Here is a 57,671-nt window from a genome sequence, read left to right on the forward strand (position 1 = left end):
CTCCGCCAACACAATGAAGCCTCGACAGAAATGTCGGGGCTTTTGTATTTATCAGATTCCAAGAAGGGGATTCTCATGAGCCTTGCGGCTTGAGTCCCGCTGGAGCGCCAGCCCGGCCGTTCCGCCACTGATTAAAGCCTGATGCGAAAGCGTCAGGCTTTTTTTCTTATACGCGCCCCGGGAAGTGCTGCGCATGTGGGTTTTCCTACAACGTCTGAACATACTCTTTGGGTGTCAGCCCGAAGACTTCCTTAAACCTCTGCGAAAATCGCGCTTCAGATTGATAGCCACAGGCAAGTGCAATATTAAGCTGTGAGCGGGAATTCTGCATGAGTGAGAGGGCATAAACCATCCGGACGTTGGTCAGGATATGGCGAAACGACGTGTTTTCTGCAGCCAGCTTTCTCTTCAATGTTGCCGAGCTCATTGAAAAGTCGGCAGCCACGGATTCAACACTATGCGCATTACCTGGGTTTAGGCTTAGGTAGCTCGCAAGTCTTTCGCTCAAAGATTTATCACTTCCGGGGAAGAGAAGATGCAAAGCATTGGCTTCCCGAAGCTCAGCGTAAAATGCCAACAGAAACTGTTTTTGGGTTTCTTCAGACAGTGATTTTCCCGCCATTTCATACAAGACATCAAAACAGTACGCCAACTGCGGTGTGACAGAAAGACGCGGTTCTTCAGCTATTGGTGCTACCGAAGCATTGTCCTCAAGCCACTCGTTAGGCGGAGGCTCAAGAAAGGTCAGCGTTCTGGAAAAGAAATCGGTTTGTGAAGGTTCGTTGACGAACGTAAGGGAATGACTGGCTGGAACAACCAACCAGTCATGTGAGGAATACTGACGAGAGCTATCTTGCCACCAAAGCTGTTTCAATCCTCGGTTTACCCAGATAACGGTAGGGGCATAGACAAGTACGTTTCGAAGAGGCTGTTTTGTTAAGCCACGAAATTGTCCAGTCTTCACCAGTGCTCTCGTCATCTCGATTCCTTATTCGTTCACATAGGTAGCGGTTAGCGTTGCTTTACCCAATGCGGAAGCATTCAACATGTATCCAATCAGCGCGTTAGATGGATTCTTTGGCAACGCCAGCTCTTCAGAAGGTAACGCCCAAACCGTAAATTGATAGCGATGCATACCATGACCTTTTGGTGGGCAGGCACCACCAAAGCCGACAGCCCCGTAGTCATTTTCCATCTCGTGCGCTTGTTTCAACTTGCCTGATGCACCTTGATTTAGCTGGGTGGTTGAAGCGGGAATATCGAGTGCCAGCCAGTGCCACCATCCACTACCAGTAGGTGCATCTGGGTCGTATGCCGTAATCGCAAAGCTTTTGGTTCCTTCCGGTGCATCTTTCCAACTTAATTGTGGAGAGAGGTTATCGCCTGAACAGCCGAAACCTTGGAACACAAAAGTATCTGCCATTCTTGAGCCTTCTTGAATGTCGCTACTGCTCAGGGTAAATGCGTGGCTATTAAACGCCACGGCGGCCAAAAGTGGGGCGATAAGTGTCAGTTTCATCATGATTCTCCTTGTCAATAAGTGGAACCATGATGCGGATTCTAGATAGGATTTTATTTACATTAAAGCTCAATATTTGAAACTAAGATAGGCATATTGAGCTTATTGGTGACTTCTGGGTGCTTTTAGAATGCTCACAGCCATCCCTTCTTCTTGAAATAGACCAAAGGCGCAACGCCCGAGGCGATCATCAATCCGATCGCAAAGGGGAAGCCGTATTTCCATTCTAATTCCGGCATAAAGTGAAAATTCATTCCATAGATACTGGCGACCACCGTCGGTGGCAGGAAAACAACCGCTGCAATTGAGAAGATCTTGATGATCTGGTTTTGTTCGATGTTGATAAAGCCCTGAGTCGAGTCCATCAGGAAGTTGATTTTGTCGAATAGGAAGGTGGTGTGGGACATCAAAGCATCAATATCCCGGCCGATTTCGTGTAACGTTTCTCTGTGCTCGTTTCTGCTTTGCAAATGGCGAAGCAGGAAGGAAATCGCACGTTGGTTATCCATCAAACAAAGGCGCACTTTTCCGTTACTGTCCTCAAGCTTTGCCAATTGCTCAATGCTTTCTTCCAAATCGGAATCGTCATCTTCAAGCACAGCATGGCTGACTTTTTCCAACTCGCGGTGCAAGTCTTCCAGCGTATCCGCATGGTTTTCGACTTTCTGCTCCAGTAAAGTCACTAAAAGGGTTTCTACATCTTTGCATCGAACTTGTCGACGTCTTGCGCGAAGCCTGAGTAAGCGAAAATCGGCAACGTCGCCATCACGAATGGTTATCAGACGTTCGCTCTGCAAAATACAGGCGACGGTGACTGTGGTGTGCCGTCCTTCACTTTTTGATAGGAATAGAGAGTGAACATGAAGGCCACTCTTGTCAGCGAAGTATCTGGCAGAGGTTTCAATTTCCTCAACATCATCAGATTCAGGTAAGTCGATGCGAAGTAAAGAGCTGACAAGTTCGCGTTCCGTATCAGTAGGATCGTGTGCATCTATCCATTTGGCTTGTTCCACCAACTGTTTGAGGTCAGCGTTTTCCCCAACAGGAATTTCCGTTATCGCGCCAGATTCAATCGTAAACAAACGTAGCATAATGACCCCTTAGCAATGCGGCAAATAAGAAAAAAGTGCAGGGCTGTGTTTTAATTCTGTGTTCAGATGGTGCTGACATTCAAGGTTGGGCGTGGGTATTGGCGTATACGTCACAGTAGGAAGACAGTTTGAATCGGGTGATACTGAGGTAACTTTAAGGCTGGCGGAGCTGCCAGCCTTGCTGATTGGTTTGCGTTTTATTGAACCGGTTTTATGTCGATAGTGGCGCCTGCCGCTTCCAGCGCTTTTTCTAATTTCTCGGCCTCGCTTTTCGACAGCTTCTCTCTGAGCACAGCCGGAAGGCTTTCTACCACGGATTTGGATTCAATCAGGCTCAGGCCTGTCGCGTCTTTGACTGCCTGAATGATATCAACTTTCTTTCCATCTGCAGCGGTTAGCACCACGTTGAACTTCTGCTCTGCAATTAGCTGGTTTTTCTGCATCAGTTGTTTGTCGATGCCCTTGAGCTTCATTTCATCAATAGCGAAGTTGACGGTATTCAGCAGGCCTTGTTCGCCTTTGGGAATCAGGTAGCCAAACTGACTGCGGGTGAAAGGCTCTTCACACCGAGCAGCTTCCAGTTTGTCGTTGGTGACTTCGTAGAAAAGGCCTTCTGGCGTTTCCGTTACCATCACATCCACTTCACCTGCCGCGACAGCTTTTGGCACATCCAGATTGTTTTCAAACTTGGTGAAGCTGGCGTTCGGGAGGTTTGCATCCGCAAATTTTTCGTTGGTCCCGCCGATGTTTACGCCCACTCGAACCGAAGGCAGATTTACTGTCTCAAGAGAGTTGTACTTGCCAGCATTGCCTTTCGCGACGAGGAAACACTTACCAAAAACCATATAACCCTGAGTTTGTTCGGCGTTGAGTTGGCGCTGCATTCGGCGGGTAATGCCGCCCATGGCAATGTCGTACTTATCTTCTTTCAAGCCATCAAGTAGGGCTTTCCAGGTGGTGGGCACAAACTCCACTTTTACGCCGAGTTGTTCGCCCAGATATTGTGCAACATCGATGTCATAGCCTGAGTAGTTTTGGCCATCATAGAAAGAGAAAGGCTTGTAATCGCCGGTGGTGCCGACGCGAATAACGCCAGCTTCGAGAATATCGTCCAGTTGATCTGCAACTGCAAAGCTGGAAAGGGTTAGAGCCACTGACGCGATAAGGTGAAATGCTTTCATAGTGATACGTCTTTTTTTGGTTATTGGACGTTCTAATCTAGCAATCCCTTCAAAACGATAGGGTCTAACTAATGAGTATGCAACGCTTTTTGCTTTTTGAAATCACTAGCCTCTCATCCATCAACAAAGCGTCAACAATTCAAAAGCACAGCCAACCCGATTCTCTCCCGTGTCAGCCAATTGCAGAAAAAATGCTCAAGCACTGCCAGCGGGAACAAGCCGCACTGGAAGCAGAGTGTGCTGCGATAGAACACGAGGTAGAACATCGTCCGCCGGCGCTCAGGGCCGGGAAAAGGCTGGAGGTTTAATACTCATTGAGAGCTATTTTTCGATTTTTATTGTTAACGACTTGGTCTAAAGATGAAACGCTTGTGAGTTGTTTTATTTGATACCTTGAGTTTGAGTATTAGGAAAAGGACTTCATAAATGAAAAGTACCATTGGTTTAGTTATGATGTTGGTTGCGATGGGAGCATTCTTTATCAGTGCCTTTTTGGCGGATTCTGTGCTGATGGGTATCTCTATTTTTTTGTTTTTGATCGGTCTGATTTTCTATTTTTTCTACAACAGATCTACAGAGGTCGAAGACTGCGATACCTCAGTACATATTGAAGTTCTAACTGAAAGAGCTGAATTGCATGTTGAAGATGAGTGGAAGAAACGTGACAAGATGAAGGGCTCTGATGCCTTCTCTGGGCCCGATGATTCGCGTCACTAATTTGCTATTCCTATGCTCGATCAGTCTTTCTTAACAGGCTCAGCCAAATTGATCGGCAACGCGGTGGTGTGCTTCACTTCATCCAACACAAACAGGGTTTGTGCTTCTCTCACCTCAGGGAAGCTTCTAAGTGTTTTTAACACAAAGTGTGAGAGTTCTTTGCTGAAACGAAAAGAGGTCCAAGAATTATGAGGAGCAATAAGCGGCCCTCTATTAGGAAGAGGGCCCTAAGAGTGGTTTTATTGCGCAAAGGCTGCGGTCGAACCAAAACACTCCGATGTGGATTTCTCCTTATCAATTGGCACTGCAATCAACCAAGAACGAAGATCTCGTATCACTGTGTAGCCGCACTTTTCATCAACGGGATATCCCCGATAGACGGACTGCTGCAAGCCATTATTGACGATATAGGTGTAGTGTTTGGGTTGCGTTTCTTGTCGATACTCCCCCGTTAACTCCTGCTTAGCGATGTGCAAAGAAAGTGAGAGGAGGCGCTTCATTTGCAGTTCGAGCCTTTCGATGTCGGTATCGAGATGAAAGTCATCTGGCAGTAATTGATGATCAAAAACACTAATCAAGTTTTGATAGACAATGACGTCTTTGCTTGTTTTTGCTTCACTCAAACTGCTTGGCACTGCGATGACTGACTTCATGGAGAGTACTTTTTTCTGTGGGTCACTGAAAAAAGTGGGTTTAAATTGAATCGAATTGTCAATCTCGGCTGCAAAAATGTCACTATCGCCAACAAGTGTGCTCAGTTTCCATTTTTCAGTAGCAGATATCAGGCTTTGGATGCTTTTATTCGCAGACGATTGAGCCTCGGCGAGTTTACTATCTCGTGCCGAATCTATCACTGCAGCATGAGTCGCTACTTGAGCAATCAAGCCAACCAGCCCTGCATCCGCCATATACAGCATTGAACCTGCCTCAATTGCATCATTACCATCATGTAGCCCCAGGAAAGTAACTTTATCTTCGCCAGGAACTGCAAAAATTATGCGGTTTTCTGGTAAGTAATTCCCTTCAATCTCGTTAAGGTGCTGTGTGTCTGTGACCTGCTTGGATGAAGACTGACATCCAAGCAACACCAACGACAAGAAAATGAGGGCGACTATCCTCAATAGCATCTCTTTACCTACTTAACTAGATGATTGTTTAATGTCGTTTTGACATTCTGCGTGGCTTGGTAGTAGGAAGTAGTAACGCTGGGGAATGCTGGTGGCTCATCCCATTCACCTTGTGGCTGAACTCTCTCGTCAAACTCTAGGAACTGTACCAAGCGATTGTTAGTCAGATCGACAGTATAGAGAATGCCAGCTACGTGACCCTGAGGATCTGTTGTTGGGAAGTAACTATTAAAGCCTCGGTATGCGCCGTGTCGGTAAATTGAGAGTACAGAGAGGAAATCAGTACCTAATTGTTCTTTCAGGCTTGTGAAGTCTTTCTTGGCGAAGCCAAGACCACCATCGAATGATTTGAGGCTATCGAAGTCAATTTGACTCACTTCAACGACGTCTCCAGCAAGACCATTAAGATTAGCCAATACGGTTTCTTTAATATCGCTAAGTTCATCGGTGGATATGGTTGCTTCTAAGTGAGAGTCTAATGTTTGTGTTAGACCAGCGGCAACGCCATAACATAATAAACAGCCAGCACCAAAAATATGCGTGGTTGCTTTGTCAGGGTTTGGACCGGCATAAAAGAAAGATACTGAACTGTTGCTTGTTATTGGACTATTAGCGTCAAGTGTCACAGTGGGTTGTGGTGTCGCCGCACAACCCGTTAGCAAGAGTAAGCCAAGCACTAAGAAGGGTGTTTTTATTCCAGCGAAAAAATCTCTCATTATCAATCCTTGAATATATAGTTTCTGCCAACAAGACGTTTAACGACTTTCCGTAACAGCATGTTGTTGAAATCGCTTTTCTAACGTTTGTGTTTAGGTTGTCAGATAAATTTGTCTTTTTTTAAATAAAATGACTCCAAATATGAGAATTTAAAGGATTGCTTCTAAATTGATGGAACTTTATTAATTTGAAACATTGCTAGAAGAATCACCGCTTGTTGGGATTAGATTAGAATTGGCTTGAGCCCTGCTTTAAATATTTGGGCTCAACTGGCGAAAGATAATTCCTAAAAAGCTCCAAGATAGAGCGTGCGCTGCGTTGGGGTTACCGTTTTTTAACCGGCTCCGCCAGATTAATCGGCAGGGCCGTAGTGTGTTTCACTTCATCCAGCACAAACAGGGTTTGCGCTTCTCTCACTTCAGGAAAGCTTCTCAGTGTTTTTAATACAAAATGCGAGAGTTCTTTGTTGGTTCTAGCGACAACCTTCATCAGATGGTCGTAGGGGCCGGAAAGGGAATAGCATTCCAGGATCAGCGGGTGATCTTTCACTGCTGATTTAAACAAATCAAACGCCGCTTCGCTTTTCTGATCAATACTGACCTGAACAAAAGCCGTTACACCAAATCCTGCCTCTTCGGCATCAAGCATTGCGCCATAACCTTTAATCACACCGGAATCTTCAAGGCTCTTTGTACGTCGTAGACAGGTTGATTCTGACATGTCAGTGGCTTTGGCGAGTTCCACAATCGTCATGCGTCCGTTTTCTTGAAGCTGTGAGAGTATCTTTTTGTCCTGATTGGTTAGCATGACGATTTCCTTCACTATAACGTTCTTAATTGAATGATAACACCATAAAACTTCGTCTCAAGGATGACTTTGACGGCATTCTCCACCTGTTCTTGGGTAAGATTTAATCAGCCTCTAGCGCGTATAAGGAGAATACAATGTCGAACGAAAAGTTCTTTCATGTTGGCGAACTGAGCAGTGAGCAGCCCGCGACTACGCAATATCAACAATCTACTTTCTCGAAAGCCCGTCATCCTGAACCGTATCGCTTTGAAGTGAACCTAAGCGCTGAGGCAGGAGACATGCAGAAAAAGACGGGGGTGGTTTCCGTCAATATTCCGGGTTTTAGTCCGGTAAAGCTTTATTGCGATGAACAGCCGCCAGTTGGTAATGACACGGCGCCGCCACCGCTGGCATTCTTTTCAGCGGGTATCGGCTTTTGTTTGATGACTCACCTGACGGATATTCTCACTGCCCGCAAAATTCAGGTGGATTCCTTAAAGCTTGAGCAACGCATTGTGTTCAGAACCAATCTTGGTCATATGCGTGAGCACGGTTATATGACGGACGGTGGTTGCGATATTGTCGAAACGCACGTGATTATCGAAAGCCCTGAGCCGGAAGAGAGAATTAAAGATCTGCTGGATGAAGCAGAAAACGGCTGCATGGCGCACTTTGCCATGAGAAACCCCATCCCTTGGTCGACGCGCTTGGTTTACAACGGCAAGGAGGCCATCAGCCGCTCGGGCGAGTAGATTTGTATATATTAGAAATGAGCCCAAAAGAAAGGCTGCCAATTTGGCAGCCTTTCTTGTTGTATATGGCCCGGAATTCATCACTCAATCGCTGCGATGCATTCCACCTCTACTTTCGCACCCAGTGCCAATCCGTTTGCACCAATTGCGCTTCTTGCTGGATATTTGTCTGAAAAGTAGGTTCTGTAGATATCGTTGAAAGTATTCCACTCAGACATGTCGGCGAGCAATACGGTACATTTGACAAGATTGCTCATGTTATAGCCGTTAGCGTTAAGCGACGTTTTGATGTTCTCCATCGTTTGTCGTGACTCAGCTTCTATGCCACCGGGAGCCAAGGTTAACGTGCCGGGCAAAATGCCGATCTGCCCAGACAAATAAATGGTGTTATCAACTCGCACCGCCTCAGAAAAGGGCAGATTTGTGGGAAGCACGGTGCCAGAGTTTAGAAATTCAATGCCTTTGTGACGCTTTGCGAATGCGGGTTGCGTGGCGAGAATACTGAAGCAGATGGTAAATAGGATGAGGAAGTTTCGCATATTGGTTTCCTTAATTTTGATGATATAGAGGTGAGCGTCGTTGATAGTGAATGTGAAAACTGACGCCTGAATGAACCCCATCTTTGTTTAAAATCGTGGATAGCAAGCATAGTGACGGGAAATGTGTTGGGATCGGATGCAGGCGTTTTTAGTGAGGGAATTAAAGAATGCTGAGCATGTCCTTGTAACGAAAAACCAACTCTTAGCTTTCTAACAGGCTTTGCCTTTTTTACAGTCTATATCGGAATACCCCAATAGCCCCATCATCCCTAACCTTGAAAAGGTCTTTAGGATGCTGGGGTTACCTGTTTTGTTGATTTCTCTTCCAAAAAGTCTGCCTGTCTTCTTATGCCTTAGACATAGGATTGTAAGAAACCGTTGAACACTAGTCCTTCTTTTGTAAGCAGTATGAGGGGCTAACCCCCGAATTTCCCTAAAAAAATAATGCTTATTTATGATTGAATTTTGCGTGCCTATTTGGTTTGGCATGTCTTATTTGTTGCTGATGCCACAAGGTATTGGAAAATAGCTGGATGAGGTTATGTTTTCCAGTTTGGCAATAGAGGACGTGACCAAAAAAGCGTTAAGAAAAATCGACAAGCCGGATTGGTACTTTCCTCAAATACTCATTAAGTCGCTGTGAGTTTCATATGGACTGCTTCATTAGTGAGAACTAATGGATGATGTCATTTGATTAGAGTGGAACTGTCGACATGAGCATTCATGTCGAACGAAGAGATCCCAATAAACAGGACAGAGGTTAGGACAATGGCAACAATAGTAGGTACGAACAACGATGAAACGTTGAACGGCACTGACTCGCATGACTGTATCTATGCATACGATGGCGATGACATCATCTACAGCGGCAATGGCGTCGATTACATCTACGCAGGAAACGGCAATGATTCTGTTTTCGGTGGCGCGGATTGTGATGTGGTATACGGCGGCTGGGGTAACGACAACATCTATGGCTTTGGTGGTAATGACTACCTATATGGTGAATGTGGTAACGACCAAATCAAAGGCGGTGATGGTAACGACTGTATAGATGGTGGCTCAGGTGACGATATCCTGTTTGGGGATAACGGCAATGACTACATGGTTGGCGGCGATGGCAATGACAACATGTACGGCGGTGAAGGTTGCGACACATTACTGGGTGGTAATGGTGATGACCATATCCAGGGCGGCGGCGGCACTGATTACATTGATGGCGGCGCAGGTAATGATTACATCTGGGGGCTGGAAGATAACGATATCATCCTAGGTGGTTGTGGCGATGACATCGCGTTCGGCCAGGGTGGTGACGATAAGATCTGGGGTGGTTACGGCCATGATATGTTGTTTGGTCAAGATGGTAACGACCAACTTATCGGTGGTTGCGGTAACGACAAACTCGAAGGTGGTGATGGTTGCGACAAACTCTGGGGTGAGTGGGGCAACGATGACATCTGGGCAGGCAATGGTGACGATTGGCTGATCGGCGGTTGTGGTAATGACATCCTCGCGGCTTCTGCAGGTAATGATGAGCTGTGGGGCGGTTCAGGCTGCGATCTGTTCTTCTTCGATGCCAATGATGATACCAACAACGTTTGGGACTTCTGCTACTGGCAAGATACCATCCAAATTGACAACAGTCTGGCGACGTCGACCTCTGACATTAGCGTTTCTGTCGGCTGGGATGGCACGCACCTTGGCTTTGCAGACGGTACCGAAGTGGTTCTTAAAGGCTGGTGTTACGGCTTGAACTACGTCAATGTGGAGTTCGTCACTGGCCTGTATGACGTTTAATGCACTTTTTAGGCTCTGTTGACTGAACAACCACTCAGTTAATCTATCGTTAAAGGCTCTGAGAGTGGATCTCAGAGCCTTTGTTTTTCTGTTAACCCATCCGCAGAACGACGGCCTATCCATCAGCGTTGGTTTCACTCTCCGCGCTCATTAGTTAGCGTGTGTTGCAGGAAAAAATGGATAAGGAAGCTCCTATGTCTCTCTCACTCGAACACTTACAAGAGACGGTGCGCCGCTATTATGCGATTGATGAAGCATCCATGCAGGCTTTCATGGCCTGCTGCAAGGTGACAAGCATTGGCAAAGGAGAAACGCTTTACGATATCACGCAAATTCCCACGCATTTTGCTTTTCTTCACAAAGGTCTGATGCGCGCGTTTTTGCTGGATGAAGAGGGCAACGAATACAACAAGAACTTCTTTGATGAAGGCAGGTTTCCCGGTTGCATGAGTGCGCTGCTTCAGCAAGCGCCAAGCCGGATTGCCATTCAGGCTTTAGAGCCTTGCGAACTGGTCGAAATCGACTTCAAACAGTTTCGTGTCGCGCTGTTTATGCATCCGGATTTAATGCGTTTTCATATTCACTATTTGGAGAAACATTGGCTTTTGGAAAAGGAGCCGAAGGAAATCAGTTATCTTGAGCATGAAGCCAAAGACAGATATCAGGCGTTTCTGACTGACTTTCCTGTAATCGCCCCCAGATTGCCGCAATACCACATCGCTAGTTACCTCGGCATTACCCCCACTCAGCTGAGCCGAATTAGAAAACAAATTTACTATACCCAAGCGACCTGAAGATGCTCGCATTGAGGGCCTCCCTTCAGGCGAGTTGACTGACGCCGTGCTGTTTGTTGTCCCTTTTTGATGGAGATGACTACACCCGCAAAGGAACGCCGCGATCACAACGCCAGTCAATCTCGCTGAAAGAAGAGAGGGTTACTAAGAAAAAGCTGACACTGAGTATGAGCAAGATATTTCTCATTATAGCCTCCTAATAATCACTGATTTGTCATTTGTCATTTGTCATTTGGCGATGTCAGGTCGTTTGGGTATAGATAGCCAGTTAAGAGACGAGAGATCATCGGACGTTGGATGCGGAAGGTTACAGTTTTAAGGTGAGACTGTGTGTTCAATCAAACTCCAGTGTTTAAGCGCCCGCCGGCAAATTTTGTATAGTCAATATTACCTGCAAACCAAGATTTGCTTTTCCTAACTTTTTCTAATTTAAAATGCCCAATCCCCATTGGTGAATACTTTTCTTATTATTGGATGGGATGTATTTTCTTATTTCTTGTCTCCTATTTTAATTCTCCAGTATTAAATGTCCATTATAATATTTACAATTAATTTATATGAATTATTTGCCACGATGTATAGATAGCTAGTCTTTGTATTTTTTATATGCGTTTATGGCTCTTTGGTCTCCGGCTATGATGTTTCAATGACTCTCATGATTAACCATGTTTAATTTTATTAATATCAATGCTTTATGCTCTATTTTTTTGAGTTAGGCTACAGGTATTTAAGAAGGTTATTCATGTTATTTGCTATTTTAATTGGATTAGATAATTAGCGGAATGTAGTCTCTTTTTTCATCTTGGTGAATATCAAGATTTATAATATCTATAAGACTGTTTCACAAACTCTAAGCAAAGGAGAATGCTAGTGGTAAGCATTGTGAGAGATCTAAAATCAAAAAGTAAAACGGAGAAAATAATGTATTACGTTGGGCTACCTTTAGCGATGGTAGTCCTGGCGATCTTTTATTCTATTCCAACCCCGGAAGGCATTAGTTTTGAAGGTAAGATGTCTCTGGGTATTTTCTTATTCGCACTCATCTTATGGGTTACTGAATCCCTGCCCAATTACGCAGTTTCTATGATATCTATCGCACTGTTGTCGATATTGGGCGGGTGGGCAGAAAAAAATGCGCTAGGTACGATGGGGTACGGTGTCATTTGGTTGATGATATCAGCGTTCATCATTACATCTGGTATGGAGAAGAGTGGGCTTGCTAAGCGCATAGCGCTAGCTATCATCACGCGTTTTGGTAAAACCTGGAAATCTATGCTGCTCTCATTAATGGCAGCAAACTTCACTATCGCGTTTATCGTTCCTTCTACAACTGCACGTGCAGCAATGCTTTTACCGATTGTGCTGTTAATTGCAAAAGCCTTCAATGTAGAAAGTGGAAATAAGAACTTAGGTAAACTCCTCTCCATTCAAGGTTTACAAGCTAATAATATTTCGACTTCTGCGATTGTCACAGCAACAGCTCCTCAAATTCTTGCGATCGGTTTGATGAAGGAACTTACGGGTTCTTCTGTGTCATGGGGTGAATGGTTTATTGCCTCTGCGCCTATCGCGGTCCTAACGCTTATCGCTTCTTTCTTTATCGGTATTTTCCTCTTTAAACCAAATGGCGTTGCTAAGGCAGGGGGGGAAGAAATAAAAGAAATTAACAGACAGTATCTTGAATTGGGCCCAGTATCACTGGATGAAAAGAAAGCCGCTTCTATTTTTTTCGTTACCATTTTCTTATGGGCGACAGATAAATGGCACATGGACTTATTCGGTTTTCAGATCAGTCTCGTCATGGTTGCTGTTATCTCGGCATCAATTTTTTTCATGCCTTATGTTGGCATACTGACATGGAAAGAAGCGAAGATTCCATGGAACTTGATGGTGTTTGCTGCTGGTGCTTATGCTGTGGGCGTCTCTCTTAGTGAAACGGGTGTGGCTTCATGGGCATTGGGCAGTATTTTCAGCCACTTTGGTGTGAAAGATATGAGCTTCACCATGCTGTACGCGGTTGTAATAGCGATATCGAGCTTCAGTCACTTTGTCTTTACCAGTAAAACCGTCCGGACCATTATTCTGATCCCAACGCTGATTGGGTTAGCAGAAAGTGCGGGTGTCCCACCTCTCATGCTGGCGTTGCCTGCGGCGTTTACCATCGCGGACACCATTACACTTCCGCCACACAGCAAAGCCAACCTGATTTACTACAGTACGGGCTATTTCTCAGTCAATAACCAGCTTACTTATGGTGTTTTAACCTTGTTGGCCAAATGGTGCTTGATGTTTGGAGCTTCGTTTACCTGGTTCGCATATCTCGGCATCACACCATAGGAGGGTTGGTCATGTTAAAGCATTTATTGAAACTGAGTTTAAAGAATCTATCCCGTTTAAGTCTGGTAGGCGCTACGTTGGCTTTCTCGACAATGGCACTTGCCGAAAGCTTCGGAAACATTGAGCAGTATCATGAAGTTATTTATCCCTCCGGTACTGATGGAAAGATAATCACTGATGTCATCGCGATGCCTAACAATGAAGGATGGGTTTATCTGCCTGCATATAAGAAGGGGTCTTTGACGAATTACGAAGTGTTAGGCGGGACCTTGCTTGAAAAGCCGATCAAGCAGGCAATTCACGGCAGAGAGGCTATTTTGTACCGTTTCGAAGCAGATGGTCGCCCTGTCGCGCTCACACAAACTTTTAACGTCGAGAAGGTTTACAAAGAGAAGAAGGCGAAGCTTAAGTACAGTCATCCGGGGGGCGTTACCCGTGTCTCCTACACCTTTGTAAATACATCACCGTCAACCATTGAGAAGTTTTCTACCCAGTTTTCAGTACCCAAAGGCACAGAGCTCTATGGCGTGGTGACACCTAAATGGTCAAAGAAAAAGAAGACTTTTGAGATTGGTGAAAATGACGGCTGGAAAGAGGTGACCGTTGAGCGTTCTGATTTATCCGCAGGGGATGAAGTTGAACTCAAAGTGAGACTTTATCGACCATCTCCAGTGATTAAATGGGTACTTTGGAGCATCGTTATCCTGCTTTCGGCTGCTTTGTTATGGAAACGTAGAGACGTACTTTCAGAAAACAATGAGTCAGAATCTTCACTGCCAGAGGGGCAAAAATGAGCAAGCAAGCACTACTAATCATCGCCGATGGTATGGGAGATAATCCTATCTCATTACTAAATGGGCTGACACCGCTCGAATATGCGAGGACACCTAATTTAAAGGAGCTCGCATCCAAAGGTCTTTTTGGCAACGTCTATCCAGTAAAGCCCGGCGTTCCAGTTGGTACGGATGTTGGTCACCTAGCTATTTTTGGCTATGACCCTTACGAGGTGTATACGGGTAGAGGACCGATAGAAGCTTATGGTGCGGGTATTGACTTACTTCCGAGTGATATTGCGTTTCGTGGCAATTTCGCGACGGTTGATGATGAACTGACCGTGATTGATAGGCGTGCTGGCCGCATTAATCAAAACACGGATGAACTGGCCAATGCGATCGACGGCATTGTACTTTCCAATGGTGCCAGAGTGATTGCCCGAGCTTTAAGCGCACATAGAGTAGCGGTTGTTATCCGTGGTCAAAATCTTTCAGAGCATATCAGTACCACGGATCCTGGTACTGCGAAAGAAGGTGAGCGGGTTCAGCAAAGCGCTGCGTTAGTTGAAGATAAAAATGCGCTCGAAACAGCCAAGATTATCAATGAGCTGACAGAGAAAATGTACTCAGTCTTGAGTCTTCATCCTGTGAATCAGCAGCGTATTCTAGATGGACTGCCACCTGCCAATATGATTTTGTTGAGAGGTATTGGCCGTGAAATTCAGGCCCCCAAAATGGCAGAGTCTTTTGGCATTCGTGGTGCTTGTGTGGCGGGTGACAGAACGGTGCTGGGTATTGCGAGAATGGCAGGGCTAGATGTATTCCATCAGGAAGGTTTTACAGCAGGTTATGATACTGATTACATTGGCAAAGCCGAACTGGCTGTCAGTAAACTGAAAGAGGGATACGACTGGGTTGTACTGCATGTGAAGGCTCCTGATTTGGCTGGTCACGACTGTCAGCCTATGACAAAGGTCTCCACAGCAATTAAGCTCGATATGATGGTTGGCCATATTCTTCAGCAGATAGATTTGGAACAGTGCTACATTGGATATACCAGTGATCATTCAACGCCTTGCGATAGGCGTGACCACTCTGGAGATCCGGTACCCACATTCTTCGCAGGCGGGAATGTGAGAAGTTTGCCCGTTGAAGACTTTGGCGAGAAATTTCTTGTTCATGGCGCGTTGAACAACCTCACAGCGATAGATTTTTTCCATATTCAGATGGATCACTTGGAGGCTGTTAGAAAACTCGGCGCATAATAAAAGCAGCATGACGGTGACAATGTGGCTGTCATGCTGTTTCTCATCTTCGAGAGGGATCTACGGTGAGAATCGAGAATTTTGAGGCGTTTGTTAACATTGCTCGTTTGGGAAGTTTTACTCAGGCGGCTGAAGAGTGTTTTTGTACTCAAGCGACGATGTCCCAAAGGATTAAGAAGTTAGAAGATTACTATAAAGTCCAATTGCTTCACCGGGATGGTAGAGGCGTTGAACTGACTTTGGCGGGACAGCAAATTCTGCCTTATTGTGAAGCCATAATAGTTGCTCTTCGTGACTCAAAGAACGAGTTGTTAAACATTGATCAACTCTCTATTGGTGAGTTAAAAATCTGCAGTTCCAATACTCCCGGTACCTATATTCTTCCTCAGGTCTTATCCAGCTTTCATCTCAGGTTCCCAGGCATTGAACTGGAGTCCCAGATAAAGTACGCAAAGGATGTGATCAGTGAGATCTCCTTTGGATCAGAGTGTGAGCTGGGGTTTGTCTCTCAGCCTGCTGATGTGGGCGTTGATGACAAGAAATTGATGTTTGAGCCCATTCTAAGAGATAGTCTTGCGGTCATTGTGTCACCTCAGCACCCTATGGTGAGAGACAAATGGGTAGGTAAACATTCCATTTCTTTAGATGATCTTCAAGGTCAGACACTGCTGACTTCTAATCGAAAGAGCTCTACGGTCAAAAATCTGGAGACAACCAGCGGCAAAAGCATGGACTTTAAGCAAGTGGTGGCGCTGGGTAGCATGGAGGCCGTGAAAAAATCAGTAGAACTGAATGCCGGTATTGCTATTGCCTCTCACTTTCTGGTTCAGGATGAAGTGTCTTCTGGGAGACTGCTTTCTTTTTCTATCGAAGATGTCACCGTTTATCGTTTCGTTATGTTGGTGCACCGCAGAACAGTTAGCCTATCTCCCACAGCCCGCGCATTTGTAGAATACCTCAAGAAAGACTTAGCGAAGATGTACCCGACGCTCTGTTGCGATTTGGATCATCGGCGAGCCGCAAATCTAGTCTGACTTTTTGTCAATCCCGGCTTCACTCACCGGGTCTTTTCTATATTTGTCTTTGGATAAGCTGGCTCATTTCAAGCGTTCTTAACTGCGCGTACGTTGCCGAAAAGAAAATGAATAAGGATATTCTTATGCCCCCTTCGCTCGAACACTTACAAGAGACGGTGCGCCGCTATTATGCGATTGACGAAGCATCAATGCAGGTTTCCCGGTTGCATGAGTGCGCTTCTTCGACAAGCGCCAAGCCGGATTGCCATTCAGGCTTTAGAGCCTTGCGAACTGGTCGAAATCGACTTCAAACAGTTTCGTGTCGCGCTGTTTATGCATCCGGATTTAATGCGTTTTCATATTCACTATTTGGAGAAACATTGGCTTTTGGAAAAGGAGCCGAAGGAAATCAGTTATCTTGAGCATGAAGCCAAAGACAGATATCAGGCGTTTCTGACCGACTTTCCTGTAATCGCCCCCAGATTGCCGCAATACCATATCGCAAGTTATCTCGGCATTACTCCCACTCAGCTGAGCCGGATTAGAAAACAAGTTTACTAAATCAACATATGTAAAGGCGTCAGCTTTCGGCATTGCGTAATCTCTCTACATCAACGCAAGGAGAGACAGAGATGAACGTATTAGATGCATTGAATTGGCGCTACGCCGTCAACCAGTTTTCAGAACAAACACTCAGCCAGGAAGCTATCGATGGCCTTATCGAAAGTGTTCGTTTAGCCCCTTCTTCATACGGCGTTCAACCGTTTAAATTGCTGGTGGTTGAAAACCCGGCGCTGAAACAAGCTTGTTTAGCGCACAGTTATGGCCAGCAGAAAGTCGCTGACAATTCTCACCTTCTGGTTCTGGCACACAAGACCTCGCTCAGTGAGGCAGACATTGAAGACTTCATTGAGCAGCTGGCCGCCAATCAGAACCGTCCAGCGTCAGACTTACGCGCTTATCAAGATCAAATTGCCAGCAGCTTGCTGGGACTTAGCCAACCGCAACAGGCAACGTGGGCGGCGCAGCAATGCTTTATCGCATTGGGAACATTGGTCAGCCACGCTGCCGTTGAACAGATTGATGCTTGCCCGATGACAGGGTTTGATTCAGCTGGGCTCAATGAAGTGTTAGGTCTGGATAAGCAAGGGCTCAACGCTGTGATTATTTGTCCTGTTGGCGTGCGTTCGGACACTGACCGCACAGCGAATCGTCCCAAGTTTCGTTTGTCCCGTGACCAACTGGTAGAAACGTTATGAGCAGCTTAACGCTAATGGCACTTGCCGCGGGTGGCTGCATTGCCATTCAGGCGGCGATGAATGCGCAACTGGGTCAAATGCTTGGTAACAGTTGGCTCGCAACCAGCTATGCCTTCCTGACCAGTTTTGTCCTCGTGAGCCTCGCTGTTGCGGTGCTTTACAATGCGGGTGGGATTTCGGCCTCAAACACAGGTCTGGATTGGGAAAAGCTGACCCAGATCCCTTGGTATCTCTGGTTGTCCTGTGTATTCAGTGTGATAGGTGTAGGTAGCTTGTATTTTCTTATCCCTAAAATGGGGGTAGGGAACCTGATGAGTTACTCGCTGGCAGGGCAAATCATTATTGCCATGTTGCTGAGTCACTTTGGCGCATTCGACAGCCCAATCAAGTCGATCTCAGCGGTCAAATTACTCGGTGCTGCGTTGCTGGTGCTGGGTATTGTACTAATCAATAAGGACTTTTCATGAACGCTGCGTTGCAAGCCAACCTCGATAATTTGAATCTCTACTGGCAGGCGCTGGGTGCTAAGCAGGAGGGAGAACTGTTTGTTCATCCCAGCTGGCCCAATAAGCGCTGGAGTCCCGGCTTGAGCCTTCATGGTGTGAATTTCTCTTCTGGGCAAAGGGCATCAACGGTAGATGAGTTGGATGCAAAATGTCTTCAACTGCTTAGCGATCAGCACGGCCTTACGTTGTCAGTGGCGATGCAATTGGTGGTGATGACCTACGAATTACCGCCAGACGCAGAGTTTGAGTTCGGAAAAGAGATTGAGCGGGTATCAACAACAAAGCAAGTCACTGACTGGACAGCCGCCTGCTCAAAGGCTTTCAACTATGTGATTGATGAAGCGGTGATTCAGCACCTTAAAGCCGACAACAACAGCCATATTTTTGCACTCTACAAAGAAGGTGAAATCGCGGGCACTGTGATTCTCTACAAAACGGGAAACACCTTGGGCATTCATCAACTGGGTACACTGAGAGAGTTCAGGAAGATTGGTGTGGCCTCTGCGCTGATGCAACACAATCTGGCACTGGCGAAAGAACTTGGCTGCGAATATGTCACCCTTCAGGCATCCAAAGCAGGGCTGCCACTTTATGAACAATTGGGTTTTCAGCAACTAGCGATGTTAACCAGCGTATTGGCGGAGTAACCGCCAGAAAAGAAAAAGGAGCCATTCGGCTCCTTTTTTTGTTCCAGCAACAGGGATTAGCTGTTGTAGGTGGTCGATACAGTGTCGCCGCCTTTACCGGTCCAGTTGGTGTGGAAGAATTCACCACGTGGACGGTCAGTACGCTCATAAGTGTGCGCACCGAAGTAGTCGCGCTGTGCTTGCAGCATGTTCGCTGGCAGGCGTGCAGTTGTGTAACCATCGAGGAAGGTCAGTGCTGAAGACAGGCCTGGTGATGGCAGACCAATTTCGAAGGTCTTCGCCACGACTTTACGCCATGAGCCCATGCAATCTTCCAGGATGTTCTTGAAGTACTCGTCAGAGCCCAGGAATTTCAGCTCAGGGTTCGCTTCGTATGCATCACGGATGTTACCCAGGAACGCACTGCGGATGATACAGCCGCCGCGCCACAACAGGGCAACGTTACCGTAGTTCAGATCCCAGTTGTATTGCTCTGACGCTTCGCGGATCAGCATGAAGCCTTGCGCGTAAGAGATGATTTTCGCCGCCAGCAGAGCTTTACGCAGTGCTTCCAGCCAAACTTCGCGGTCGCCTTCTACTGGGCCAATCTTGTGTTGGAACAGAGCAGCGGCTTCTTCACGCTCTTCTTTACGTGCAGACAGAGCGCGTGCAAAGACAGATTCAGTGATCAGCGTCAGTGGAATACCGAAGTCCAGCGCATTGATGCCTGTCCATTTACCGGTGCCTTTCTGGCCTGCGGTATCAAGGATTTTCTCCAGCACGATGTCGCCGTCTTCGTCGCGGTAGCCCACGATTTCAGCGCTGATTTCCATCAGGTAGCTGTCCAGCTCGGTCTTGTTCCAAGCAGTCATGGTCGCCTGCATTTCATCGTGGTTCATGCCCAGACCTTCTTTCATGAAGTGGTAAGCTTCACTGATCAGCTGCATGTCGCCGTATTCGATACCATTGTGAACCATCTTCACGAAGTGACCTGCACCTTCACGGCCAACCCAGTCACAGCACGCTTCGCCGCTGTCGGTTTTTGCAGAAATCGCTTGGAAGATAGGCTTCACTGCTGGCCAACCCGCTGGGTTACCACCTGGCATGATTGAAGGTCCGAAACGTGCACCTTCTTCGCCGCCTGAAACGCCAGCGCCGATGAATACCAGACCTTTTTCTTCCAGATCTTTCATGCGGCGTGTGCTGTCTGGGTAGTTAGAGTTACCGCCATCGATAATGATGTCGCCTTCGTCCAGCAAAGGAGTCAGGGCGTCGATAAACTGATCAACAACATCACCCGCACGTACCATCAGCATCACCTTGCGTGGTTTTTCCAGCTTCTCAACCAGATCTTCCAGTGAGTATGCGCCAATGATGTTGGTACCTTTTGCTGCGCCTTCAAGGAACTCGTCAACTTTTGACGTCGTGCGGTTGTAAGCAACCACTTTGAAACCGTTGTCGTTCATGTTCAGGATAAGGTTCTGGCCCATTACCGCCAGACCAATTACGCCGATATCGCCTTTCATTTCTATAAACTCCTTACGCCAATGCCTTCGCGGCAGTAGCATCTAAATACCATTCTGTTGTGCCATGTGTTGATTGAATATGCGCTGCCGGATAAGGCAGGTTTGCGTCGGCGTTTTCACCGTGAATTGCTTCAATCATTTCTGCTTTGCCTGCACCCAGTACCAAGTAGCTGATGCGGTCAGCATTGTTAAGCAGACACGCACTTTTCGAAACACGCAGCTGTCCTGATTGCGGGTGCGCCGCAACCACAGTCAGTGCAGGTTCATCGTAGTCAGTTTGACCTGGGAAGAGGGACGCAGTGTGACCGTCGTCGCCCATACCAAGCAAGATCCAGTCAAATGCAGGCAAGCCGTTTTTCTCTGGCACTTCTGCTTTGATTTCGTCAGCCAATCGCTTAGCTTCTTGCTCTGCATCGTCTTCACCACGAATGCGATGAATGTTCTCAGCAGGGATCTCGATGTGGCTGAACAGCAGGGTGTTGGCTTCGCCGTAGTTGCTTTCAGCATCATCCGGTGCCACGCAGCGCTCATCACCCCACCAGAAGTGGAGGTTTTGCCATTGAATGCTGTTCGCCCATTCTGGCTGTGCCAGCAGTTTGAACAGCAGCTTCGGTGTGCTGCCACCAGAGAGTGAGATATGAACGGGACGTCCTTGTTCACTCAGGCTTTTCATCGACGACGCAAGTTCTAGCACCACGGCGTCTGCATTATCTAAAATGCGGAATTCCTTCATTTCACAGCTCGCAATATTCTGTATTGGTTAGGTTCTTACATGGATAGCGCCACTCGCGTCCATCGCGTTTTAGCAGCGCATCCGCTTTTTCTGGGCCCCAGGTGCCTGCGGCATAACCGAACAGCACATCTGGATCTTCCTTATAGCGCAGAATCGGCTCAACAAACTCCCAACATGCTTTCACTGCGTCAGAGCGGGCAAACAGCGTCGAGTCACCTTTTACGGCATCCAACAGTAAGCGCTCGTAGGCGGTCAGAAGCTGTGCTTCTTGCAGGTTCTGGTAGTGGAACTCCATTGAGACTTCTTTGGCTTCAAAGCCAGCGCCTGGTTTTTTCAGGCCGAAGCTCATCAGAATGCCTTCATCTGGCTGAATGCGGATGATGAGTTTGTTCTCAGGGGCATTGGCACCAAACACTGGGTGAGGGGTTTTCTTGAAGTGAATAACCACTTCGGTCACACGTGTTGGCAAGCGCTTTCCTGTACGTACATAGAAAGGCACGCCGTTCCAGCGCCAGGTGTCGACAAACATCTTCAAGCCGATGTAAGTCTCGGTACGTGAGTCTTCCGCCACGCCCGGCTCTTCGCGGTAGCCTAACAGCTTTTCGCCGCGAACGTTGGAGCCCGTGTACTGACCCAGTACCAGATTGTTCTTCAGGTCGTCGTCACTCAGTGGACGGAAGCTCTGCATAACCTTGGTGACTTCATCACGAATGGAGTCAGAGCGGATAGCCGCGGGTGGTTCCATCGCAACCATGCCCAGCACCTGTAGCAGGTGGTTTTGCAGCATGTCGCGCACCGCACCTGAACCGTCGTAGTAACCGCCACGACCTTCTACACCCAAGAACTCAGCGCCCGTGATTTCAACGTAGTCAATGAAGTTACGGTTCCACAGCGGCTCAAACATGCCGTTTGAGAAGCGGAATACCAGCAGATTCTGGACCGTCTCTTTACCCAGATAGTGGTCGATGTGGTAAAGCTGCTTTTCGTTGAAATTACGGTGGAGTTTCTTGTCCAGCTCTTCTGCAGATGCAGTGTCATAGCCGAAAGGCTTTTCAACAATCAGGCGTTTCCAGCCGTTGGATTGGTCGTGCAAATTGTGGTCTGCCAGACACTCTGGAATGACGCCATAAAGGCTTGGCGGCGTCGCCAGATAGTAGAGATTGTTGTTGCCGGTGTGGTGCTTATCGCTCAGTTCGTCCAGGCGGGTAACCAGTTTGCTGTATTCGCTGGACTCAGCAGGATTGATAGGAAGGTAGTATAGGTGTTGGCTAAAACGCGCGAGAACGGCTTCATCCACCTTCTCATTTTCTCTTAAAAACGCGGCGAGTTTGTCGCGGAAAGCGTCGTCGGAGTAGTCGGTGCGGCTAACGCCAAGAATCGTAAAGTTCTCTGGCATCATGCCATTTGCATAAAGGTGATAGAGTGCTGGGATCAGCTTGCGCTTAGCAAGATCACCTGACGCACCAAAAATCACAATATTGTTGTTTTCTTTCGCCATTTGGATTTCCCTGCGATGGGCGATTAATCAGTCTCGAATGGAGAAACGTGCCCAAGGTCGTGAGGCCAATAAAATACCAGCATTTTCCCCAAAATATGATTGTTTCTTCCTATCTTTTTAATAGGCAGTGCCTTTAACGCTTCATTTGTGTACGAACTTGGGGGAATGTGTATGAGTTTGCGTTCATATCTTGTGAGCTTGGTTCCCAAGTCGTCGGCTTGAACTTTAGGCTGAAACCTCTCTACTTCCACGTTCATTATTCTCGCTGATAGTGATGATTTTCACTTAGTTTTGAGAATTCGCCCATTTTAACTGCCTTTGTATTCCGTTAGCGTAGCCAACAAAAGGGATTGGAGTGTGATATGGAAATCTGGTACATAGGGTGCGTTTTTTTAGTTGTGGTATTTTTCTACGTTTCACAGTACCAAAAGCGAAAGGCACAGCGGGTATTCATTGGCACATACCGTTTCAACAAAGCGATCAAAACAAAGGTTCACCAGCGTTATCCCCACCTGACTGATGAAAATCTATCCCTAGTTATCGATGGTTTGAAAGAATATTTCTTTCTTTGTCATGAGGGTAATAAACGCATGGTCGCGATGCCTTCACAGGTTGTGGATGTCGCTTGGCATGAGTTCATTTTGTTCACTAGAGAATACAAAGGATTTTGTGACAAAGCATTTGACCGGTTTCTGCACCATACGCCCACCGAAGCGATGGTGACACCAACGATGGCTTTGGACGGTATTAAACGGGCATGGCGATTATCTTGCGCTCGTGAAGGTATCAATTCCGCGAATCCATCAAAGCTTCCGCTCCTTTTCGACATAGACTCAAGGCTAAATATTGACGATGGCTTTAAGTACTCGCTCGACTGCCAGAAGAGCAACTCAAATACCTACTGTGCCAGTCACATTGGCTGTTCTTCTGGCTGCGGGGGTGGAATGGGTTGCTCAGGAGATGGTGGTGGCTGTGGTGGCGGGGGAGACTGACCAGACATGATTTTAGCGCTCTCCTCTGCAATAAACCTTTACAGACTATTGTCTCGATAACGCGTTTTACATTTCACTCCTGACTATTCACTAATGCTTTGAGGGGCATGGTGCAAATCGCTGCATCTACCCGAATCCTATCTTCGTCTTCAGAAAACAGGTGAAAGAAGAAACCTGATCATTTAGGACAAAAGAGGATTTTAGGATGAAAAAGCTAGTGGTGTTGATGGCAGTGTTTCTGTTGTCAGCGTGTGGATTTGAGGCAACGCAAACGTATCACTTAACCTTGAGTGGCAGCCAGGCAGTGCCACTCAATGATTCAGAGCTGTCGACAAAGGCGCGTGTTCAGCTTGATGAAAAACGTAAAAAGCTTCGGGCCAGGCTGTATATCGATGGTATCGAAGGTTTTAAGTTTGCCCATATTCACAACGGCGGAATAGGGGAAACTGGCGGTGTGGAATACACCTTTGAAGCGCCTAAAAAGCACAAATGGAAACACGGTGAAAAGCGCTATTTAGTGGTTCGTGAGAACGGCTTAAGCTATGCCGAAATGGAAGCGCTGAAGAACGGCGATTGGTACATCAATGTTCACACCGAAGCGGTGCCTTCCGGCGAAGTGCGCGCGCAAATTGTGCCGAAGACTATCACTATTCTCTCCTTCAAAGCGGATGGCAGCCAACAGGTGCCGTCTGTAGCGACTGATGCCAGTGGACAAGGGTATCTGGCTTATAACAGCGTCGAAGAAACGCTGAATCTAAGGGTGAATTCGCAGGGCATTGAAGATGCAGTCGCAGCCCATATCCATACTGGTCGCGTTGGCAGCAATGGCGGCGTGCTGGTGGTGTTGGATCAAAACGCGGAGGATCCCAATGTGTGGACGGCGCCTGAAGACACGTCACTAAGCGCAGAAACGTTTGAAGACATGCTTTCAGGCGCCTTTTACACCAATTTCCACACGCCAGCGAACCCACCCGGCGAAATCCGTGGGCAGATTTTCTCGCCTGACTATTCCATTTACACTTTCCCACTGTCGGGTGATCAGGAAGTTCCGCCTGTTACGACAGACGCGAGCGGTGATGGTTATGCCTTGCTGAATGATGTAAACGGTCACCTGGATTTAAGATTGGTTACCCGAGGTGTCGAAGATGCAGTGGCGGCACATATCCACCAAGGTATCACTGGCACCAACGGTGGCGTTGTGGTTGGTTTGGAGCAAAGCGTTGATGACGTTAGCGTATGGCAAACGCCAGTAGATACCACCTTGACTGACGAACAAAAAGTGATGTTTCAGTCAGGCGGGCACTATGTAAATGTGCATACACCTGCGGTTGGAAGTGGTGAGATTCGAGGGCAGATTGAGCCGTAGCTTTTCTCGGGGTTACCTAGACAAAGCGGTGCTGAAGCACCGCTTTGTTCTACTCTACATCTTGGCTTTTTCACTGAGCCTTCTTCCTAACCCTACTGCATACACAGGGCTTCTTGCTTCTAGAGTAGAAATTTCTGAAGGAGAAATACCCTTCGGATCAGTGCTAATACAAAAAAATTTTTGCCAAATAGGTGCTCTGTAATACTGGTAGTCGGCGGAAGAAACGAAACTTTTAATTGGGCTGATTTGGAAAATATACGTGAATCTAGCTTGGGAATAAGCCTTTATTCCATTGCGATAATTAGTACTCCAAAAAACTATTAACTACTGCAGTATTATGGATGGAAGCTCGTTTGGTTTTGTTAATTGACAAGGGTTATGTAAAAAAATATCGAAGATTGAGGCTCATCTCGAGCCTCAAAGAAAAAGCTAATAGTGGCGTAATTGGTTATTAGCCTTAAGGTTTCGATTTACTGAGATAGCATTAACTTTTGAGCAACGAGAAATCCTAAGTTTGACTTTCCTGATATCCATAGGTTCCCATCATTGTCAACATGAAGCCCTGAAGCAATTGATAGACTGCTAGGAAGAAAAAACTCTTGAACTTCAGAATTGTCCTTATTCGCTATAGTTAGATAATTTACGCAGTTATCTACACAGTCTTTCTTGCTCCGCTCGACATAGATATAGTTACCTGAATCCATTTTTAAGGCTGACACCAAGAATCGATTTTCTTCTTCATTTTCGTGATCAAACCAACTTGGGCGTGGGATTGGTTCTATTTCGACCATGATATCATTGTTACTAGAGTCTTTTTCAAATCTTCTTCCGCATCTATTTAGTATGATATCTTCAGTAGACAAAATCTCATTGCATTCATAGGAGTAAGGATATTCTATACTGTTGATGTCTTGTTCCTCTATATTTCCCTCTCGGAACCTGACTATGGTGTTCTTACGTGACTCGGTTATACCTGAAAATATATCTCCATCAAGGCTCGTCAAACTAATCCTTCTAACTTCCGATGTCGATATCTCAGAGTTCCTTTTTATCTCATTACCAGTTGATATTTTTATTTCTGTCAGATGTGAATCGCTATACGATTGATTGGTGTAAGATAAAAACAAGCTGTCATTTTTAAATAACGCATCACTTGGTGAAGGAACACTGTTGATATACTCTATTGTAATAGATTCTTGTGGTGAATTTAGATTAGGAGTCAGCTTATAAAGTGCGCTTCGGTCGTCAGATGATCTCAGGTAAAATATTTGACCTGAGCCATCATCGACATGAATCTTTCCGAGTTTTTCGAAAATAGAGGTTCGTAACGGTATTATTACTGTCTCACCACCATTAACTGGCTTTATCATTAGGTTTCTATTGGTTTCAGAACTAGAGCCATAATATATAAAGGCGTTGTAAAATCGACTGTATGTTAAATGGTTGTCTTCATCATATCGGCCAACCAACGCTTTTGGGAGTTCTGAGCTAATTGTTGAAAGCTGTTCACTCTCGAACATCACCGAAATTAATATATTGTCCGAATTTGAGCCAAAGCAGTAATCGGCATAACATAGGTTAACTGATAAAGTATACCCCTGATCCATCGTATAGTAAGACATTGTATTTAGGCTTTCGATAGTAACAGGACATGTTGCTTCAGTCCTGTCAGAGTTGAAAGGACACTGGATCACTGAAAATGAAGCATCTCCAGAAAATTCCACATAGGAGTTTGAGCTTCTGTGAGAATTTTCTATCGGTATTTTTATATCAAATACCATCTCAGTTGGGTCATCGATTCTCCGTTTCACGGTATACGAGCGTATTGTACTACTTGAGATGGTAGGGAGCGTCGTGTTCACATTGAGAGTAATGTCGAAAGGAGAACCTTCTATCGTGCTGTTACAGTTCTCATCATAACAAAAGTACAGTGTGAGCACTTCCTTGTAGTCACCTCCAGGATTTGACTCAGGCAAGTAGTAGTCAAAGCTAACGTTAGACTCTCCTCCAAGGACAATTGATAGTGATAAGTTGCTAATTCCTGATGAAGAACCAAAGTTACTTCCCACGTACAAATAAACTTCACTTGTAGATTCAGGTATTGATACTTCTATTGGTAGATTGAAGGAGGCATATCGGTTCTCAGCTGTTACATATAGATCAATTTCTGATTGAAGAGGTAAAATACCTGAACTTGAACCGTTATTATCTGCTCCCCCTCCTGAACCAGAACCTCCACCGCAACTAACAACCAGCAAAACAGAGAATAGAGTTAAAACTAGATTTTTCATGACTGCCAACTTCCATGATTCTGGTGAGACTTTCTTGCTAACCAATGAGCTTTTATTAGAATTCCCTTGTCTAATTGGATGCTACTAAATGCCCATCAGCTTGAATGACTTAGTTTTGATACGCGGTGTAAGATCTTTTGAAGTCTAAGGTGGAAAAACAGCGCCAATCGGCGCTGTTTTCAGAACGATGATGTGGAACATCAAGATAGATAGAAGAAATCAAAATCATCAGCGCTGATGTCTTCCGCGTTGATGTTTTTCAGCAGCACATTGACGTTGTCATCAACATATTCCGTCTCTCCGCCGAAGTCGAATTTACGGATCATCTGAATCAAGGTGTCATCGCCTTGCTGTGTGATGATGAAATCATCAAAGTTAATCTCGGCGTAGTGGATGTTGTTGAATGCGATCTTATCGATACCAATTTCAAAATCAGTGATGGTATCTGTTTCAACGCTGCTGCTGTAAGTCTGTCGAGCGTCGCTTAAGACAAAAGTGTCTGCACCTTGTCCGCCAGTGAGGGTATCGTAACCTTCGTCGCCTTGCAGCCAGTCATCTCCGTCGCCTCCTTCCAATATATCGTTGCCCTTACGCCCCAACAGTGAGTCATCACTGGCGCCACCGACGATGTGGTTGGCGGAGTTTCTGCCAATCAAAGTGAAGGAAATCTGCTCATCTGAAAAGTCATCAAGCTGAACATTTTGAAGAGTGGAGATGGCTGTTGATGAGCCTTGAATTACGACATCATTGCCTACTTGCTTAATCAAATCACTTGCTCTGAATATATTGTCTTCGTTAGCGAGGAACCGGATTGTGTTGTCATCCAGCAAGTGGGTAATATTCAGCGAATCAACGGCCACTTCAAAGTCCGTGATGGTATCTTCATATCTGTAGTTATTGAACGAGTTCCAATCATAGCTGTTAAAGCCAGCCAACTCGGTGCTGAAATGACCAATCACAAAGGTGTCAGCGCCTTCGCCTCCGGAGAGTTGGTTCTCTCCCTCTCCAGCATGGAGTCTGTCGTTCCCTTGACCACCGTCAAGGCTATCGTTACCACCATCACCAGACAGCTCATCATCGCCTTCACCGCCGAGGAGAGTGTCATGACCTCCGCCCCCAATTAGGGTATCGTTCCCGCCGCGGCCTTCGAGAGTGTCGCTGCCGGAGTTGCCATCAAGAGAGTCATCGCGGTTGCCACCGATAAGTGTATTCCCAATACCGTCTGATGCAGCGCGTACGAGAAGTGTGATGTCATCTAATGCTATTGAGTCTGGGTCAACGCCTTCTAGATAGATTTCAAAGCCTAGGTCAGCTTTGAGGACCGTGCCATTTTCGTAGGCGGTAGGTGCCAAGCTTGATGGTGAGAAAGTCAGACTCGGTCTATCTGAATAATCAAAACCGTAGTAACTGATAGTCGCTTTAAATATCAATTGGTCTTCGTTAACGTCAAAGTCCTTAATCGTCGTGATACCACTGGACCCAAACTGGAGATCGAACGTATCGGCACCTTCACCACCCGCCAAAATCTCTTTTTTACCGTAACTGATTAGCGTGTCATTTCCTGCTCCACCATCCGCATAGTGAGTCGCGGTGATGACGTCGTGCCGTTTATCACCGAAAACCCATTGGTTTGATTGAAAGCTACCGCCATAGTGCCAAGACTCTCCAATGTGCGCTCCCCAAGTACTCAGGGAATCATTGAAGGTCGATGTGCTTGTAAACGAAAAATCGTCGGCGGATAACAAGGAAGCGTTGGTATTGTTCAGGGTAATGGTGGAGCCATTAGACAGAGTAATCACAGCTTTTGAGCCCACTTGCTCGATAACCAGATCATCAAAGTCAGAGGCAATCGCTGTATCGATGGTGATGGTATCAATGCCAATTTCGAAGTCGGCTATTTTGTCATGCCCAGTGAAATAGGAGGGTATCGAATTTGCACTTTTGGCGAGGTCAAAATACAAGGAAGTGCCAAAATGGAAAGTGTCCGAGCCTGCACCGCCATGAAACCATTGATTATTGGCATTGCCGGACAGGATATCATCCCCTGACCCAGCGAACAGGGCAGCTCCATTTCCTAGACTGCCGACAACGTGGAGGACATCATTTCCCTCGCCCCCCAATAGCGTGTCTTTGTTGCCAAGGCTCGTTAATACGTCATTGCCACTGCCACCCCTTGCAACATCATTTCCATAGCCTTCCACCCAGTCATCACCCGCACCCCCTATAAGAGTATCGGATGAGCTTGAATCTCCATGAACTCTGTCATTTCCGCTGCCACCAATCGCCAGTTCAGACTCAAAAATAACATCGTTACCAGTACCACCCATGGCAAGGTCCTGTCCGTCACCACCATTTAGGTAGTCGTTCCCTACACCACCAGAAAGTGTATCGTTGCCCCCAATGCTGTTGATACTATTAATCTCGTAGTCACCATAAAGAATATCGTCGCCATCTCCACCATTAAGCGTATCATTGCCGGTGACACTACTATGTGAGACGGTTCGATAGTCACCGTATAGGGTATCGTTACCTGTTCCGCCGTTCAGAGTGTCATCACCATCGTCGTTGGCGGGGCGCCAATCGGCCCTAAACGATTCGCCGCCATACAAGGTATCGTCGCCGTCACCGCCATTCAGGACATCATGATCACCGCCGCCACTGAGTGTATCGTTACCACCACCGCCATTAAGGGTGTCATTATCGTTATCTCCATCCAGCGTAGACCTATCATTCCCATAGACAGTCAGAGTATCGCTCCCATCACCACCCGAGAGAGAGCCTCCATCCTCGTCAATCAGAATGTCGTCTCCAGCCTCTCCGTAGAGGGAATCCCAGCCCTGATTACCATGAAGTAAATCGTTACCTTGCCCCCCATAGAGTGTGTCATGATCTGCACCTCCATTCAGGATGTCGTTTCCGTCACCGCCATAAAGCCTATCGTTACCGGCATCTCCACTCAGAGAGTCATCACCTTCATCACCATAGAGAGTGTCTCTGCCATCGCCACCATAGAGCTTATCCTGGTCGGCACCACCGTATAATTTGTCGTTGTCTTGCTCGCCGAAAAGCTCATCATTACCTTCGCCCCCATGGAGAGTATCGTTTAGGGTGCCACCGTATAATTTGTCGTTGCCTTCCTCACCATAAAGCTTGTCGTCACCTATGCCGCCATATAACTCATCCTCTCCCAGGCCACCATATAAGGTATCTTTGCCACCATCGCCATAGAGGAAGTCATTTCCGCCATAGCCATAGAGCTTATCGTCAAGACTGCCACCATATAGCTCGTCGGTGCTCTCGTGACCATAAAGGGTGTCTTTTCCACCGAGCCCGTAAATACGGTTGTTACCTTCGACACCGTAGAGGACGTCGTCGTTTTCTGTACCGGTAATCTCGTTATAGGTAGTGGTTGTATAAACGAAATCTGTAAGTTCAAGGGGGGCTGAACTGAGCGTGAGTGAATACGTTCCTTCGTTAGAAAGACTGAGTTCTTGAATAGACATACCTATCTCCATGGAATGCTTTCCGTCGGCGATAATATTTAAAGTTCAAGACGGAATGAGAAATTTTTGAATCGGGGCTGATAATTGTTTTTGGCCATCAAAACTGATTACAAAACAAAGCGCGTTAACAAGTCTGTATTAGTATTTGGACAGATGAGCATTGAATGGTGCCTGTTCACAAATTAGTGCAAAAAGGAGCATAGAGAATGGATGTTCAACAGGAATAGTGAGCATTGAATGGGTTTGGAACCGGGAAAAGAAAAGGGGGTAATAGACCCCCGCGAAAAGACCCTATATCCAAAAAAATTGCCGGATAGCCCGGCAAAAAGTTTTGGTTAGAACTTTAAATTATTTCGGGCATTTTGCATGTTACTGCCCGTTAGAAAAGTTGGACTCTCTTTGTTCATCGCTTTAATTTTGGGAAGTTCTCCCATCTGTGCATTGAGTACGTCGGCAGCATGATTGAGTGCAACCCATTGATGGTCTATTGTCGTTTCGGTTTGCACATAAATATGATGCCCGGCGTCACCAAATTCTTTCAGGTAATAGGTGACATCATCAGTGTTGTTCTCATCTCCAATATCATTCAATCCCAACGAGTTGTTGCCGAGGATGCAGTTTGTATCTGCCTCTTCAATACATTTATCCATTAACTCTTTTGTGAACTGCGGCTTTGTTGTCCAAATCAATTCGTCATTAACAACCTCGTAGTCATTCCACATGTTGTACGCCATGGCGATTGGGGTGTTGTCCCATTTCTTCGCAGCAACTTTTATTTGCCAGCGAAGGCATGATTTGTCGCTTTCCAGGGTCATACCTCCATTTAGCAAGGCCTGCACGTTGTGTTTTCCGTCTGGTCGGTTGTAATCGCCTTTGTTGCGCCACATTGTTTCCGCATGGTGTGTCATGCAGCCAGAAACAGCGAGTTCTCTGATCACAGGAACATTGTCGTATTTATCGGCAAGTTTCTCTTGCAGGTCTCTCCAGTGTGTTCTGAAAGATAGCTTCCAATGGGAAGGGATGATGCCTTGTTTGTTATTTTTGAAATAGGCTCTTACGCCGCACATTTCTTCTGCTGTAGCGTTCTGTCCTTTCTCGCAATTCTTCAGCTTGTATTTCCCTTTGTGCCAATGGTAAGTGAGCCATTTAGGAGAAAAAACACCTGAAAAGACGCGTAATTTAATGCCTAGGGTGTTAGTTGTTTCAGGGTCATTGTTCCACTCATTGACGCGTGCAATCGCCTGATCAATGACATTATTCTCGGTGATTGGCCCCGCTTCTTCTTTCTGAAGGTGACGCCATTCAACCTGAACAACGAGTCCATCAATATATTCGCCGATAGGCTTTTGCTCTATTTGCCCATCACTTGTTTCAACAGAAACGAGTTGATAAGGGTCGTCGTAGCCATTTCGATCAGAGGTAAAGTTGTTGACTGAGCCATCTACATCGCCACGCAGTACGAAGCCTGTAATACGTTCTTTAGGCTCTGCAAGGGCAGGGTTTGCATTCAAAATCAGTAACAGTGCTAAGACAGACTTTATAAGGCTTTTCATTGGTTCCTCCATGAACCATTAAGAATGCTGGGGAAGTGTTGAACCCCAGCATTCAAATAGTGAATTAAACGAAATCAAACATATCGCTGGTCACTTTGTTGGCGTTGAAGTCTTCCAACGTCACTGTTGTGTGGTTGCCCAGATCAAGCACGGTATCGGCACCAACTTGGGTAATACTAATTTGGTTGAATTTCGTCAGCAGAGAGCTGTCGATTTGTATTTTGTCGCCTTGGCCTTTGCTGAAATCAGCGATGGTGTCGTTATGATCACGATATTCGAAAAAGAAGGTATCTGCGCCGAAACCACCCACCAAATAGTCATCGCCGTTGCCACCAACGAGCAGGTCATCACCATTCTCGCCGTACAGACAGTCATCTTCGCCGCCACCATACAGTTTGTCACTGTTGGCACCGCCTTTAAGGATGTCGTTACCCATGTGACCTTCGAGAATGTCAGCATGATAACCACCGTCTAGGTAGTCATTGCCTTTACCACCATTCAGGTAGTCTTCACCGGCTTCACCATACAGAGTGTCATGGCCATCGGAACCGCGGAGTTCATCATTGTTGTTGCCGCCATACAGGGTGTCATTACCCGTGCCGCCATGCATGTAATCCAACATATTGCCGCCGTACATGGTGTCGTTTCCTGCACCACCTAGCATGCGGTCATCATTGCCTTCGCCGTGCATGATGTCGTCGCCGTCGCCACCGACCAGGTAGTCGTTGCCACCGCCGCCATAAAGTTCATCGTTACCGACATCACCGTAAAGTTCATCACCACCGCTGCCGCCGTAAAGCTTGTCATCGCCTAAGCCACCACCCAATTTGTCAGCGCCGTCTTCGCCTCTCAGCTGATCGTTGTCGGCGCCACCATAAAGCTGGTCGTTTTCGCTACCACCCCAGAGTGAATCCTGGCCTTCGCCACCGCGGATAAAGTCTTCGCCTTCATTGCCCCACAGTACGTCGTTGCCTTCATCGCCATTTATCTCGTCGTTGCCTTCATTACCGAAGAGGACATCGTTACCCAAGCCGCCGCTAACAAAGTCATCTCCTTCGTTGCCTCGTGCTTTGTCGTCGCCATCACCACCATAAAGGTTATCTTGGCCTTCACCGCCATAAAGATCGTCAGCGCCGGTTCCGCCATACAGGTTATCGTCACCATCAAAGCCCTCAACCCGGTCATCGCCCGAATCACCGTAAAGGTTGTCATTCGACAGACCACCACGTACCCAGTCGTTCCCCGCGTCACCATGCACTTCATCTGTGCCTTTACCGCCGATAACAGTGTCATCACCATCACCGCCATAGATAAAGTCTGTGCCGTCCCACCCTTCGATGTAGTCATTTCCGCCGTTGCCATAGATAAAATCGACGCCATTTGTGCCGATGATGTGGTCATCATTTTCTGTTCCATTAATGATGTTGGCCATTTGATGCTCCGTTTGTCTGATTGAGAAAAATCGATCGCGATGTAAGCGCTTTCTTGCCAGCGGAATCTGACGTATCAGCGGATGAGTTTCTATAGTGAAAAGTTTCATGAGTGAGACAATTTCTGTCGAATTAATTGCCGGAATGCTTAAAGGGGGAATGTGGTGGGAAAAACGCGATATTTTTTAGTTTTCGCTAAATAAAACAAGTAACTCTATAAAAATCATAGGGATGAATTGCTTGGTTGTTTACAATTTTGATGCTGTCACTAAGAAGATTCTAAAAATATTCGACATGAGAAAATAAGAAAGTATGGAATTAGAATGAAATGCTGTTGGAAGAGAAAAAAAATGGGAATTTTTACCATTTTTCTGGGTATTTCGTGTGACTCATTCGAATTAGTTGTTGATATGGAGCGTTTGAATATATATGTAATTTTATTGATTATTCTTTCAGATTGGAGTTTATCTATTTGATATATATAAAATAAGAGGCTGGCAAGCCTCTTACTTCAGAATATTTCAATGCTCTTGACTTCAACAATATAATTGAACAATTTTGGGCATTACTCTCTCGCTACTTAAGAAGTTTCACATGCGCTTCCATCTCTTCGCCGATTTGTTTACGCATATTCATCAGGCGAATGGCAGATTGTTCAAGCTCTTTGTCTTCGTCAGTTTCCGGCACCCATTTCGGAATAGGTGTTGGCTTACCGTTTTCGTCCACGGCCACCATGATGACGATACAGTGGGTAGTCAGACGATTTTTCATCTCTTTCGGGTCACTGGCCTGCACATCAATTGCAATATGCATGGAAGATGTGCCCGTGTAGATGACTTTGGCACTGACTTCGACAAGGTTACCAACGTGAATTGGTTGCACGAAGCGAATACCGCCAGCGTATGCCGTTATGCAATATTTGCCACTCCATGCTGCTGCATTTGCGTAGGCTGCAAGGTCAATCCATTTCATCACGGCACCACCGTGTACCTTTCCGCCAAAGTTAACGTCTCCGGGCTCTGCCAGAAAACGTAATGTCATTTCCCTTTGTCCTGCACTCATTCTTTGTCCTTACTGCATGAGATCTCTTGGGTATATTCTATTTATAACAAACGCAGTAAAGGCTGTAGAGCTTTATCGAAATTTCTTATGGTTAGCGATTAACGTTAGCCATTGAAGTGCACGCTGGCAGCAATTTTCATTAACTGGCTGATAGCTTCTTCTTCGGTAAAGGTATCGTCGTTGAAATAGTGGTTAATCAGCTCAAGCATGGCTTCCTGAAGTTGGGGGGAGACAGCCATGGAATCGGACATGCTGGGGAGGAGGGTGTTGTTTGCTTCGGCTTGAACAAATGCCAGTTTGGACGCTTTGGCGCAGAGATCAAATGGCGTCATGTCGACATCTTTGAGAATAGGAATTGAGCCTTTCTTCTGGTTAAAGCGGGACTGAAAATCAGAGGAAACCAAGGTGTTTGCCAGTTGATTCGCCATGTTTTTAGACGCTTCTGTTCTTAGCCGGAATAACACAAAACTATCGACATTGTAGATAAAGGTATTGGCGGTTCCCGGTGCGGGCAGGCAGTCATAATCTCGACTGGGTGTGAGATTCATATAACTGAGCTCGCCCTTCACCCAGTCTCCCTGAAGCTGCATGGCGGCTTTTCCCTCTGCCATATTCAACGTCGCAGTGTCCCATGAAACAGGTATCGATGGATCGGTCATATAAGGCTTGAGGCGACGGAATGTCTTAAATAGCTCAACGGTTTTTTGATTCGTTACCAAGGCATCATCAAACTCAATGAGGAGTTCACGATAGTAATCACTGCCATAAAGACCCAGTGCGAGCACTTCAAACAGAATCGCCAGTTGCCAAGGCTCATTGCCAATGGAAAGGGCGGGGATTCCCTGTGCTTTCAGCATTTCAGCGATGGTGAAAAACTCATCCCAATCCGTTGGTGGAATGAGCTTATTTTCATCAAAAACAGCCTTATTTACCCATAGCCAGTTAACGCGGTGAATGTTGATAGGGGCGGCAACAAAGTGATTTTTGTAGGTGTTGATACTGGTAGCAATATCAGGGAGTCTTTCGTCCCACTTTTGCTTGGTGGCGACAGAGTGTAAGTCAGAAACAAACCCTAATGTTGCCCACGACTGAATACCCGGCCCTTCAATCAGCGCCATTTCCGGCGGGTTTCCGGCAATGGCTCTGGCTTGTAAAACGGTCATCGCAGTATCTCCGCCACCGCCATGAACGGGCGAACTTTTTAACGCGAAACCTTGTTGTTTGAGTGCAGATTCCAGTTCTGCTAATGCCTCACGTTCGCCGTTCGATGTCCACCAGTGAAGCAACTCGACGGCATTACCCATTGAGGGGAAACTGGCTGCCAGCAAAGCGGTGGCGAGAAGGGTTCTTTTCATTGTTATTCCTCTCTTGGTAGCGACAGAGTGACAACGAGGCCACCGTCTGCATGATTTTGCAAAACCAGCTTGCCAGCATGACCACGAACAATATTGCGCACGATACTCAACCCAAGCCCTGTGCCTTCTTCCTTTTCCTGATGGATGCGGAAGTAGGGCTCGAACACGCGCTCGCGAAGCTCATCCGGAATACCGGGGCCTTGGTCGCGGATTTTAATCACCAGATTACGTGGAGTATCCAGCACGCTGACATCCACGTGTCCTCCATATTTCACGCCGTTCTCTATCAGGTTGTGCAGCATTCGTTTTATGGCAACGGGTTTACACAGAAACGATTGGGAAGCAGAGCCCAAAACGGCGACCTGACTTTCTCCAGAGCCATAGAAGGCGCTGATTTCCTCGAGGACAGCGTTGATATCCACCCATTCGACCTGCTCGCGGATATCTGTGTCTTTGATGTAGTGCAGGGCACCTTGCACCATAAACTCGAGCTCGTTGAGTGAACGTTCAAAACGGATTTTTGCTTCATCATCTTCCAGCATTTCCGTGCGAAGTTTCAGGCAAGCGATAGGGGTTTTGAGATCGTGGGATATCGCGCCGAACAGCAAATCCCGGTCACGTATATAAGCGCGGATCCGACGGTTCATGGTGTTGAATGCATGAACAGCGGCTATGAGTTCGCCGCTTCCTTCTTCTTTAATAATGGGCGCATCCATCTTGCTTCCCATCAATTTGGCGGCGCGGGCTAGATTCTTAATTGGCTTGATCTCCCGGCGCACGATCAGCCAGGTACAAAGTAAAACAAACACCGAGGTAAGCAGGATGAAATTAAGCTGGCGAGCATCGAGAAAGCGCGATTCCAGCGAGACATAGGGTGCAGGAAGGTTGGTGGCCAGATACAACCATTGCTCCGGTGCATCGGGCGCGTTTTGCTCATTGGGGAGTTTGAACTGCATCACCAGCGCGGGTGGGTCGTCTTTCACTTTTTCAATGGTATAGCGGGCAAAGGCGCGTGGAATATCGTCAAGTGGCACTTCGGCATCGTAAACCCGCAAATCGTCGCGTTTGCTGAAGTTAATGTCGATGGACATTTTCTGGCCAAGCGTTCTTTTCAGCACTTCGCTGACGGTTTGTTCCAGCTCCTGCTTTCTCTCCGATGCCGCTAATCCCCTAGCGTCAATTCTCTTGCTGTTGAGCGAGATAAAAAAACGGGTTCCGCCCATACTGCGATTTTGCTCTAGCACCAAATGGCGGCTCGATTTAGGCAGTTTGCGATAATAAGAGACAGTGAATGCCGCATTGGAGGCAATGCTTTCCAGCGCCGTTTCCAAGCCTTCTTTTTCCTGCATATAGCTGTATCGATACCAGACCGCGCTGGTCAGTGCCTGCGATGTCAGAATGACCAGAGAAAGCATCAGAATAAAACGGCTGGCGAGACCCAAAGGCCAGATTCGATTGAGCAGCTTACCTTTCGTTTCGTACTTATCGTCTTCTTTTAGCTGAGGCTCAGGCTTCATGAATCACATCCGCACTCAACATATAACCCTCATTACGAAGGGTGCGGATCAGCGAATGGTCCTGATCTTCCAGTTTGGCGCGAAGACGACTGACCTGAATATCTATACCGCGTTCGAGTGGCATGGCTTCACGGCCGCGAATGGTTTCAGAAATAATGTTGCGGCTAAGGGGTTTGTTAGGGTGGCGAAGGAAAAGACTAAGCAAAGAGAAATCAGCGCCTGACAGGGTGGTTTCATCACCGCTCGGCGTCACTAGAACCCTTGCAAGAGTATCGAGCTTCCAATCGAGAAAACAAATATAACGCGCGCCTTCTAAACCCTGATTGAACTGAGAACGACGCAGCAGCGCTTTAATACGCGCCAACAATTCACGTGGGCTGAAGGTTTTGGTGATGTAATCATCCGCGCCCAGCTCTAATCCGGTGACACGGTCGATTTCATCGGTCACGGCGGTGAGCATGATGATAGGAACGTTGGAGGTTTTTCGGATTTGGCTACAGAGCGTGAAACCGTCATCACCGGGTAACATCACATCGAGGATAATCAGGCTCGGCTCTCCCTGAGCCAGCACCTTGTGCATCTGCTCACCATCGACGGCGGTCACGACATCAAAGCCCGATTTGGTCAGGTAAGCACTGAGCGCATCTCTCAGCTCCTCGCTGTCATCGACAATCAAAATCCTTTTCTGAAATGCCATGAATCATCTCCTTATTTTCCTCTGCACAATCATGGCATTGGGGAAAATTTGAACGGGGGATGGGCGGCGATTATGCGAACAATTTCACAGCTTTTTCTGGGGCAATTCGACTATGTAACCGTGTTGATACAAACCGATTTCCAAATGATACCTACGGCGGATCTCAGCGAAATAAGATGAAAGCATCCCGACACATTGAGGCCGGGAAACACACACTTCATTTAAGAGGGATCTGTTATGTTCAGCTCATTCTTTGGACAAGCACAAAAAATCGGGCGTTCGCTGATGCTACCTGTCGCTGTATTGCCAGCGGCGGGTTTGATGCTCGGTGTCGGTAACTTTGGTTTAACGCAACAACTGTTCTTCCCAGATGCATTCTGGTCAATCATGATGCAATCCGCGGATATGATTTTCGGCAACATCACGTTGCTATTTGTCATTGGTGTGGCGATTGGTTTGGCGAAAAACAACGATGGTACCGCCGCACTGGCTGCTGTGGCAGGCTGGATTGTGTTTAACGCCGCCATGGGCCAAACCGTTGTACTTCGCGGGATAGAGGAGCATCAGGGGTATTTGACCCAGATGATAGGAATAAACAGCCTTAACACTGGGATATTCGGTTCGCTCCTGATTGGTTCGTTTGCGGCTTACTTCTTTAACCGATTCCACACTATCAAGCTGCCAGACTATCTAGCCTTCTTTGCCGGTAAGCGTTTTGTGCCGATCATTACTGCCTTTGTGTCACTGTTCCTCGGTATCGCCTGTGCCTTTGTCTGGCCGCTGGTGAGTGCTGGTATTTACGGTGGTATTGATGCAGTCAGTGGGCTTGGCCAGCCAGCCGCATTCGGTATTTATGGCTTTGTTGAGCGTGCGCTGATCCCACTGGGCTTGCACCATGTGTGGAATGCGGTGTGGTTCTTTGAAGTAGGTAGCTTCGTCAACGAAAATGGCGACGTGGTACGCGGTGAGCTGCAACGCTTCTTCGCAGGTGACAAAACAGCAACTGGTCTTGGTGGCGGCTTTATGTACACCATGTGGGCTTTGCCAGCGGCTGCATTGGCGATGTATCACTGCGCGGCGCCAGAGAAAAAAGTCATGGTGGGTGGTTTGATGGCATCCGCTGCGTTCACCTCTTGGTTAACCGGTATTACTGAACCTGTCGAATTCACCTTCCTGTTTGTCGCACCGGTTCTGTACTTTGTGCACTGTGTACTGACAGGCATTGGCTTTGCTATCACGAACTACTTTGAAATCCTCCACAGCACCGATTTTGCCCACGGCGCGCTGCAGTTCTTCCTCTACTGGGGGCTGTCAGAGAATGCTGCGCTTTACGCCATCATTGGTCCTCTTTGGGCGGCGCTTTACTACTTCCTGTTCCGTTTCGCGATTACAGCGTTCGATTTGAAAACGCCGGGTCGCGAAGGGGAAACCGAAGCAGAAGCTGCGACATCCAATGTTGTTGGAGAAGAACTGGCTCACAACTTGGTGTTTGCTATGGGCGGCAAGAGCAATATCCAAAATGTGGATGCCTGTATCACCCGACTGCGTGTGAACCTGAAGGACATCAAGCAAGCCAATATCGACTCGATTAAAGCGCTGGGTGCTGTCGATGTGGTGGTGGTTGGTGACAATTTGCAGGCTATCTTTGGAACTCAATCTGACAACATAAAAACGGATATGACTGCGGTGCTCGGTTCTTCCTAATTCCCCCAGGAGGGTAGAGTGTCGCTCATATAGGGGCTGGCGAGCTCCTTCTGACTCTTGCGGTGCTTCGGCACCGCTTTTTTTGTTATTTCTCGCAATTTCAATGTTCACCACCGAAACGGAGTGGGATAATGCTCGCCGCTTTGTTCTTTTCATTTTTGGTGTGGAATGTTGTCTGAAAGACGCGCTTCTTTGATTTTGTTGTTTGCTACCGTGTTGGCGGCCTGGGGCTGGATTTTCTCTAAAGAGGCGATTCAAGGACTGCCCCCATTTGGTTTTGTTGGCCTTCGCTTTATTGCTGCATCCCTGTTTTTAGTTCCTTTCTGCCTAAAGGCATTCAAACGCTCAGAAAAGGCTGATCTTATCCGTGCGGGTGGGGTTGGAAGCATCCTCTCTTGTGCTCTGCTCTCATGGATTTATGCCATGTCCGTTAGCACCTCAATCGGTGAGGGTGCATTCATCATGAGCCTTTCCATGCTGTTTGTACCACCGATTGCTTGGTTGCTGTTTAAGCAAGCACCGCCGCGCATCTTCTGGGTGTCGATGCCTATCGCAGTGTGTGGTCTGGCACTGCTGTCACTTGGTGGTGTGGGTTGGCAGTTATCTGCAAGCCAAATCTGGTTCCTGCTGGCAGCTATCTGTCTGGCGATTCATTTCAATGCCAACAGCCGTTACGCCCAGCGTATTCCTGCGTTAGTACTGACCTGCGTGCAACTGTTTGTGACAGGTGTGGTGGCAACGATTGCGTCACTGCTCACGGAAACCTGGCCAGAACATGTGCCATCAAATATCTGGGTGTGGTTTGGGCTCAGCGTGCTTGTCGCGACCAGCCTACGTTATCTAATGCAAACCTTGGGGCAGAAAGGCGCGAGTGCAGCAAATGCGGCAATCATTATGATTCTGGAACCCGTTTGGACCGTGATTCTGAGTGTGGTGTGGTATCACGAAGCCATGCCTGCCCACAAGATTGCGGGCTGTTCGCTGATTTTGGCATCCTTGCTGATTTATCGTGGGGCGCAGCCGCTTCGTAACCTTATCCGTAGGAACACAAAAAGCGGCAGCTTGTAACCAATATAAGTAAACAAAGGCGACTTAATGTCGCCTTTTCCTTAACCATTATCCGGCGTGCAGTAAATCAACACCCGCTTTTCACTGTTTCCTCGCTTTTCGCAGTTATCGAAGACATTCACTTCTTTGGTGGAGTGAACAATAAAGGCCGGTTGGTTTAACCCTTCAATGGTAACGGCGAGCTCTCCCTGTGCCTTGCGCGCTTTTCCATCCGAATAATACTGAGCAGAAAAAGGTCTGTGCCCGACGTAATATAGGTCTGAAAATTGCGCTTCTGGCTGCTTTTGCCAAAGCGACATCAGCGAATTCTCGCCAGTTTTTCCGGTTACGCCGAGTGATAGTGCCGTGGCTGCTCCCATGATAAGTGCTGGCGTGATAAAGCCTGTTAGATAGACCTTTGACGTCAGCGGTTTTTCGCTCTGATAGGCAGCAATCAGAAGCGCAAAGGCAGGAATGCCTGGCATGACATAACTTGAAAGTATGTTCCCCGCGAAAGTGAACAGTAGCAATGGGGCGAGCATCCAGCACCACAGGAACTGGATATAGTTGTTAGAGATACTTTCTGAGCCGGCGCGAAAGCGACGGAAAAGCTGGTAGAAGAAAACGGGTGTCCAGGGAAGCGCTGCAAGAATGGCGAACAGCCAGATAGTGCCACGAGCTTCGTTGTGGGCAGTGCCGTAGAGATCGCCTTCCCAACCGGAAACCACGAACCGCATAAAATGCTCGCCAATCAGGAAGTAATTCAAAAAGCCCGGCGTTTGCCATTCGGCAATCAGGTACCAAGGCAGCGCAATGGCTAACATCAGCGGGAGTCCGCTTCTCCAAGGTAGCATTCGAAATGGTTGCAGCCATCGACCGCCAATACATATCCAAAGCCCCAGACTGATACCAACCAATACCAGCGTCAGTGGACCTTTTGCCAGTAAGCCAATGGCCAAACCAACGAAGAACAGGTAACCGGCAGTTTTGGATTGACGTTCCAGCGCTAGCCAATAACTGGCCATGGAGGTGGTAATACCTAATGTTAAGGCCGTGTCTGTCATTACAGCGCCAGAAATGACGATGAATATTGCACAGCTCGCCAAAACAGCGGCCGCCAGCGCAGCTTCAGAGCGTGATTTTCCTGCTTTTATGGCGAAAAGGTAAACCAACCCAATGATCCCCATACCGACTATGAGATGAGGGAGTCTCACTGCAAATTCGTTGTTGCCAAAAAGGGCAATGCCGCCTGCACTAAGCCATGTGAATAGTGGCGGCTTACCCCAAAAAGGCACGTCATAGTCGAACATCGGGGTCACCCAGTTTTGGGTTTCGAACATGATGCGCGCCATTTCACCATATCTTGCTTCTGTGGTGTCCATCAGAGGGTACATAGCAAGGGAAGCGAAACGGACAATCAAAGATACAGCGATCATGGCGATCGCCAATTGCCAAAGGCTTAAAGACGAAAGTTTGTTGAAGAGGGTTTTCATTGTGTTTTCTCAGTAACAGCTTTTGATGAATGTGTCGCGGGTGCGGTGAAATGGGTATCAACCAAATACAGGGGGCGCTGTTTGGATTCGATAAACAACCGGCCGATGTATTCACCCATCAGGCCAATGGAGAGCAGTTGAATGCTGCCAAGAATGAGCACGACTAAGATCATGCTTGGATACCCTGCCACAGGGTCGCCCCAGATAAGGGTTTTCAAGAGAACCACTCCCGCCATGGCAGCAGCGCCCAAAGCAGTGGCAACGCCTGCAAAAGTCGCAAGGCGCAGAGGTTTGGTGCTGAAAGAGGTAATGCCTTCCACGGCGAGATTAACCAGCTTGGAAGTATTCCATTTGGTTTGGCCTGCAAGACGAGGGTCGCGGTCAAACTGCAACACAGTGCGACGGAAACCTGGCCAGGCAAAAAGTCCTTTCATAAAGCGGGTACGCTCTGGCAGATCGTTGATGGTGTCGACGACACGGCGATCCAGTAGTCTGAAATCACCGACGTTTTCGGGGATTGGCACGTCACAAAGGCGGTTCAGCACCTTATAGAATATGGCCGCGGTGTAACGCTTAAATGCGCTTTCTCCCAACCTTTCACGGCGCTGCATATCGACAACGTCATAGCCTTGTTGCCATTGTTCGACCATGTCAGAGATGAGTTCCGGTGGGTCTTGTAAATCAGCATCCAGCAGCACAACGGCTTCACCCCGTGTGGCTTTGATGCCAGCAGACATAGCAGCTTCTTTACCAAAATTGCGGCTAAGGCGGATCAGGCTTATGTCGTGCAATTCAGATGACAGTTCCGACACCATTTTCGCGCTGTCATCACTGCTTCCGTCATCGATATAAATGATTTCGCAGTGAGCTCTCAGATTGTCGAGGGCGGCTACCACGCGGTCATGGCATGCCTGAATCACCGATTCTTCGTTGTAAAACGGGATCACGACTGAAATGAGTGGTGCTATCCGTTTGTCTGAAGCCGGTGAAATGTAGTGAATTACTGTCATCGTCGTCACTCCTTGCTATGTTGAAAGCAAGGTAAACGGCGAGCAGTGAAAAAAGCGTTATCGACTTTTTTTCTACATTTTTTATGTGAGAATGGCGGTGTAAATCAGCGACATGATGGTGAAGAATGAAAATTTTACTCGTTGAAGATCATGCAGATATTGCGGGTGTGATTTTTGATTACTTTGAGATTCTGGGGCATACCATGGATCATGCGTTGACAGGCTCTCAGGGATTGTCGCTGAGTTGTGAGCAGCATTACGACATCATTATCCTCGATGTGATGCTGCCAAAAATGGATGGAATGACGGTGTGCAAGAAGCTGAGGAAGGCGGGCGTTGATACACCGGTCTTGATGCTTACCGCCATGGGTGAGAACGACGATATTGTGTCTGGCTTTGATCATGGGGCGGACGACTATTTAGTGAAGCCCTTTGACTTGAAAGTTCTCGAAGCCCGTGTGAATGCTCTGCATCGTCGGCATTCTGGGGACGTTTCCGCCAAACGCTTAACCTTTGATGAACTGTCACTGGATTTGTCTTCCTTCACGGCAAGTCGTCGTGGCTGCCAATTCGTTCTTAACCCCTCGATGTTCACCTTATTGCGTCTTTTGATGAGCCGTGCCCCCAAAGTGGTGACTAAAGAAGAACTCATTACTGCGCTTTGGGGCGATGACGAACCGGAAGGAAATGTGCTTCGTAGCCATGTTTACCAGCTGCGAAACCTTATCGACAAACCGTTCGAGTATGGCTACATCCGTACCGTGCCGAAAGTGGGATACCAGATGGTGAAAAGTGAAGAGGATGCAGCGTGAGCAAGATTAAATCAGCCAAGCAACTTACTTTCACCTATTTCTCCGTTGTCGCTTTTGCCATTATCACTATCCACTTCACTGTTTTTGAAACCACGGTCGAGAACCTCGAGCATTTTACCGCTCAATACCGAATGGAGCAGATAGCGCAGGGCTTATCCCCTGAAATGCTCGACTCCGACACTGTGCCACTCAATGCGTTTACCACAGCTTATGTTGGATTCGATAACGTTCCGGAGAGTTTAACGGTTACGCGCGACTTGCCGCTGAATGTAGCAACCGAAATCTACAAACGTGGCTTAGCGCAAGCAACGGACTTTTTCATCATGAAGGTCAACGTTGAGCATCAAGGTATTTGGAAAGATGTGTACATCGTCAATTCAGACCCTATCTTTGAGCTCAGTGAAGATAAGGCGATGAAGTCGCAAACGAATCAGTTGCTGCTTTCTTTTGGGTTGCTCATCCTGAGCTTGCTGGTGGTCCTCAGGATCTCTGAACGCCTGACTTCGCCATTATCTTCACTGGTGCAACAGCTTCGCGATAAAACCAAAGGCGATGTTTCGCCGTTATCGCTGCCGGAAACGGGAAAAACCGTGGAGCTGGTGACCTTGACGGACAGCATTAACACCTATCAGGCACAGATTTCTGAAATGCTGGAACGCGAGCGAGCTTTTAACCGATTCGCGAGCCACGAATTGAGAACCCCTTTGATGGTGATGCAAGGCAGTCTGACATTACTTGAGCATTCCAACGATCCCGATTTTGTTGCCAAACAGCGGGTTCGCATGTCGAACGCTGTAGAAGCCATGCAGGAATATGTGGAGACGCTGCTTTCGTTGACGCGGGACAGTCACGATGAGGTGGAGCCATGGGAACTCACCAAAGCCGAAATTGAAAAGTTGGCTGAACACTTCACGACCTTGCTGGAAGGAAACAAAGTGACTGTTGAGGTTGTAGAAGAAAAAGCGCCGACGCTGATGGTGTCACGTAAGCTTGTCGGCATCCTCATCGGCAACCTGATAAAAAATGCCTTCACATATACCACTGAAGGGAAAGTCACCATTACGCTGACGGAAGACAGTGTTCAGGTGGCAGATAGTGGGATTGGCCTGCAAAGTTCTGGTCAGGTGCCACAAGGCTATGGTCTTGGGCTTGTGATTGCCAACGAAATTGCCCGCAAACATCACTGGCAAATTTCGTTGGATGACAATGAAATGGGCGGCTGCACAGCGCAAGTTATCGGGTTGTCTCGAACATAGCTTTATGCTCGATTAGATTGCCTCAGGAAATGGTAATTCTGTGGGTTTCCTTTCCGTTGCCTGCAACACCAAGCAAATCATGATAAGTGCCATGCCCACCCAGCCAATAGGCGCGATGACCTCACCGACGATCAACACCGCGAAACAGGCTGCGACGACAGGTTCAAACAGCGTCAACAAGGTGGCTTTGCTGGCGTCAACGTGACGAAGTCCAAACCCGAAAGCGAGGTAGCCAATAAACATGGGGACCAACGCCATATAGAGTGAGACGTTGGCATTGTTCCAACTAGAGAAAAGGTTGTCACCAGTGAAGAGCAAGGTCGGCAGTAGTAGTAATGCACCCAAGCCAAAAATCGCCGCCATGGCTGAATCAGATTTTACGCCAGTATCGATCAGTTGTTTTGCTACCCACGCATAGGTTGCGTAGGAAAGACCCGCCACTAGACCCAGTAACACACCGAGCAATTTCTGGCTGTCGTCAGAAGAAACGGCAGCGTGACCTGATTCCGCAAACGTCAGCATGACGATACCGACAGTACCAAGTAAAAAGCTCATCACCCAACGGAGACTTACTATATTGGCTTTGCCGAAAAGACGGTTGATGACGACCGTCATAAAAGGGGCGCTGGCAATCGACACCACAGTACCCACAGCGACACCAGCCATGCGCATAGAAGAGTAAAAGGCGAGGGGATAGATCGCCAGTGCGACAACGCCAATGATCAATGGAGAGCGAGACTGGAGAATCTGAGGCAAGTCTGCCTTAAGAGGTTTTCTTGCCAAGAACGCCAGCAATAAACCACTTACCCCCATAGAAAAAGCCCCAATACCCAAAGGGCTAATGTCTGGCGCAAACGCTGCTGCGGTCCCGGTCGTACCCCAGAGAATCGAGGAAAACAGAATGGCCAGACTGCCTTGAAGTGAGCGGTCCATATTCAGGAAGATGCCTTTCATTGTTCAATCATCCACTGCAAATTGTTCGAATGAAAACAAGGATAGTGTTGGTTTGGCTAATTAACTTTGCTGAAAGGACGTTTCTTGCCGCTAAAAGGGCGCTTTATTCCCTGTTGCCGGCGAAGACTCTGGGTGACATGCTGAAGTGCGCGGAAAAGCGGCGGCTGAATGCAGAAAGATCCCCATAGCCGACCCGCTCAGCGACTAATTGTACGGGCAAGTCTGTATGTGTCAGCAAGGCTTTGGCTTTTTCCATGCGTTGTAAGGTGATGTATTGAAAAGCGCTCATGCCTAACATCTCCTTGAATCGCTTTTTAAATTGGGTAGGGCTCAAGCAGGCAATCGCAGCCAGAGATTCTATTGAAAGCTCTGAATCCAGGTGCTCGACAATGTGTGACTGGACATCGCGGATTCGGGGATCGGGCACTTCGTTGTTCTCCTGCTGTGCGAGTAATCGAGAGAAAACATCAAATACCGCGCCTTCCAGCAAATCATCTACCTCATGTTCCAACTGTTTTTCCACGAAATAGAGGTAGCTCAATAAGGGAGCGCTGATGGAAAACACCGCGAAGTCGGGTGTTGTGATGTTTTTCGGCAGCTCAGCCATGTCCGCCACGATAAACCGAGCAGCTTCATTGGCGCGGAAGTGATGAAAAGTACCAGCTTGAATCACCACGCACTCACCAACGCTGACCCCACCGGAATAGTTATCAAGCTCAATTTGGATGGTGCCTTGAAGAGGCAATACCAGTTGATGATAGTCATGTGCGTGACCTTGTCGCTGGCGGGTATAGGCGCGAATGCTGAGGCTGTTCTCCATGATTTCCGTGTCATCCTTGAGCGGGAAAATGCGTTGCGATGACACCGACAGTAAGACAAAAACCAATGCGCCGCAAACCATCCATTTGAAATCCAAAAGGTGGACGCAATACAAATAAGGCGGCCAGAGCCGCCTTAAACGTGAGTTAAACGGAGCGCTTAAACCAGCTCGCAACCTGTCACGAAGTCGATGCAGTTTGCGTCGAAACAGCCCCAAACATTGTTCACCTGAACAGACGTACCGTCGCAGAAATCCAGGGTGATGCAACCGCCGGATTTAGTGATGTTGATTTGGTGAATAGAGGTAGCGAGTGAATCATCAACCTGGATTTTGTCATCCCAGCAATTGAAGTCGGTGATTTTGTCGCAGCCGTCATGGGCATCAAAGTAGAAGGTATCTTTACCGCAATTACCTGTGAGAATATCATTGCCCTGACCACCGGCGATCAGGTCATTACCCCAACCGCCATCGAGTTTGTCGTTACCGCAGCCACCGTCAAGGATGTCATTGCCACAGTCTCCGTCCAACTTATCGTCACCATTTCCGCCAACCAGCTTATCGTGTCCCCAGCCGCCATTCAGGTAGTCGTTGTGGTCGCCACCGTGTAGATAGTCGTTATCGCAACCACCGAACAGTTCGTCACATCCAGCGCCACCGAATAACTGATCATCGCCATAGTAACCGACCAACTTGTCATTACCGTTGCCGCCTTTCATGACATCATTGCCGCAACCACCATCAAGATAGTCATGACCGTCGCCACCGAAGAGAGTATCGTGTCCATCGCCCCCCCAAAGTTTATCGTCGCCACAACCGCCCTGGAGGAAATCGTTACCCCATTCGCCCTTTAAGGTATCGTTACCATTTCCGCCATAAAGCGCATCATCATCACAACCTCCGTAAATCAGGTCGTGTCCATCGCCACCCTGAATGGTGTCGCAACCATTGCCGCCCTCTAGTTTGTCATCACCACAACCACCCTCAATCCAGTCGTTTCCGTTACCACCTTTGATGTGATCACTACTGCCGCTGCCAATGATTTTGTCATGACCGTCGCCACCGTCGATAAGACATTCATTACCATAAGCAACGATGTAGTCATTGCCGCCCTTGCCGTAAATCCAGTCTACGTTGCAGTTGCTGATGATGGTGTCAGCACAGGTAGATCCATATATGGCTGTCATTATCTATATCCTTCTATTTACATTATTGACGTTGTTTGTGCCCAAATGCATGAAAGGCCATACCAATATGACTGGCTTAATGGGCATTGGTGTGTGTCGGAGATAAGAATTATCCTGCTGAATAAAAAGGCAATATGAGATTCTCAGGGCTGGGTTGTCACTTGTCGGCAGGCTTAGAGTTGTCTAGCTTTACAGTCATTTGTGGGGAGTAGACACATATAAAGTGTGGGGTGACACAGCAGTCTTACTAACGCAATGTTTTTATTAACAAATTCATGCATTTCTAGTTCAAAGTACCACAAACAGCTGTGAAATGTGATGCACACCGCTATTGGTTGTCACAAAACTGTCGATTTACCGTATTGCTTCTTCTTTAATCAATATATTTTGTGTGGACTATTCATCAGCCTTTACGCCAACTTTTAAGAAGGCATAGAGGGATCATCCAAGGACAGAGATCAGGAGTAACCCATGCAAAATACCTTTGAACACGCGCAGCCAGATGCGCAGGGATATTTTGGGGAGTATGGCGGCAGTTTTATTCCGCCTAAGTTGGAATCCATCATGATTGAAATTGCAGCTGCCTATGAAGAATGTCGCAAGGATCCTGCCTTTAAAACCGAACTGGCTCGGCTTTATAAGCATTTTGTCGGTCGTCCAAGCCCTATTTTTCACGCTGAGAACCTTTCCGCCAAATACGGCACCAACATCTATTTGAAGCGTGAAGATCTCAACCATACTGGCGCACACAAAATTAACCACTGTTTGGGTGAAGCTTTACTGGCCAAAAAATTGGGTAAGAAGAAGTTGATTGCCGAAACAGGCGCGGGTCAACACGGCGTAGCGCTGGCAACGGCTGCCGCATTGGTAGGGTTGGAATGTGACATCTACATGGGTGAAGTCGATATTCGCAAAGAGCATCCGAATGTCGTCCGTATGCGCATCCTTGGCGCGAACGTGATTCCCGCTACCCATGGCCGCAAGACTCTGAAAGAGGCGGTAGATGCTGCGTTTGAAGCGTACATGAAAGATCCAATCAGCCAGATTTACGCCATTGGCTCTGTAGTGGGGCCTCATCCATTCCCGATGATGGTGCGCGACTTTCAATCCATCATCGGCAATGAAGCCAAAGTGCAGTTCAAAGAGATGACAGGTGGCTTACCCGATAATCTCGTCGCCTGTGTAGGCGGGGGTTCCAATGCGATGGGCCTGTTTACCGCTTTTCTGGAAGATGAAGAAGTGGCCATTCATGGCGCAGAGCCGGCAGGTCGTTCGCTGAATGTGGAAGGAGAGCATGCGGCAACCTTGACCCTTGGTGAACCTGGCATCATGCACGGGTTCAAGTCATATATGTTGAAAGACAAAGATGGCGAACCGCAGGAAGTGTATTCCGTAGCGAGCGGATTGGATTACCCATCGGTAGGTCCGCAGCACAGCTACCTGAAAGACTTGGGGCGTGTAAATTACGGCACGGTGAGCGACGATGAAGCAATTGACGCTTTCTTTGAATTGTCGCGTTTGGAAGGGATCATCCCTGCCATCGAATCCTCCCATGCCGTGGCCTATGCGTTGAAGCTGGCGAAACAGGGAGAGAAAGGCTCAATCCTGATTAACCTTTCTGGCCGGGGCGACAAAGACATCGACTTTGTGGTGGAAAACTACGGTAAAGACTACGGTATTGAATCGCTGATTTAATGTGATTGATCAGAATGAGAAACGCCCGCGACTATCGCGGGCGTTTTTTTGTGTGGGTGCAACAAGCCACCTGCATGGCAAGGGATAGGTGGCCTGTTGCGAACTCTGCGTGGATAGATATCTAAGCAGAGTGCACAGCAAGCTGTACGTCTATGATAGTGAGCGGCTAACTGACTGAATACAATGAATTGTTACTAAAGTCAGACAAAATTGGCGCATCCAGAGAACAAAAGCTAATGATTTTGTGTCAGGATTTGGTTCTTTTTTGGTTAATTGGTGTTGAATTTTGTATACCTGTTTGTATTGATATGAAGACAGTTGATAGCCGCAAGATGCATATTCGATCCCGCGCTTATCAGTTCCATCGATCCTGACGTTTCACTTCATTTTCGAAATTGGATGAAAAAGCCTTCATCTTTGCCTGAAGCAAGGCTTGCCTTCCATCTAGGGTTCTTGTGTAAATCAGTTCGGAAAGGCTGACGTGCTGACACCACGCCTTATAGAAGATCATTGCAGTCTCTTTCTTTGCACCAAACCGAAGAGGAACAGCATGGTAATCGTCGCGCTTGGTGCCTAGAAATTTGCCTTCCCGAATCACCAAATACCTTGGGTTATCGATCGGCGAAAGAATCTCATGCATGCAATCGGCGAATATCGAAGACTCATAGAAACTGCAGCCAGACAGGGAGAGATAAAATTGCCCATCTGCTGTTTCATAGACATTGACTTTCATTCTGCGGATAGAGGTTTCTACAAATCCTGCCTGAAAAAGCGCTTCTGCCAGTGCCACACCCATTTGTTTGAGTGCTCCATCTACGGGCAAGAAACGTAGCAAGGTTTTGGTGGTCGCGACGGTTTGCGGAAATTTGTATATAAGGGTGGCAGTGAGTGCCATAGCCAGCAGTAACAATACGTTGCTAGAGCTTTGGAATAAGTGCACCGTCCAAAAAAAGGTGCCGGACAAGGCGATCAACAGCTGTGAAAATAAATAGCGCCAGCTGTTTTTTAGCATGTATCCACGGAGCGCCTGAATTTGTGGTGTTTTGACTGATGGTAATACCCGCGCAGAGCCTTCAACAGTTAGCGCCTTCTTCCAGCGCTCACCCGCGCGTTCAATATCTTTAAAGCGCTGGGTCATTTGCGAGTTGTTGGCAAAAATCGGCGAGGTCCCTTTTTGGACATAATCATGCTCCAGCCATCTGGCTGCCATACGATCAAAGCCACTTTCAATGGAATCGTCTTTCTCAGATAACCCGACAAAGGTATCGAAACGTCGTTTGAGACTGTCATAGTCTGACCAACCGGAAAAAGCCTTTACGTTGATGGCGGCAAGATGCCAAATCGAACTGATTTTATCCGGCGCGCTCTTGTCGATACGGATAGCCCGCCCGCGCATTTGATTGGTGAGCATAAACGAACCGACTGAACTGGCGAGGATCAACGAATTGATTGCAGGTGCATCCCAACCTTCGCCCAACAGCGAACGTGTGCCGACAAGCACCTTGAGCTTGCCTTCCATCAGCAGCGCGGTAAAAGCGATGGTCAGTTGGTTTAGTGGTGCAGTCACCTTCAGATATTGCCCCTCATTACCCATGGCTTGGGTTTTGACTTTGTCATGACCAATATGCGCGATGAGGTCGGGCAATAGTGGAGTGGGGACAATACTCAGGCGACCTGTCAGCAAGCCCACCTCCTCACGAATGGGTGAGTCTGAGGTGATGGTTTTAAACACGGGCCAAGCGCCGAGATTGGTCTCTCCAGCATCGATTTCTGATGTCAGGTTTTCGTCGCGGATATAGTCAGTCAAAAAGACCTGCCGCAAGGATTCTCCACGTTTTTTAAGTTCAAGGTGATGAATCTTGCTGCAGGCCTCTACCTTGGCGCTGCTTAACGCAAGCGATCGCTCATTGCGACGTGAACGCTCAAGTGATAATTCGCGTTTGTAGAGGAGCTCGTTGGCTCTGAGCTGTTTCTTTAAATCATCGATAAATGACAGATGCTCTTCGCCATGCTGGAAGGTATTGGAGAAGAGCACCGTTTCAATTAATACCTGCCACCAATGTCGGCCAAGCTCTGGAATATCAGTGGCTGTAAGGTCCAACAGTGTTTTCAACTGCGCGTCGAGGGGCAGATTTTTGGCTTTCAGAAAACTCAGCAATGCGATGGCGATTTCGGGTTGCTTGATCACTGCCAGCTCAAACTCGCCTTCACCCAACCAGGGGTGGGCAAGCACGACGGCTTCGAAGGTTGGGTTGCCGAAAAGTGATTGGCAAAGAGTAGACACCTGCTGATCATATTCTTCGATCTGTTTGCTTTCTTTTTGGGTCGCATTGCAGGCCCAGACATAATCCTGATGGGCGCAGAGTGTGCCGGCTTTCACCAATTCGGGGACTGAGATTTCCTCATCAATCGGGCCGCATAGCTGTTCGTATCGCGTCCATTCATGACCTTGTGCATCATAAGGAGGCGTTGCAGTCAGGGAGACCAGCGTAATGTCGGGGATTTCCTGACACACTTTTTCGAGTGCTCGCCACCACTCATTGCGAAGGTGATGGGCTTCGTCGAGGATCAGGACTTTAATCTTGTGGGTTTGCAGAAGCTGAATAAAGCAGTCAACTTCTTCGCCTTCAAGTCCATCGTCATCTTCAAGCGTCGCGGCTTCGTCATCTTCACTGTCCAACACGTCAGAGAGCTTGGTATGCAAAGCCTGATAGGTGATGGAAGTGAGCGTCTTTGGCTCTGTAATAGAATTGCTGACCCAAGGTAATGCCTGTACCGAATCGGTGTCGCAAAAATCTTTAAGACGGTCAATCCATTGGTCGCGTATCACGCGGGTTGGGGAGAGCACCAAAGTCGGTTTCCCCAATAGGCGGAACACCTCCAACCCCAAGGTGGTTTTGCCAGCGCCAGGCGCAGCGACGATGTGCAGTCGTTGATCGTTGAGATGCTCATGAATGGTATCGAGCACGCGGGATTGATAGGGACGCCAGGGGTAGCAAAACGACATAGATTTGAACGGCATGGATTCCTTTCCTGAAAAGCCTCAAAGTCATCGAGATGTTAACCCAACTATCTCCTATTCTGCTAAACAGAGGTGTAAAAGTGAGCTTCTCAAGACTCAACTTGTTGTCCATTCTAACGATGCATGTCATGCATCCTCTTCTCAATCTGCTAATCATGACTCTTTGGGGACATGAACAACGCGTTGAGGGAAAGGAATTGTAATGCCTTTCTCATCAAATTTTACCTTCACTTCTCTGGTGACATCCCACATGACATCCCAATAGTTTTCGGTTCTTACCCAAGGGCGCACGATGAAATCTACTGAAGAATCGCTCAATTTTTCCAATTTAATAATTGTTTCTGGCGAACGGAGGACAGCAGGATGGCCGTCGACGATTTCTCTTAATGTTCTCTCAATAAGAGAGATTGAATCACCATAACTAGCGCTAAAAACCATATCAATACGCCGTATTTTTTCATGAGTCATATTTTTAATGACGTTACTCCAAATCTTTTGATTAGGAATGATAATGATTTGGTTGTCGAATGTTCGAATTGTAGCGTTGACCAAACTCATGTGGCTGACTTTTCCCTCCACACCGCCGGCCATCACATAATCACTGACGTCAAAAGGCCTATAAATAAGCAGCATAATCCCAGCAGCAAAATTGGCTAGAACGTCCTGCAGAGCAAAGCCGATGATAATACTGGCTATACCAAAACCGGTAAGTATGGGCATTACATCGAATCCCAACTGAGATATCGCAAAAATGATGCCTAAAGTAATAACCGATCTTCCAGCAAGAAGGGTAATGAAATCCTGCATGAGTTTTGGCATGTCAAACGCTTCGGAAGTCACTAATTTTCTGGAGAAGTATCTTGCAGAGCGATATAGCTGAATCGTTACTAGGCCAATAACAATCAGCATCATGAACTGAATAAAATAGCGGGGGAGGCTTTTCGATATGAGAACGACCAACTTGTCTTTCCATAACACTGAAAGTTTGTAGATGGCGGCTTTCGAGAACAATCCACTATCAAGAATACCTGTGGTCTCGAAATGAAGTACTTGGAACTCTGAAGTGTCAATATTAAGTTGGTTGGCTAACTTGATCATGTTGAGTAGGCTATTGGCATTAAATTCGATTCGCTTTTCGATGGTAAGCCTATCTATTTCTGCAGCGGTTCGGTCCGAACCCGACGATGCAGATTCAAAATAACGATTTAAAGTTTGATTCTTTATGAGATAGTGGATTGTTTCTTCAATTTGAATGAGTCTTTTTTCTATAATATCTTTAAATCTGTTAAGCTCTGATGATATATCAATGCCGACTTCTTTGAGCTAAATTAAGTTTTGTAGCTCTTCCTCAAAAACCAAATCTAATTTATCTACAAAGTCACGATACTCCCCAATCATCTTTAGCTTTTCTTTATTTTCTGCATCATAGATTTCATCTGCGATTTCGTTGAGAACCTTAGGTATCTCAATGATGATTCATATGCTTCGATTATGCATTGGCAATGCCTATGCTCTCTGTGAAGTGTGATTTGGTTCAGAATTTTTTTTGATTGAAAAGTGCTTATATATAAAGGGTGATGTTTTTGGATGGTGAGTCTTATTTATATTACATATCAACCCATTGAAAATCATACACATTGTAGAGGGTTATTCGGCTACTGCCGCATTTCGTCAGTTAGGTTTATTATTAGGAGAATAAATATGAAAAAGGAACTTCTAGCAGTATCTCTAGTAGTTGCTATGTCAGGTTGTGCTCAACAAACGTTTGTTGTCAATGGGAATGATGGAACTTTGGAAGATGAACAGATGCAAAGCTTTTTTGTATCTGGTATTGGCCAAAAGAAAACAGTTGATGCAGCTTCCGTATGCGGTGGTGCAGAAAATGTAGCTAAAGTGGAAGTTCAACAAACCTTCTTAGATGGTGCTTTGGGCTTTGTCACTTTTGGTATTTATACCCCTCGTGATGCCAGAGTTTTTTGTAAATAGTATTGTTTAAAGGACTTGCTGGATTGGCAAGTCCTTAAACTCTATCAATTGGATAATATGCTGTTTTTTTGTTTGGGATTCGGCCCATAAAGGTTGTCGCCCTCCTCGCTGTCTCTGGTGTGAAAATACAGCAAGACGAGCGAGCCAACGATTGGTATCAATGCAAGCAATGCCCACCATCCATTCTTTCCTATGTCGTGAAGTCTTCTAACTGAAACTGCAAATGCAGGTATTGCAATAAACAGTGAGTAAATCATATGTATATCGACATGTGGTATGTGGACCGCCTTCTGTAGAATAGAAATTAAGATAAAAATGATGATGTTGATTAGAAGGAACATCCAATACTCTTTTCTACGCGCTCTCCCTGAAAAATCAGCAAAGTTTCTTATAGCATAAATATACCAAGACATACTGCACTCCTATCTTGCTTATGAGTTTCTATCATAGAGGCTAAATTCACCACTATATAATGGGATGGATAACTATAATAATTAATAAGGTAAAAAAGAGTTATGGCAAGGTGGTGTGGTATTTGTTTGACGAGTTTTTGATAAATTGAAATGAATGCTTTGGATGTGAGAAAGTAATTTTCATTCTAACTTAATGCTCTTATTTAATAATGTAATTCTGTTATTCATTGTTAAATTAAATTTAAAATGACTATTAAAGATTCTCAGTTCCAGCGATCCTAACGTTTGACCTCGTTTTCGAAGTTTTACGAAAAAGCACTCATCTTTGCCTTCAGCAAGGCTTGCCTGCCTTCTAGGGATCTCGTTTAAATCAGTTCGGAAAGGCTGACAAAGGTATCGAATCGTCGTTTGAGATTGTAGTAGCCAGACCAACCGGGAAAGGGGAGCTGGGTTAGGATATCGCCACAATTCGAATGCTTTCTCCAATCTGCAGGAAATGAAAAGCCCGCAGAAGCGGGCTTTGAGAGCAATTTCTGAGTCAGCTTATTGTTCCAGTTTGATGTTCCTGATGCGGTAAACCACACCAGCTTGCGATGCATTCCAGTCAGACAGCGTTGCAAACGGCGTGTTGACCTTGGTGATGTCTAGCGCGCCCGTGTTTAGTTCAGCAACCGGAACCATCACTGAGTGCCATTGACCAGTAGCCAGACTGCCCAGTGGGTAATCGTTACCAGACCCTGCCGTTGACTCCATTTTCACAACAACCTCTTCGGTTTGCGTTTCACCTGAATTCGCAGGCTCACCATAGGTTTCGATGTAAATATCGAACGTCAGGTTGCCCGACAGGAAGTTGGAAAGGTTCAGTGTTTTACCTTTCACCAATACCAAACCTTTGTAGAACTCTGGACTGCTTGCATCGTAAGTGACTGTGAACTCATCAGACGGATCATTGCCTGTCACCACAAGGTGGTCAGTGAGGTTTTCCCATGTGTCTGTGCGTGCTTGCCAGGTTGTGATATTTGGTTCCCACGTTTCCCATACATCGACGCTATCGCCTTCAAGCGGCGGTTCTACCGGCACTTTCAGCTCTTCACAGGTAATGGCGTCTTCTGCTGCATCCAGACTACGTGGCACATAGCGAACCTCACCCAGATTGAACTCAACTTCCTCGTCTGCATAAATCAGGAATGGGGTATTGAGGATCTGGAAGGCCATGCCTTCGTCAGCAAAACATTGCAGCGGGATCTTTATGGTCGTCCACTTGGTTTCGTCCTGGCCACTTGGCGCTGGCAATACTTTGTGGATAGGTACTTGACCCAGACACGGCCACTCACAGTGAGTTGCGAGAATCATGCTTTGCGGCGCGGTGGATTTCATGTCGATATCAAATTGAAGCGTCGCATCCGCATTCAGATAGCTTTGCTTATCGACAACCTGCTCATCCGCAGTCTGCATGTAAACCTGCGCTGGTGCTTCACCCGTGAACTTCACATTGATCGCATCCTGCTGGTGGAGGTGATCAATCGGCGTGGTGGTGATTGAGCCAATCGTGGTTGGTGTACCGTTAGACACTGTCACGCCGACCCAGCCATTCGATGAGCCTGCAATGCGAGGAGTAAACTCGTCATCGGCTGAACGACCAAAGATTTCCAGATTGGTGGTCGCAATACCGTCATCTGGTGCATCCAGACCACAACCGTATTCCCGCGGATCAAGTGGCAGATTATCCAAGTCGATATTCAGCTTGCTGCTTTTCTTCTTGTTGTAAGAAAGGCCATAGCCGTACGCGAACAGCGGTGCGTGGTCGCCATCGATATTTTGTTCCATCTCCGGTGTTTCATAATTCACCAGATTGGGTGCTTTGCGATTGATGGTGGTGGAGCATTTGGTGTTTGGCCATGAGAAAGAAAGACGACCGCGGAAGTCTTTGTCATCAACACCAAAGAGAAC

At 47.1% G+C, this 57,671-nt stretch carries 50 protein-coding genes and 1 pseudogene (1 of these 51 running past the window's edge); 21 read left to right on the forward strand and 30 right to left on the reverse strand.

Features of this window, described 5'->3' with window-relative positions; all coding sequences use genetic code 11:
• Positions 1-205: 205 nt before the first annotated feature.
• The 5 genes and pseudogenes from D515_RS21440 to D515_RS21455 form a co-directional block, all read right to left on the reverse strand.
• The gene (locus D515_RS21440) at positions 206-979 is read right to left on the reverse strand and encodes a helix-turn-helix transcriptional regulator (protein ID WP_002541615.1); all 774 of its coding nucleotides are present in this window, start codon (positions 977-979) and stop codon (positions 206-208) included.
• Positions 980-988: 9 nt separating this feature from the next.
• On the reverse strand, positions 989-1,519 hold the full coding sequence (locus D515_RS21445) for a YbhB/YbcL family Raf kinase inhibitor-like protein (protein ID WP_039850473.1): 531 nt from the start codon (positions 1,517-1,519) through the stop codon (positions 989-991).
• A 134-nt stretch (positions 1,520-1,653) separates the two neighbouring features.
• On the reverse strand, positions 1,654-2,610 hold the full coding sequence (gene corA, locus D515_RS21450) for a magnesium/cobalt transporter CorA (protein ID WP_002541617.1): 957 nt from the start codon (positions 2,608-2,610) through the stop codon (positions 1,654-1,656).
• 197 nt (positions 2,611-2,807) lie between these two features.
• Positions 2,808-3,053 carry a ribosomal protein L7/L12 gene (locus D515_RS26270; RefSeq protein WP_231590880.1) on the reverse strand — a complete coding sequence of 82 codons (246 nt, stop codon included), beginning with the start codon at positions 3,051-3,053 and terminating at the stop codon, positions 2,808-2,810.
• Positions 3,036-3,791: pseudogene (locus D515_RS21455) on the reverse strand (transporter substrate-binding domain-containing protein); the annotation flags it as partial. The gene D515_RS26270 and the pseudogene D515_RS21455, both read right to left, overlap by 18 nt.
• A 71-nt stretch (positions 3,792-3,862) precedes the next feature.
• Between D515_RS21455 and D515_RS21460 the strand changes: the two are divergent.
• Together D515_RS21460 and D515_RS21465 are read left to right on the forward strand one after the other, a co-directional pair.
• The gene (locus tag D515_RS21460) at positions 3,863-4,099 is read left to right on the forward strand and encodes a hypothetical protein (RefSeq protein ID WP_152442414.1); all 237 of its coding nucleotides are present in this window, start codon (positions 3,863-3,865) and stop codon (positions 4,097-4,099) included.
• Positions 4,100-4,217: 118 nt separating this feature from the next.
• On the forward strand, positions 4,218-4,508 hold the full coding sequence (locus D515_RS21465; protein WP_002541620.1) for a hypothetical protein: 291 nt from the start codon (positions 4,218-4,220) through the stop codon (positions 4,506-4,508).
• A 20-nt stretch (positions 4,509-4,528) separates the two neighbouring features.
• Here D515_RS21465 and D515_RS26390 read toward each other — a convergent pair whose 3' ends face one another.
• The 4 genes from D515_RS26390 to D515_RS21480 form a co-directional block, all read right to left on the reverse strand.
• Positions 4,529-4,651 (reverse strand): hypothetical protein, encoded by a 123-nt coding sequence (locus D515_RS26390; protein ID WP_002541621.1) that lies wholly within the window; start codon positions 4,649-4,651, stop codon positions 4,529-4,531.
• 96 nt (positions 4,652-4,747) lie between these two features.
• A complete protein-coding gene (locus tag D515_RS21470; RefSeq protein ID WP_002541622.1) occupies positions 4,748-5,629 on the reverse strand; it encodes a hypothetical protein in 882 nt (293 codons plus the stop codon).
• A 14-nt stretch (positions 5,630-5,643) separates the two neighbouring features.
• On the reverse strand, positions 5,644-6,351 hold the full coding sequence (locus tag D515_RS21475) for a hypothetical protein (RefSeq protein WP_002541623.1): 708 nt from the start codon (positions 6,349-6,351) through the stop codon (positions 5,644-5,646).
• 325 nt (positions 6,352-6,676) lie between these two features.
• Entirely contained in the window at positions 6,677-7,159 is a 483-nt protein-coding gene (locus D515_RS21480; protein ID WP_002541624.1) for an Lrp/AsnC family transcriptional regulator, read from the reverse strand.
• A gap of 137 nt (positions 7,160-7,296) precedes the next feature.
• On the opposite strand from D515_RS21480, the gene D515_RS21485 reads away from it, so the two are divergent.
• Complete coding sequence (locus tag D515_RS21485; RefSeq protein WP_002541625.1) at positions 7,297-7,893, forward strand: OsmC family protein; 597 nt, start codon at positions 7,297-7,299, stop codon at positions 7,891-7,893.
• A gap of 80 nt (positions 7,894-7,973) precedes the next feature.
• Here D515_RS21485 and D515_RS21490 read toward each other — a convergent pair whose 3' ends face one another.
• Positions 7,974-8,432 carry a RidA family protein gene (locus D515_RS21490; protein WP_002541626.1) on the reverse strand — a complete coding sequence of 153 codons (459 nt, stop codon included), beginning with the start codon at positions 8,430-8,432 and terminating at the stop codon, positions 7,974-7,976.
• Between the two features lie 768 nt (positions 8,433-9,200).
• On the opposite strand from D515_RS21490, the gene D515_RS21495 reads away from it, so the two are divergent.
• From D515_RS21495 to D515_RS21540, 10 genes are all read left to right on the forward strand, one after another.
• Positions 9,201-10,226: a calcium-binding protein gene (locus D515_RS21495; protein WP_002541627.1), complete on the forward strand. Its 1,026-nt coding sequence runs from the start codon at positions 9,201-9,203 to the stop codon at positions 10,224-10,226.
• A 194-nt stretch (positions 10,227-10,420) separates the two neighbouring features.
• Entirely contained in the window at positions 10,421-11,020 is a 600-nt protein-coding gene (locus tag D515_RS21500) for a Crp/Fnr family transcriptional regulator (RefSeq protein ID WP_002541628.1), read from the forward strand.
• A gap of 921 nt (positions 11,021-11,941) precedes the next feature.
• Complete coding sequence (locus D515_RS21505; RefSeq protein ID WP_239644010.1) at positions 11,942-13,357, forward strand: SLC13 family permease; 1,416 nt, start codon at positions 11,942-11,944, stop codon at positions 13,355-13,357.
• Positions 13,358-13,368: 11 nt separating this feature from the next.
• Entirely contained in the window at positions 13,369-14,151 is a 783-nt protein-coding gene (locus tag D515_RS21510; protein ID WP_002541630.1) for a hypothetical protein, read from the forward strand.
• Positions 14,148-15,395 carry a 2,3-bisphosphoglycerate-independent phosphoglycerate mutase gene (apgM, locus tag D515_RS21515; RefSeq protein WP_002541631.1) on the forward strand — a complete coding sequence of 416 codons (1,248 nt, stop codon included), beginning with the start codon at positions 14,148-14,150 and terminating at the stop codon, positions 15,393-15,395. Before D515_RS21510 ends, apgM begins: the two co-directional genes overlap by 4 nt.
• Positions 15,396-15,460: 65 nt before the next feature.
• Positions 15,461-16,429, forward strand: a complete 969-nt coding sequence (locus tag D515_RS21520) for a LysR family transcriptional regulator (RefSeq protein ID WP_002541632.1) — start codon at positions 15,461-15,463, stop codon at positions 16,427-16,429.
• A 210-nt stretch (positions 16,430-16,639) separates the two neighbouring features.
• Positions 16,640-16,972 (forward strand): Crp/Fnr family transcriptional regulator, encoded by a 333-nt coding sequence (locus D515_RS21525; RefSeq protein ID WP_002541633.1) that lies wholly within the window; start codon positions 16,640-16,642, stop codon positions 16,970-16,972.
• A 71-nt stretch (positions 16,973-17,043) separates the two neighbouring features.
• Positions 17,044-17,670 carry a nitroreductase family protein gene (locus D515_RS21530; RefSeq protein WP_002541634.1) on the forward strand — a complete coding sequence of 209 codons (627 nt, stop codon included), beginning with the start codon at positions 17,044-17,046 and terminating at the stop codon, positions 17,668-17,670.
• Positions 17,667-18,137: a DMT family transporter gene (locus tag D515_RS21535; protein WP_002541635.1), complete on the forward strand. Its 471-nt coding sequence runs from the start codon at positions 17,667-17,669 to the stop codon at positions 18,135-18,137. Before D515_RS21530 ends, D515_RS21535 begins: the two co-directional genes overlap by 4 nt.
• Entirely contained in the window at positions 18,134-18,823 is a 690-nt protein-coding gene (locus tag D515_RS21540) for a GNAT family N-acetyltransferase (protein ID WP_002541636.1), read from the forward strand. The genes D515_RS21535 and D515_RS21540 overlap by 4 nt, the downstream gene beginning before the upstream one ends.
• A gap of 56 nt (positions 18,824-18,879) precedes the next feature.
• Here D515_RS21540 and gnd read toward each other — a convergent pair whose 3' ends face one another.
• Genes gnd through zwf form a run of 3 tightly spaced genes read right to left on the reverse strand, consistent with a single transcriptional unit; the run spans position 18,880 to position 22,559 of the window.
• The gene (gene gnd, locus D515_RS21545) at positions 18,880-20,328 is read right to left on the reverse strand and encodes a decarboxylating NADP(+)-dependent phosphogluconate dehydrogenase (protein ID WP_002541637.1); all 1,449 of its coding nucleotides are present in this window, start codon (positions 20,326-20,328) and stop codon (positions 18,880-18,882) included.
• Between the two features lie 13 nt (positions 20,329-20,341).
• Positions 20,342-21,061 carry a 6-phosphogluconolactonase gene (gene pgl / locus D515_RS21550; protein ID WP_002541638.1) on the reverse strand — a complete coding sequence of 240 codons (720 nt, stop codon included), beginning with the start codon at positions 21,059-21,061 and terminating at the stop codon, positions 20,342-20,344.
• A gap of 1 nt (position 21,062) precedes the next feature.
• Positions 21,063-22,559 (reverse strand): glucose-6-phosphate dehydrogenase, encoded by a 1,497-nt coding sequence (zwf, locus tag D515_RS21555; protein ID WP_002541639.1) that lies wholly within the window; start codon positions 22,557-22,559, stop codon positions 21,063-21,065.
• A 362-nt stretch (positions 22,560-22,921) separates the two neighbouring features.
• Here zwf and D515_RS21565 point away from each other — a divergent pair, with 362 nt between their 5' ends.
• Entirely contained in the window at positions 22,922-23,551 is a 630-nt protein-coding gene (locus D515_RS21565) for a glycine-rich domain-containing protein (RefSeq protein WP_039850479.1), read from the forward strand.
• Between the two features lie 205 nt (positions 23,552-23,756).
• Positions 23,757-24,917 carry a CHRD domain-containing protein gene (locus tag D515_RS21570; protein WP_002541643.1) on the forward strand — a complete coding sequence of 387 codons (1,161 nt, stop codon included), beginning with the start codon at positions 23,757-23,759 and terminating at the stop codon, positions 24,915-24,917.
• Between the two features lie 470 nt (positions 24,918-25,387).
• Here the strand turns inward: D515_RS21570 and D515_RS25785 are convergent, their stop codons facing one another.
• The 8 genes from D515_RS25785 to D515_RS21610 all read right to left on the reverse strand — a co-directional run bounded on the left by D515_RS25785 (position 25,388) and on the right by D515_RS21610 (position 38,325).
• The gene (locus tag D515_RS25785; protein WP_002541645.1) at positions 25,388-27,208 is read right to left on the reverse strand and encodes a hypothetical protein; all 1,821 of its coding nucleotides are present in this window, start codon (positions 27,206-27,208) and stop codon (positions 25,388-25,390) included.
• Positions 27,209-27,408: 200 nt separating this feature from the next.
• Positions 27,409-30,711: a calcium-binding protein gene (locus tag D515_RS26395; RefSeq protein WP_051997543.1), complete on the reverse strand. Its 3,303-nt coding sequence runs from the start codon at positions 30,709-30,711 to the stop codon at positions 27,409-27,411.
• Between the two features lie 335 nt (positions 30,712-31,046).
• Entirely contained in the window at positions 31,047-32,276 is a 1,230-nt protein-coding gene (locus D515_RS21585) for a hypothetical protein (RefSeq protein ID WP_152442416.1), read from the reverse strand.
• A gap of 52 nt (positions 32,277-32,328) precedes the next feature.
• Positions 32,329-33,696 (reverse strand): calcium-binding protein, encoded by a 1,368-nt coding sequence (locus D515_RS21590; protein ID WP_002541648.1) that lies wholly within the window; start codon positions 33,694-33,696, stop codon positions 32,329-32,331.
• Between the two features lie 574 nt (positions 33,697-34,270).
• On the reverse strand, positions 34,271-34,756 hold the full coding sequence (locus D515_RS21595) for an acyl-CoA thioesterase (RefSeq protein ID WP_002541650.1): 486 nt from the start codon (positions 34,754-34,756) through the stop codon (positions 34,271-34,273).
• A 104-nt stretch (positions 34,757-34,860) separates the two neighbouring features.
• The gene (locus tag D515_RS21600; RefSeq protein WP_002541651.1) at positions 34,861-36,111 is read right to left on the reverse strand and encodes an ABC transporter substrate-binding protein; all 1,251 of its coding nucleotides are present in this window, start codon (positions 36,109-36,111) and stop codon (positions 34,861-34,863) included.
• A 2-nt stretch (positions 36,112-36,113) separates the two neighbouring features.
• Positions 36,114-37,628, reverse strand: coding sequence for an ATP-binding protein (locus D515_RS21605; RefSeq protein WP_002541652.1), 1,515 nt, complete (start codon positions 37,626-37,628; stop codon positions 36,114-36,116).
• Positions 37,618-38,325 (reverse strand): response regulator, encoded by a 708-nt coding sequence (locus D515_RS21610; protein WP_002541653.1) that lies wholly within the window; start codon positions 38,323-38,325, stop codon positions 37,618-37,620. The genes D515_RS21605 and D515_RS21610 overlap by 11 nt, the downstream gene beginning before the upstream one ends.
• 237 nt (positions 38,326-38,562) lie before the next feature.
• On the opposite strand from D515_RS21610, the gene ptsG reads away from it, so the two are divergent.
• Complete coding sequence (gene ptsG / locus D515_RS21615; protein ID WP_002541654.1) at positions 38,563-40,029, forward strand: glucose-specific PTS transporter subunit IIBC; 1,467 nt, start codon at positions 38,563-38,565, stop codon at positions 40,027-40,029.
• Positions 40,030-40,197: 168 nt separating this feature from the next.
• Positions 40,198-41,097: a DMT family transporter gene (locus D515_RS21620; RefSeq protein ID WP_002541656.1), complete on the forward strand. Its 900-nt coding sequence runs from the start codon at positions 40,198-40,200 to the stop codon at positions 41,095-41,097.
• 41 nt (positions 41,098-41,138) lie between these two features.
• On the opposite strand, the gene D515_RS26490 is transcribed toward D515_RS21620, so the two are convergent.
• Together D515_RS26490 and D515_RS21630 are read right to left on the reverse strand one after the other, a co-directional pair.
• Positions 41,139-42,569, reverse strand: coding sequence for an ArnT family glycosyltransferase (locus tag D515_RS26490; RefSeq protein ID WP_002541657.1), 1,431 nt, complete (start codon positions 42,567-42,569; stop codon positions 41,139-41,141).
• A complete protein-coding gene (locus D515_RS21630) occupies positions 42,566-43,579 on the reverse strand; it encodes a glycosyltransferase family 2 protein (protein WP_002541658.1) in 1,014 nt (337 codons plus the stop codon). The genes D515_RS26490 and D515_RS21630 overlap by 4 nt, the downstream gene beginning before the upstream one ends.
• 125 nt (positions 43,580-43,704) lie before the next feature.
• Between D515_RS21630 and D515_RS21635 the strand changes: the two genes are divergently transcribed.
• Complete coding sequence (locus D515_RS21635; RefSeq protein WP_002541659.1) at positions 43,705-44,391, forward strand: response regulator transcription factor; 687 nt, start codon at positions 43,705-43,707, stop codon at positions 44,389-44,391.
• Positions 44,388-45,647 carry a sensor histidine kinase gene (locus tag D515_RS21640; protein ID WP_002541664.1) on the forward strand — a complete coding sequence of 420 codons (1,260 nt, stop codon included), beginning with the start codon at positions 44,388-44,390 and terminating at the stop codon, positions 45,645-45,647. The genes D515_RS21635 and D515_RS21640 overlap by 4 nt, the downstream gene beginning before the upstream one ends.
• 12 nt (positions 45,648-45,659) lie before the next feature.
• On the opposite strand, the gene D515_RS21645 is transcribed toward D515_RS21640, so the two are convergent.
• From D515_RS21645 to D515_RS21655, 3 genes are all read right to left on the reverse strand, one after another.
• Positions 45,660-46,601, reverse strand: a complete 942-nt coding sequence (locus tag D515_RS21645) for a DMT family transporter (protein ID WP_002541665.1) — start codon at positions 46,599-46,601, stop codon at positions 45,660-45,662.
• A gap of 103 nt (positions 46,602-46,704) precedes the next feature.
• Positions 46,705-47,421, reverse strand: a complete 717-nt coding sequence (locus tag D515_RS21650; protein WP_039850491.1) for an AraC family transcriptional regulator — start codon at positions 47,419-47,421, stop codon at positions 46,705-46,707.
• A 158-nt stretch (positions 47,422-47,579) separates the two neighbouring features.
• The gene (locus D515_RS21655) at positions 47,580-48,605 is read right to left on the reverse strand and encodes a calcium-binding protein (protein WP_002541668.1); all 1,026 of its coding nucleotides are present in this window, start codon (positions 48,603-48,605) and stop codon (positions 47,580-47,582) included.
• Positions 48,606-49,076: 471 nt separating this feature from the next.
• On the opposite strand from D515_RS21655, the gene trpB reads away from it, so the two are divergent.
• Positions 49,077-50,300: a tryptophan synthase subunit beta gene (trpB, locus tag D515_RS21660; protein ID WP_002541669.1), complete on the forward strand. Its 1,224-nt coding sequence runs from the start codon at positions 49,077-49,079 to the stop codon at positions 50,298-50,300.
• A 355-nt stretch (positions 50,301-50,655) separates the two neighbouring features.
• On the opposite strand, the gene D515_RS21665 is transcribed toward trpB, so the two are convergent.
• Both D515_RS21665 and D515_RS21670 read right to left on the reverse strand, forming a co-directional pair.
• On the reverse strand, positions 50,656-53,322 hold the full coding sequence (locus D515_RS21665) for a DEAD/DEAH box helicase family protein (RefSeq protein WP_002541670.1): 2,667 nt from the start codon (positions 53,320-53,322) through the stop codon (positions 50,656-50,658).
• A 153-nt stretch (positions 53,323-53,475) separates the two neighbouring features.
• Positions 53,476-54,420, reverse strand: coding sequence for a mechanosensitive ion channel family protein (locus D515_RS21670; protein WP_002541672.1), 945 nt, complete (start codon positions 54,418-54,420; stop codon positions 53,476-53,478).
• A gap of 603 nt (positions 54,421-55,023) precedes the next feature.
• Here D515_RS21670 and D515_RS21675 point away from each other — a divergent pair.
• A complete protein-coding gene (locus tag D515_RS21675) occupies positions 55,024-55,308 on the forward strand; it encodes a Bor family protein (RefSeq protein WP_039850481.1) in 285 nt (94 codons plus the stop codon).
• A gap of 44 nt (positions 55,309-55,352) precedes the next feature.
• Here the strand turns inward: D515_RS21675 and D515_RS21680 are convergent, their stop codons facing one another.
• The gene (locus tag D515_RS21680; protein ID WP_039850482.1) at positions 55,353-55,721 is read right to left on the reverse strand and encodes a DUF805 domain-containing protein; all 369 of its coding nucleotides are present in this window, start codon (positions 55,719-55,721) and stop codon (positions 55,353-55,355) included.
• Positions 55,722-56,264: 543 nt separating this feature from the next.
• On the reverse strand, positions 56,265-57,671 hold the end of the coding sequence (locus D515_RS21685; RefSeq protein WP_002541675.1) for a glycoside hydrolase family 3 protein. The gene runs 1,809 nt beyond the window's last position; 1,407 of the gene's 3,216 nt are visible here — the last part of the coding sequence; its start codon lies beyond the right edge, outside the window; it ends in the stop codon at positions 56,265-56,267.

The sequence above is a fragment of the Grimontia indica genome (genome assembly GCF_000333895.2).
GTDB classification, from domain to species: Bacteria; Pseudomonadota; Gammaproteobacteria; order Enterobacterales; family Vibrionaceae; genus Enterovibrio; species Enterovibrio indicus.

Excerpts from the sequence above, each read along its gene's own strand:
- D515_RS21440 (WP_002541615.1), bottom strand. The coding sequence starts at position 979 with ATGACGAGAGCACTGGTGAAGACTGGACAATTTCGTGGCTTAACAAAA.
- D515_RS21445 (WP_039850473.1), bottom strand. The coding sequence starts at position 1,519 with ATGAAACTGACACTTATCGCCCCACTTTTGGCCGCCGTGGCGTTTAAT.
- corA (WP_002541617.1), bottom strand. The coding sequence starts at position 2,610 with ATGCTACGTTTGTTTACGATTGAATCTGGCGCGATAACGGAAATTCCT.
- D515_RS26270 (WP_231590880.1), bottom strand. The coding sequence starts at position 3,053 with ATGCAGAAAAACCAGCTAATTGCAGAGCAGAAGTTCAACGTGGTGCTA.
- D515_RS21460 (WP_152442414.1), top strand. The coding sequence starts at position 3,863 with ATGAGTATGCAACGCTTTTTGCTTTTTGAAATCACTAGCCTCTCATCC.
- D515_RS21465 (WP_002541620.1), top strand. The coding sequence starts at position 4,218 with ATGAAAAGTACCATTGGTTTAGTTATGATGTTGGTTGCGATGGGAGCA.
- D515_RS21475 (WP_002541623.1), bottom strand. The coding sequence starts at position 6,351 with ATGAGAGATTTTTTCGCTGGAATAAAAACACCCTTCTTAGTGCTTGGC.
- D515_RS21480 (WP_002541624.1), bottom strand. The coding sequence starts at position 7,159 with ATGCTAACCAATCAGGACAAAAAGATACTCTCACAGCTTCAAGAAAAC.
- D515_RS21485 (WP_002541625.1), top strand. The coding sequence starts at position 7,297 with ATGTCGAACGAAAAGTTCTTTCATGTTGGCGAACTGAGCAGTGAGCAG.
- D515_RS21490 (WP_002541626.1), bottom strand. The coding sequence starts at position 8,432 with ATGCGAAACTTCCTCATCCTATTTACCATCTGCTTCAGTATTCTCGCC.
- D515_RS21495 (WP_002541627.1), top strand. The coding sequence starts at position 9,201 with ATGGCAACAATAGTAGGTACGAACAACGATGAAACGTTGAACGGCACT.
- D515_RS21500 (WP_002541628.1), top strand. The coding sequence starts at position 10,421 with ATGTCTCTCTCACTCGAACACTTACAAGAGACGGTGCGCCGCTATTAT.
- D515_RS21505 (WP_239644010.1), top strand. The coding sequence starts at position 11,942 with ATGTATTACGTTGGGCTACCTTTAGCGATGGTAGTCCTGGCGATCTTT.
- D515_RS21510 (WP_002541630.1), top strand. The coding sequence starts at position 13,369 with ATGTTAAAGCATTTATTGAAACTGAGTTTAAAGAATCTATCCCGTTTA.
- apgM (WP_002541631.1), top strand. The coding sequence starts at position 14,148 with ATGAGCAAGCAAGCACTACTAATCATCGCCGATGGTATGGGAGATAAT.
- D515_RS21525 (WP_002541633.1), top strand. The coding sequence starts at position 16,640 with ATGAGTGCGCTTCTTCGACAAGCGCCAAGCCGGATTGCCATTCAGGCT.
- D515_RS21530 (WP_002541634.1), top strand. The coding sequence starts at position 17,044 with ATGAACGTATTAGATGCATTGAATTGGCGCTACGCCGTCAACCAGTTT.
- D515_RS21535 (WP_002541635.1), top strand. The coding sequence starts at position 17,667 with ATGAGCAGCTTAACGCTAATGGCACTTGCCGCGGGTGGCTGCATTGCC.
- D515_RS21540 (WP_002541636.1), top strand. The coding sequence starts at position 18,134 with ATGAACGCTGCGTTGCAAGCCAACCTCGATAATTTGAATCTCTACTGG.
- gnd (WP_002541637.1), bottom strand. The coding sequence starts at position 20,328 with ATGAAAGGCGATATCGGCGTAATTGGTCTGGCGGTAATGGGCCAGAAC.
- pgl (WP_002541638.1), bottom strand. The coding sequence starts at position 21,061 with ATGAAGGAATTCCGCATTTTAGATAATGCAGACGCCGTGGTGCTAGAA.
- zwf (WP_002541639.1), bottom strand. The coding sequence starts at position 22,559 with ATGGCGAAAGAAAACAACAATATTGTGATTTTTGGTGCGTCAGGTGAT.
- D515_RS21565 (WP_039850479.1), top strand. The coding sequence starts at position 22,922 with ATGGAAATCTGGTACATAGGGTGCGTTTTTTTAGTTGTGGTATTTTTC.
- D515_RS21570 (WP_002541643.1), top strand. The coding sequence starts at position 23,757 with ATGAAAAAGCTAGTGGTGTTGATGGCAGTGTTTCTGTTGTCAGCGTGT.
- D515_RS25785 (WP_002541645.1), bottom strand. The coding sequence starts at position 27,208 with ATGAAAAATCTAGTTTTAACTCTATTCTCTGTTTTGCTGGTTGTTAGT.
- D515_RS26395 (WP_051997543.1), bottom strand. The coding sequence starts at position 30,711 with ATGTCTATTCAAGAACTCAGTCTTTCTAACGAAGGAACGTATTCACTC.
- D515_RS21585 (WP_152442416.1), bottom strand. The coding sequence starts at position 32,276 with ATGGAGGAACCAATGAAAAGCCTTATAAAGTCTGTCTTAGCACTGTTA.
- D515_RS21590 (WP_002541648.1), bottom strand. The coding sequence starts at position 33,696 with ATGGCCAACATCATTAATGGAACAGAAAATGATGACCACATCATCGGC.
- D515_RS21595 (WP_002541650.1), bottom strand. The coding sequence starts at position 34,756 with ATGAGTGCAGGACAAAGGGAAATGACATTACGTTTTCTGGCAGAGCCC.
- D515_RS21600 (WP_002541651.1), bottom strand. The coding sequence starts at position 36,111 with ATGAAAAGAACCCTTCTCGCCACCGCTTTGCTGGCAGCCAGTTTCCCC.
- D515_RS21605 (WP_002541652.1), bottom strand. The coding sequence starts at position 37,628 with ATGAAGCCTGAGCCTCAGCTAAAAGAAGACGATAAGTACGAAACGAAA.
- D515_RS21610 (WP_002541653.1), bottom strand. The coding sequence starts at position 38,325 with ATGGCATTTCAGAAAAGGATTTTGATTGTCGATGACAGCGAGGAGCTG.
- ptsG (WP_002541654.1), top strand. The coding sequence starts at position 38,563 with ATGTTCAGCTCATTCTTTGGACAAGCACAAAAAATCGGGCGTTCGCTG.
- D515_RS21620 (WP_002541656.1), top strand. The coding sequence starts at position 40,198 with ATGTTGTCTGAAAGACGCGCTTCTTTGATTTTGTTGTTTGCTACCGTG.
- D515_RS26490 (WP_002541657.1), bottom strand. The coding sequence starts at position 42,569 with ATGAAAACCCTCTTCAACAAACTTTCGTCTTTAAGCCTTTGGCAATTG.
- D515_RS21630 (WP_002541658.1), bottom strand. The coding sequence starts at position 43,579 with ATGACAGTAATTCACTACATTTCACCGGCTTCAGACAAACGGATAGCA.
- D515_RS21635 (WP_002541659.1), top strand. The coding sequence starts at position 43,705 with ATGAAAATTTTACTCGTTGAAGATCATGCAGATATTGCGGGTGTGATT.
- D515_RS21645 (WP_002541665.1), bottom strand. The coding sequence starts at position 46,601 with ATGAAAGGCATCTTCCTGAATATGGACCGCTCACTTCAAGGCAGTCTG.
- D515_RS21650 (WP_039850491.1), bottom strand. The coding sequence starts at position 47,421 with ATGGAGAACAGCCTCAGCATTCGCGCCTATACCCGCCAGCGACAAGGT.
- D515_RS21655 (WP_002541668.1), bottom strand. The coding sequence starts at position 48,605 with ATGACAGCCATATATGGATCTACCTGTGCTGACACCATCATCAGCAAC.
- trpB (WP_002541669.1), top strand. The coding sequence starts at position 49,077 with ATGCAAAATACCTTTGAACACGCGCAGCCAGATGCGCAGGGATATTTT.
- D515_RS21665 (WP_002541670.1), bottom strand. The coding sequence starts at position 53,322 with ATGCCGTTCAAATCTATGTCGTTTTGCTACCCCTGGCGTCCCTATCAA.
- D515_RS21670 (WP_002541672.1), bottom strand. The coding sequence starts at position 54,420 with ATGATCAAGTTAGCCAACCAACTTAATATTGACACTTCAGAGTTCCAA.
- D515_RS21675 (WP_039850481.1), top strand. The coding sequence starts at position 55,024 with ATGAAAAAGGAACTTCTAGCAGTATCTCTAGTAGTTGCTATGTCAGGT.
- D515_RS21680 (WP_039850482.1), bottom strand. The coding sequence starts at position 55,721 with ATGTCTTGGTATATTTATGCTATAAGAAACTTTGCTGATTTTTCAGGG.